36 protein-coding genes are annotated in these 45971 nt (G+C 45.2%); 16 read left to right on the top strand and 20 right to left on the bottom strand.

Features of this window, described 5'->3' with window-relative positions:
* Positions 1–220 precede the first annotated feature (220 nt).
* A complete protein-coding gene (locus tag RDK53_RS07910) occupies positions 221–1654 on the top strand; it encodes an MATE family efflux transporter (RefSeq protein WP_308514075.1) in 1434 nt (477 codons plus the stop codon).
* Between the two features lie 53 nt (positions 1655–1707).
* Here the strand turns inward: RDK53_RS07910 and tldD are convergent, their stop codons facing one another.
* Genes tldD through RDK53_RS07895 form a run of 3 tightly spaced genes read right to left on the bottom strand, consistent with a single transcriptional unit; the run spans position 1708 to position 7969 of the window.
* Entirely contained in the window at positions 1708–3150 is a 1443-nt protein-coding gene (gene tldD / locus RDK53_RS07905; protein ID WP_308514074.1) for a metalloprotease TldD, read from the bottom strand.
* The gene (locus RDK53_RS07900) at positions 3143–3964 is read right to left on the bottom strand and encodes a carbon-nitrogen hydrolase family protein (protein WP_308514073.1); all 822 of its coding nucleotides are present in this window, start codon (positions 3962–3964) and stop codon (positions 3143–3145) included. The genes tldD and RDK53_RS07900 overlap by 8 nt, the downstream gene beginning before the upstream one ends.
* 18 nt (positions 3965–3982) lie before the next feature.
* Complete coding sequence (locus tag RDK53_RS07895; RefSeq protein WP_308514072.1) at positions 3983–7969, bottom strand: YhdP family protein; 3987 nt, start codon at positions 7967–7969, stop codon at positions 3983–3985.
* A 105-nt stretch (positions 7970–8074) separates the two neighbouring features.
* On the opposite strand from RDK53_RS07895, the gene glnE reads away from it, so the two are divergent.
* The 4 genes from glnE to hemH all read left to right on the top strand — a co-directional run bounded on the left by glnE (position 8075) and on the right by hemH (position 13960).
* Positions 8075–10921, top strand: coding sequence for a bifunctional [glutamate--ammonia ligase]-adenylyl-L-tyrosine phosphorylase/[glutamate--ammonia-ligase] adenylyltransferase (gene glnE / locus RDK53_RS07890; RefSeq protein ID WP_308514071.1), 2847 nt, complete (start codon positions 8075–8077; stop codon positions 10919–10921).
* 431 nt (positions 10922–11352) lie between these two features.
* Positions 11353–12330 (top strand): alpha/beta fold hydrolase, encoded by a 978-nt coding sequence (locus RDK53_RS07885; protein WP_308514070.1) that lies wholly within the window; start codon positions 11353–11355, stop codon positions 12328–12330.
* Between the two features lie 40 nt (positions 12331–12370).
* The gene (locus RDK53_RS07880) at positions 12371–12937 is read left to right on the top strand and encodes a VUT family protein (protein ID WP_308514069.1); all 567 of its coding nucleotides are present in this window, start codon (positions 12371–12373) and stop codon (positions 12935–12937) included.
* A gap of 15 nt (positions 12938–12952) precedes the next feature.
* The gene (hemH, locus tag RDK53_RS07875) at positions 12953–13960 is read left to right on the top strand and encodes a ferrochelatase (protein WP_308514068.1); all 1008 of its coding nucleotides are present in this window, start codon (positions 12953–12955) and stop codon (positions 13958–13960) included.
* Positions 13961–13998: 38 nt separating this feature from the next.
* Here hemH and RDK53_RS07870 read toward each other — a convergent pair whose 3' ends face one another.
* Both RDK53_RS07870 and RDK53_RS07865 read right to left on the bottom strand, forming a co-directional pair.
* Positions 13999–15282: a HAMP domain-containing sensor histidine kinase gene (locus RDK53_RS07870; RefSeq protein ID WP_308514067.1), complete on the bottom strand. Its 1284-nt coding sequence runs from the start codon at positions 15280–15282 to the stop codon at positions 13999–14001.
* Complete coding sequence (locus RDK53_RS07865) at positions 15279–15974, bottom strand: response regulator transcription factor (RefSeq protein ID WP_308514066.1); 696 nt, start codon at positions 15972–15974, stop codon at positions 15279–15281. The genes RDK53_RS07870 and RDK53_RS07865 overlap by 4 nt, the downstream gene beginning before the upstream one ends.
* Positions 15975–16066: 92 nt before the next feature.
* Between RDK53_RS07865 and RDK53_RS07860 the strand changes: the two genes are divergently transcribed.
* From RDK53_RS07860 to RDK53_RS07830, 7 genes are all read left to right on the top strand, one after another.
* On the top strand, positions 16067–18418 hold the full coding sequence (locus tag RDK53_RS07860) for a phosphoethanolamine--lipid A transferase (RefSeq protein WP_308514065.1): 2352 nt from the start codon (positions 16067–16069) through the stop codon (positions 18416–18418).
* Positions 18419–18880: 462 nt separating this feature from the next.
* Complete coding sequence (gene grpE / locus RDK53_RS07855) at positions 18881–19447, top strand: nucleotide exchange factor GrpE (protein WP_308514064.1); 567 nt, start codon at positions 18881–18883, stop codon at positions 19445–19447.
* 76 nt (positions 19448–19523) lie between these two features.
* A complete protein-coding gene (gene dnaK, locus RDK53_RS07850) occupies positions 19524–21437 on the top strand; it encodes a molecular chaperone DnaK (protein ID WP_308514063.1) in 1914 nt (637 codons plus the stop codon).
* A 125-nt stretch (positions 21438–21562) separates the two neighbouring features.
* A complete protein-coding gene (dnaJ, locus tag RDK53_RS07845; protein ID WP_308514062.1) occupies positions 21563–22714 on the top strand; it encodes a molecular chaperone DnaJ in 1152 nt (383 codons plus the stop codon).
* 186 nt (positions 22715–22900) lie between these two features.
* Positions 22901–23590 (top strand): AAA family ATPase, encoded by a 690-nt coding sequence (locus RDK53_RS07840; RefSeq protein WP_308514061.1) that lies wholly within the window; start codon positions 22901–22903, stop codon positions 23588–23590.
* 16 nt (positions 23591–23606) lie between these two features.
* The gene (locus RDK53_RS07835) at positions 23607–24335 is read left to right on the top strand and encodes a pseudouridine synthase (protein WP_308514060.1); all 729 of its coding nucleotides are present in this window, start codon (positions 23607–23609) and stop codon (positions 24333–24335) included.
* Positions 24336–24416: 81 nt separating this feature from the next.
* Positions 24417–25199 carry a transporter substrate-binding domain-containing protein gene (locus RDK53_RS07830; protein WP_308514059.1) on the top strand — a complete coding sequence of 261 codons (783 nt, stop codon included), beginning with the start codon at positions 24417–24419 and terminating at the stop codon, positions 25197–25199.
* 78 nt (positions 25200–25277) lie between these two features.
* Here the strand turns inward: RDK53_RS07830 and RDK53_RS07825 are convergent, their stop codons facing one another.
* The 9 genes from RDK53_RS07825 to RDK53_RS07785 form a co-directional block, all read right to left on the bottom strand.
* Positions 25278–25649 (bottom strand): NirD/YgiW/YdeI family stress tolerance protein, encoded by a 372-nt coding sequence (locus RDK53_RS07825; RefSeq protein ID WP_308514058.1) that lies wholly within the window; start codon positions 25647–25649, stop codon positions 25278–25280.
* Between the two features lie 192 nt (positions 25650–25841).
* Complete coding sequence (locus RDK53_RS07820) at positions 25842–28937, bottom strand: multidrug efflux RND transporter permease subunit (protein ID WP_308514057.1); 3096 nt, start codon at positions 28935–28937, stop codon at positions 25842–25844.
* 2 nt (positions 28938–28939) lie between these two features.
* Entirely contained in the window at positions 28940–30046 is a 1107-nt protein-coding gene (locus RDK53_RS07815; RefSeq protein ID WP_308514056.1) for an efflux RND transporter periplasmic adaptor subunit, read from the bottom strand.
* A gap of 315 nt (positions 30047–30361) precedes the next feature.
* Positions 30362–32008: an N-6 DNA methylase gene (locus RDK53_RS07810; RefSeq protein WP_308514055.1), complete on the bottom strand. Its 1647-nt coding sequence runs from the start codon at positions 32006–32008 to the stop codon at positions 30362–30364.
* 203 nt (positions 32009–32211) lie between these two features.
* Positions 32212–33222, bottom strand: a complete 1011-nt coding sequence (locus tag RDK53_RS07805; RefSeq protein ID WP_308514054.1) for a putative sulfate exporter family transporter — start codon at positions 33220–33222, stop codon at positions 32212–32214.
* A gap of 8 nt (positions 33223–33230) precedes the next feature.
* Positions 33231–35057: an aminopeptidase P family protein gene (locus RDK53_RS07800; protein ID WP_308514053.1), complete on the bottom strand. Its 1827-nt coding sequence runs from the start codon at positions 35055–35057 to the stop codon at positions 33231–33233.
* Positions 35057–35416, bottom strand: a complete 360-nt coding sequence (locus RDK53_RS07795) for a hypothetical protein (RefSeq protein ID WP_066593912.1) — start codon at positions 35414–35416, stop codon at positions 35057–35059. Before RDK53_RS07795 ends, RDK53_RS07800 begins: the two co-directional genes overlap by 1 nt.
* Positions 35409–36509 carry a 3-deoxy-7-phosphoheptulonate synthase gene (locus RDK53_RS07790; RefSeq protein WP_308514052.1) on the bottom strand — a complete coding sequence of 367 codons (1101 nt, stop codon included), beginning with the start codon at positions 36507–36509 and terminating at the stop codon, positions 35409–35411. Before RDK53_RS07790 ends, RDK53_RS07795 begins: the two co-directional genes overlap by 8 nt.
* Entirely contained in the window at positions 36487–37839 is a 1353-nt protein-coding gene (locus RDK53_RS07785; RefSeq protein ID WP_308514051.1) for a DEAD/DEAH box helicase, read from the bottom strand. The genes RDK53_RS07790 and RDK53_RS07785 overlap by 23 nt, the downstream gene beginning before the upstream one ends.
* 123 nt (positions 37840–37962) lie before the next feature.
* On the opposite strand from RDK53_RS07785, the gene RDK53_RS07780 reads away from it, so the two are divergent.
* Positions 37963–38370, top strand: a complete 408-nt coding sequence (locus RDK53_RS07780) for an FKBP-type peptidyl-prolyl cis-trans isomerase (protein WP_374041579.1) — start codon at positions 37963–37965, stop codon at positions 38368–38370.
* 57 nt (positions 38371–38427) lie between these two features.
* Here the strand turns inward: RDK53_RS07780 and pdxY are convergent, their stop codons facing one another.
* The 6 genes from pdxY to rsfS are packed head-to-tail and all read right to left on the bottom strand — an operon-like array spanning position 38428 to position 41944.
* Entirely contained in the window at positions 38428–39327 is a 900-nt protein-coding gene (pdxY, locus tag RDK53_RS07775) for a pyridoxal kinase (protein WP_308514050.1), read from the bottom strand.
* A 20-nt stretch (positions 39328–39347) separates the two neighbouring features.
* Positions 39348–39875 carry a chromate transporter gene (locus tag RDK53_RS07770; protein WP_308514049.1) on the bottom strand — a complete coding sequence of 176 codons (528 nt, stop codon included), beginning with the start codon at positions 39873–39875 and terminating at the stop codon, positions 39348–39350.
* Positions 39872–40468, bottom strand: coding sequence for a chromate transporter (locus RDK53_RS07765; protein ID WP_308514048.1), 597 nt, complete (start codon positions 40466–40468; stop codon positions 39872–39874). Before RDK53_RS07765 ends, RDK53_RS07770 begins: the two co-directional genes overlap by 4 nt.
* Positions 40469–40495: 27 nt before the next feature.
* Entirely contained in the window at positions 40496–41104 is a 609-nt protein-coding gene (locus RDK53_RS07760) for a nucleoside triphosphate pyrophosphatase (protein WP_308514047.1), read from the bottom strand.
* Position 41105: 1 nt separating this feature from the next.
* Positions 41106–41573 carry a 23S rRNA (pseudouridine(1915)-N(3))-methyltransferase RlmH gene (rlmH, locus tag RDK53_RS07755; RefSeq protein ID WP_308514046.1) on the bottom strand — a complete coding sequence of 156 codons (468 nt, stop codon included), beginning with the start codon at positions 41571–41573 and terminating at the stop codon, positions 41106–41108.
* A complete protein-coding gene (rsfS, locus tag RDK53_RS07750; protein ID WP_308514045.1) occupies positions 41570–41944 on the bottom strand; it encodes a ribosome silencing factor in 375 nt (124 codons plus the stop codon). The genes rlmH and rsfS overlap by 4 nt, the downstream gene beginning before the upstream one ends.
* A gap of 133 nt (positions 41945–42077) precedes the next feature.
* Here rsfS and RDK53_RS07745 point away from each other — a divergent pair, with 133 nt between their 5' ends.
* The 3 genes from RDK53_RS07745 to dcuC form a co-directional block, all read left to right on the top strand.
* Positions 42078–43205, top strand: a complete 1128-nt coding sequence (locus RDK53_RS07745) for a metallophosphoesterase (protein ID WP_308514044.1) — start codon at positions 42078–42080, stop codon at positions 43203–43205.
* Between the two features lie 168 nt (positions 43206–43373).
* Positions 43374–44645, top strand: a complete 1272-nt coding sequence (locus RDK53_RS07740) for a M20/M25/M40 family metallo-hydrolase (RefSeq protein WP_308514043.1) — start codon at positions 43374–43376, stop codon at positions 44643–44645.
* Between the two features lie 23 nt (positions 44646–44668).
* Positions 44669–45971, top strand: a 1303-nt coding sequence (gene dcuC / locus RDK53_RS07735; protein ID WP_308514042.1) for a C4-dicarboxylate transporter DcuC, incomplete at its 3' end; no start/stop codon positions are given.

The raw sequence follows: 45971 nt of genomic DNA, 5'->3' as shown, positions 1-45971 counted from the left end.
AAGAAAAGCTTGTGATTCTCGCGATGATCAAGTTTTTTCAACTTCTCAAAAACGGTTTGAAATAGACGTTGTAGTGGAGATAGCGAGACCGCTTTGATTTTCCTCTCCCCTGTCTAGAAGCTGGAGTCAGAATGCACAGAGAAGGTAAACTGGGCATGATGAAATGTGCTTTAACAAGACAAGGCTTTTAATAAAAAATTAAAGTTCCTACAATGCCTTTATGGGCGCTAAAAGCAAAAAGACCGAGTATCTGTTTTCTTTAATAAGAGATGGTGCGGAATTAACGATTTGGAACCAGATTGATCTGGTTTGGCGGTTAAGTTTACCTGCTATTTTTGCGCAGATTTCTTTCGTGATGGTCCAATACATTGATGCCGCAATGGTTGGTCATCTGGGTGCAAATCCTGCCGCATCTATCGGCCTGGTTTCTTCTTCTCTGTGGCTAATATGGGGCTTAATTACATCGGTCACAGTAGGCTTTTCCGTTCAGGTTGCTCAGCGTATCGGAGCAAAACAAGATGAAGAGGCGCGCTCTGTTCTGAGACAAGGTCTGTTCGTCGGTTTTCTCGTCAGTATCCTTATTGCTCTTATTGGTTTAATGGTATCTCCATATTTGCCTAATTGGCTTGGAGGACCCCAGGAGCTTTACGAAGATGCGAGAGTATATTTTCTGATTTTTTGTCTTGGAACACCTGCCGCTCTTTTGGGCTTTATGGCCTCCAGCATGTTGCGCAGTACCGGCAATGTCAAACTTCCGAGCATTATTAATATCGGAATGTGCTTTTTGGATGCCTTCTTCAACTTGCTTCTTATTTTCCCCACATCGGATTACAACATTCTTGGTTTCAAACTAACTGTGCCCGGAGCAAATCTGGGAGTTGCCGGAGCAGCGCTGGGAACTATCTTGGCAGAATTGGTAAGTGCTGGCTTGATGTTGTGGTTCTTGCTTGTCAAGTCCGAAAAACTCTCTTTGATTGGGAGGAAAGGCTCTTTTATTCCTGAAATCTTTTGCATGAGGAGAACATTCAGAATCGGTTCTCCAATCGCCCTCGAAAGAATAGCCATGAGCGGTGCCCAGATTGTCACTACCATGATTGTGGCGCCGTTAGGTCCTATTGCCTTAGCGGCTCACTCTTTCGCTATCACCGCTGAAAGTCTGTGCTATATGCCTGGTTTTGGTGTCGCAGATGCTGCTTCAACTATTGTTGGCCAAAGCATCGGTGCAAAACGACCGGCAATAGCAAGAAGATTCGCCAAAATCAATGTTCTCATGGTGATGGTAATGATGTCGGCGATGGGTGTCCTGATGTACATAACCGCGCCGTGGATGATCGGTTTTATGACACCTGATGAATCGATTATCAATCTGGGAACAACTGTTCTACGAATAGAGGCTTTCGCCGAACCGATGTTCGCGGCCGCTATTGTTTGCTGCAGTATTTTTGTCAGTGCGGGTTATACATTGCTTCCAAGTTTGGCAAACTTAGGCAGTATGTGGTTTATTCGTATTCCCTTGGCCTACTTCTTGGCCTCTGAGTTTGGTTTGGTTGGCGTTTGGGTCGCTATGGCCACTGAGTTGTGCTTTAGAGGAGCATTCTTCTTGATTGCCTTGTCAAGGTTTGACTTTTCCAAGCGCCGGGCAATCGAAGATTAGATTTTTTACAGCAATAGAAGAAGACAAGCCGCATTAAGCGGCTTGGTTCGAAGTTAGCTCGTGCCTCCGATCGTGAGGCCGTCGATTCGAAGGGTTGGCATGCCGACGCCGACCGGGACGCTTTGGCCGTCTTTGCCGCATATGCCTACGCCGCCGTCAAGACAAGAGTCGTTTCCGATAAGCTTGATCTTTAAAAGAGCCTCGTGGCCGTTGCCGATTAATGTGGCTCCTTTCACAGGCTGCGTGATTTTGCCTTTTTCTATCAGCCATGCCTCACTCATCGAAAAAGCAAACTTTCCGCTGGTGATATCAACTTGGCCTCCTCCGAAATTTTTGGCATAAATGCCGTAATCCACGGAAGAAATAATTTCTTCAGGCTCTTTATCTCCGCTGAGCATGTAGGTGTTGGTCATGCGAGGAATAGGAAGAGTTGCAAAGCTCTCACGGCGGCAGTTGCCTGTCGTTTGCTGACCCATCAGCGAGGCATTGAGCTCGTCTTGCATATAACCTTTTAGAATGCCGTCCTCAATCAAAACGGTGCATTGAGTGGGATTACCTTCATCGTCAATTGTTAAAGAACCTCTTCTGTCTTTAACGGTTCCGTTGTCGACAATAGTAACGCCCTCAGCAGCAACTCTTTGACCAATCTTGTCGGCAAAAACACTGGTGCCTTTGCGGTTGAAGTCTCCCTCTAATCCGTGGCCTACGGCCTCGTGGAGGAGGACTCCCGGCCAACCGGGGCCGAGAACGACGGGAAACACGCCTGCGGGAACAGGAATGGCTTCCAGGTTTCGAAGAGCGGAAGAAACGGCTTCTTCTGCATAGGAGGAAAGTTTTTCGTCTGTGAAGTAATCAAGCGAGAAGCGTCCGCCTCCTCCGGCAGTGCCTCTCTCAGTCTTGCCGTCTTTCTGGACGACAACGCTCAGATTAGCTCTGACAAGCGGACGAATGTCGCCGGCAAGCGCTCCGTCTCGTTTCGCAATCAAAATCACTTCATAAACGGATGAAATACTGCACATCACTTGAATGATGTGAGGACTCAGCTTTCTTGCAAGCTTGTCGAGCTTTTTAATGATTTCAATCTTGTCTTTAGTTTCTTTAAGCTCGATCGGATTAACCGGTTGATAAAGTGCGTCAGGGATTCTCCTTCTTTCTAATTTAACAACGGTCTTATCATCAGAAAAGTTGCCGATAGCACGAACGGTTCTGACGGCTTCGACTAATGCATCTTTAGAAATTTCATCGGAATAGGCGAGCGCGCTTTTTTCTCCGCTGACGGCACGAACGCCGACACCCATGTCTGTATTAAATGAACCGTTTTTAATAATGCCTTCTTCTAAAACATAACCTTCGGAAACGGTTCGTTGAAAATAGAAGTCGGCGAAATCAATATGTTTTCCTGAGAGTTCGGCAAAAGCGGACTCTAAATCTTCAATAGTGACTCCATGAGGAGTAAGTAAAACAGAAATTGCAGTTTCAGTATTCTTGTTAGTCATAAAAGACGCGGTTATTTAATGCAGGTAAGTTGTTTCTTACTTGTGCGATAAATCTCGGATCAAGCTCGGTAATAAAAACACCGTTATCGTCTTGCCCCATCTCTCCTAAAATTTTACCCCAGCAGTCGACTGCCATTGAGTGACCCCAGAAACTTCTTCCGTCCGGATTTGATCCGGCTTGTGCCGGTGCGCAGACATAGCAGAGGTTTTCGATGGCGCGGGCTCTGACTAAAGTCTCCCAGTGTGCTCGGCCCGTAGTTTCCGTGAAGGCCGAAGGAATGACGATGAGATCAGGGCTGCCTAAATGGCGGAAAAGGCCTGGGAAACGCAAGTCATAGCAAATAGCCAGACCGATTTTGATGTCGGTCCCGTTGTCTAAAGGAAGAATAAAGCTTTTGGCTTCATGGCCCGGTGTGTAAAGAGAGCCTTCATCGTATCGTTCTTCTTCCGTGTGGTAGGCAAATAAGTGGATCTTGTCGTAGCGGCAAGCGACGGCGCCATACGGGTCATAAACCAGACAAGTGTTGGTGACGTGATCTTTTTTGTCGGAGAACAAAGCAATTGACCCGGCAATAATCCAGATTCCAAGATTCTTTGCTAAAGAGGAAATACGGGCTTGGATAGGTCCCTCGCCGTAGTTCTCTGCAAAAACTAATACGTCTTGCCGTCCTCTGGGCATCAACGCAAAAGTTTCCGGTAGACAGACCAAGTTGCAGCCTTCCATGGCCGCTTTTCGAATAAAACTTTCAGCCTCTTCCAGATTCTTGCTTAAGTCAATTCCGGAAGTCATTTGGCAGGTGGCAATTTTCAGCATCTTCAGAAAATCTCTCAACTAGAATGGATCGTGTTTTTCCAATTTCTTAACAACCGGATCAGACCACGTGCCGGTCACAGAATATTCAAAAGAGAAAAGCTTACTCAAAGGATCTTTGAAAATCAACTGAGCCAGGAAACTGCCGATGCCGGCAATTGGATTTGCAATTGCTAAGGCAATGGAAGCTCCGGTTGCATTGATGTCCGGCAAAACCAGAATATGCAGATTTTCTGTTTCATTGCGGACATTAATGTCGCCTTTCATTACAACCGTCGCACCGCTTCCGACCATGGTTAAGTCGTTCAGACGCATCAGGCCGTTATTCATATTGGTGGAACCAATAATCGAGTCGAAGTTAAAGCCTTTAGAGTAGAAATCTCTAAAATCCAGTCTTAAATAGCGAGTTAAGGATTGCAGCGACAGCAGGGTAAGTAATTTAGCGGCCCCTGGTTCGATCTTCAGGATTTCTCCTCTCTTTAAATCGATATTAAGTTTGCCGTCGAAGGTGTTCGCGTTGTAGCCGATTGGGGAGCCTTCCCAAGAAAGCTCGCCTTTGATCGAACCGTTTCCGCGGCGAATTACTCTGCCTGCTCCCAAGCGCTCCAAAAGTCGTCCTAAATTGCTGATCTTGGTATCTAACAGCAGCGTTGTGGTGTTCTGACCGTCAAATCCTTTAAGCCAGCTTCCGGATGAGTACAAGGTGGCATCGTTATTGATGACGTTGAGCTTTTGAATTTGCCACAAATGTCCTTGACGGGAGATAGTGTTTCTGGCTTTTAGTTCAACTTTTCCTAGGTTTTTGTTTCCATATGCAAACTGTTGGATGACGGCGTTAATGGCAGGCCAGCCCCCGGCCACTTCAACCGGTTTGGTTTCTTCTGCGAAGTTGCCGGCAGAAGCAGGAATGTAAAGCTTAGAGAGATAAGCTTGAAGTTCAGCTTCTTTGCCGTTACGGGCTTTATGCCAATCTAAATCGCCGGACAGTTCCTTCGATTCAAGATGAGCTTGCCATCCGGTAGCAGTTTGATTGCCGACCAAATGGAAATTCTCCTGATTAAAGTTGTCGATAAGAAGTTTGCCGACATTTAAGCGAATAGAGTTAAGAGTCGGAATGGTGACAACATTAGCCTGTCCTCCCTTCTTTTCGTCTTTCTTATCTTGCTTGGATAAAGACGAAAGAACTTCGGACCATTGCGCAACGGAAACCTCAGGCGCACTAAAGTCAATCGTGAGACCTTCTTTAGGCAGAGCTGGAGCTTTGCTGTTTGAGATGACGGCGGCTGCTAAAGCATCATTCTTCAAAAGAATCTTTGTGTCTAGAAGCGTCCCTAGGGTTAGGGCAATGTTAGAGGTGTCCTTTGAAGTAGTTAGGTCAAAAGCAAGCGGCTCTTTTTTATTGGCCGGTTTGTTGAACGGCGCGGGCAGTTTTACGGCTAAACCGTCCAGAGAGCTGTCAACATGGATGTTGACCTTATTGGATGTAATTTCTCCTTTCAGCGCAAAAGGAGCAAGTCCGCTCAGATATTTTGTTGAGAGCGCAGCTAAGGACTCAACAGGAATAACTTGCTTTAATGCTTGCGCCGGAATGATGCCGGAAGCATTTACTTCAAAGGCACCTTTGTCATTAGTGTTCAGACCGACGGTAACCGTTTCTCCCCACGTCTTTGCAATGAGGTCTTGAGCATTGGCTCCTTTTTCTGAGAAGAAAACTTTGCCTGACACATCCGTTAGATCGGGAATCTGGTATTGATTAAAGTTAATGGCCGCTCCGTTGACTCCGAATGAGCCGTTGACAAGAACGTCTCCGGGGCCGCTGAGAGGAACGGTAAGTTCAAGCGTTAAAGCACCGTCGCCCGTTGCTTTGGCTTTTCCGAATATATCTGCCGTGTACCCTTTGATCGGTGAGGTATTTACATAGTTAAGATAAGAGGGCAGAGGACCGTTTGCTGATGCATCAACGGTTAAAAGAACGGTTTCGGCTTCGTAAGATGGAATCTCTACGATGGCTTTATTTAACTTAACCTTTTGATAGGTTCCTTCGGTAACATCCGCTCTCAAGCCGTCGCCGTGGAAGAATATCGTTCCTCCTACGCCTGTAACGGTCGGCCAAATGGCTCCGGGCACATTCTTGGCTGAGGGCTTATCAAATTTAATAGGGTAAAAGTCAATGACGCCGTCTTTGAAGTTTCCGGTGACAGCGAATTTATGAAGTGTGGAATCTTTGTATGGAAATTCATGGAGAGGTCCCGTGAACTCTAACACGGCATTGGTAATACTTCCGCCGAGAAGACCATAACGCAGCCATTCAACCGTTTCTTTTCCGGCAATAAGAGGAACATAACGCCAAACCGAGGCAACCGTTCCTCGGCTTAACGTACCGTTAGCATTAAGAAAACCGTACTGTCCTTTTGTCGAGTCGTAATCCCCGCTCCCTTGGAAAGCTAAGTCCTTATTTTCTAGAACAAGCTTGTCAATCTTGAATTTGATTTTGTCATTGATGTCCCAACTGCCGTTAGCAGCCAGCTCATCAAAGTGGAAGCTGGCGACGGCAAACAGCCCGGGCAGCGCAATATCCGTATTGGTGCTGTTCAGAGTCAGTTGGCCTGTGCCGTTTTCTGCTTGGATTGAACCGGAAAGATTTTTAATGCCCGGAATCCAAAGAGACTCTTTATCTTTCGGGGCAACATAGCTCAAGCTGGACAAATTCTCAAAGTTAACGTTTGCTTTGTACTTGGAAGGCATTGCGGAATCACCGCTCCAATCGACAACCACGTTTTTCAATTTCCCGGCGAGCTTTCTGTCGATAATAAATTTCTTAAATTCCTCCGGGATCGGCAAAGATGGAAACGCTGCAGCAAAGCCTTGGATGTCCAATCTGTCGGCTGTAATCTGTCCGCCGGTGATTGTATTCTCTGCATTAGTTGTTAGAGCTAGAGAAGCTGTGAACGACGGAGCCTTTAGTCCCGAAGCCATTTCGAATTCCACACGGTCTGTTGAAACCTTGTAGTAATGGTCTTTTATTTCTCCGGAGAGCTTGCCTTTGAAGAAGTTCAAAGTTAAAGGAGGAAGTTTCTTGTCAAAGACGAGATTGACGTCGGAGAGTGCACCGATGAAGGTAGCTGAAGAAGGCTTCCATTTGTCTAAGGCGAGCCAAAGGTCTCCGCTGCCTATTCCTTTGTAGGAAATATTGAAGTCGGGGGCCCACTTAGCTAATTCTCCGAAGTTGACTTCAGAAACAGAAAGGAAAAGCTGTTCATTCCAGTCTGCAACGCCTGGGCTTACCAGAGAAGGAAGCTCAAATTCCGCTTGAAGTGTTACCGGAGAGGCAATCTCTTTGGGAGGAATGAATTTGAGAGCCGCCTTTTTAGTCAGGAGCGAATTATCCATGACAAATGTGATGTCCTCTATCTTTAGGCTTTGCTCTTTTGTCTTATCCGTGTAATTGATGTTTCCGGAGTTGATGGAAATAGCTCCTTGCTGGAAAAGAGGATCTAGCTCATCTAAGTCAAAAGAGGAGGAATCCCCGGAGGATTTAATTCCGTCTAATTCGATAGTTTTGCCCAGGATATTAAATTGCAGATTACCGGTCCTTTCAATTGAGATTTCCGGTTCGGTAATGGAAATCGTTCTAAAAATCGGACTCAGCTTGGCAATTGAAAGATAAGAAGGGACTAAAACAGCCTGCTTAATTTTGAGAGGAGAGACTTCTCCCAGCTGGATATTCTCTAAAGTGATGATCGGTGTAATGAAATCCCAGCCGCCTTTGAGGCTGCCGATAGAAAAAGGCATTCCTATAAGTTCGGTGACTTTTTCTTCAATTAAAGGTTTGGATTTTTCCAAATAAGGGATGGCATAAAGCCGAAAAGCAAGAAGTGCTCCAAGGGCTAAGAAGTAAAGAATTACTATCGTCCAACCGAAGAAAGACAAAAGGGTTCTGAAAAATCCTTTTCTTTCTAAATTTGTTAGATCCTGTGATGCCGGATCAGAATTTTCATTTTTGCCCATGATTTGCTCGGGCTCCTTGCCTGTGGAACGTTCTGGAAATTAAACAAATTCTAAGTAAAAAATGTACCATTAGAAGTTAGTTTGTCTCATTTAGCGAATACCAGAATGCCACAACCAGCTCTTTGGGAGCCCGCAGTTCCCGCCAAGAATATCCCCGCAAGTAATGTTGGGGAATACTCGTCCTACTTTAGAAACTCTCTCAATGCTATGTTTAGAGAGGAGGGAGAAGAAAGGAACCGATTCCTGCAGCAGCTGCAGGAAGATAGATGGACGGCAGACAGAATTCGAGAAGAACTTGATAAAGCTCAAGATGCAGAAAGCTTGGGCACTGTGATGAGAAAGCTTCGCAGAAGAATCATGATGGGCCTGATTCTAAGAGACATCACGGGAAGTATTGAATTTGCCGAAGTCGTGCAGGTCATGTCGGATTTGGCTGAGGCTGTTATTCAAAAGACAGTATCTGTTCATGCCGTTGAACTTGCCGAACGCTTCGGAGTTCCTCACTCTTCTCTTGGTGTGCCGCAAGATTTACTGGTTGTGGGAATGGGTAAACTCGGAGGGCGAGAGTTAAATGTTTCCAGCGATATTGACCTTATCTTTTTTTACGATGAAGACGGTGAATGCAAGCCAACCGAGCGTTTTCCAAAGCAGAGAAAGATTTTAACTAACCGAGAGTTTTACGAGCGTTTATCGAAGAAAATTATTCCGGCGATTTCCGATATTACTTACGACGGTTTCGTGTTCAGAGTGGATATGCGGCTTCGTCCTAACGGAGATTCCGGCCCGATTGTCGGTTCTTCCGAAATGTTGGAAGAATATCTTATGACGCAAGGACGAGACTGGGAGCGTTTTGCTTGGTCGAAAGGCCGTATTGTCAGCGCTCCGGTTTTTACGTCTCAAGAACAATTTGAGACCCAAGCGAAGACTCTCAAGGACATTGTGCGTCCTTTTGTGTACAGAAAATATTTAGATTTCGGTGCGATTAGCGCTTTAACGGACCTCCACGCCAAAATCAGAGCAGCAACCAAGCAGAAAGCGCTTACCGGTTTAAAGAACGGTACGAATGTTAAGTTAGGCCGGGGCGGTATTCGAGAAATCGAGTTTATTGTCCAGACTTTCCAAGTAATTCGTGGCGGAAGAAATCCTAAGATCAGAGAACGTTCAACCCTCAAAGCTTTAGACGTTATTGCAACAGAGGGGCTGATGGAGCCTTCCAAAGTAGAGCGGTTGAAACAGGCTTATGTTTTTCTGCGTAACCTAGAACATGCAATCCAATATGTGGATGACCAGCAGACGCAGCTGCTACCGGACAATCCCGAACAAAAAGCCAAAATAGCGGCAATGATGGGTTTTGCTCCGGAAGTTTTAGAAGAACAGCTCAAAGAGGCAAACAACTTTGTGGCCGAGTCTTTTGATGCTATCTTCCAGACAAAGTCAGATGAAACTGCCGATCCTTGGCCTATAGGCTGGGAAAGGGGAGATGAGGCTTCTCGCCCTGCATTGGTTGAACTGCTGCAGATGAAAGGTTTCGTTAAACCGGATGAGGTCGCTTCTGCCTTGCTCGGGCTGACAAGGCTACGCACCTTCCGGATGATTAACCCGAGTGCAAAGGAACGTTTAATAAAGCTCGCTAAGAAGGTCATCAGCAACATTGATGATTTTATTGCTCCGAATAAAAATAAGATTTCAAAAGAGGAGTTGATTGAACGGTTCTTTAATTTGTTCGGTGCTATTGCCGGCCGCTCAACCTACGTTTCTTTGCTGTCTCAATATCCGCAAGCCATGCTGAAGGTAGGCAAGGTGCTTGGTACCAGCAAATGGGCGACTGATTACCTGATTCGGCATCCTATTTTGTTAGATGAGCTTTTGGACGAACGCATTACCTACGTTGATGACTACACGCCTGTGGATACAACGGGCTACATGGATCGCACGAGAGATCGGCTGGCTCAGGTTGACGAGAATGATCAGGAGACCCGCATGAACCTTCTGCGCGAGTGCCATCACGCCCGTTTGTTCAGACTGCTTATTGCAGACTTAGAGGGACGTTTCTCTGTCGAAAGACTGGCAGATCATCTCTCGGCACTTGCAGATTCAACCTTAGAAATTGCCATCGAAGAAGCTTGGAAAACGGTTCCGGGAATTTTCCGGGAAATTCCGAAATTCGGAATTGTGGCCTATGGGAAATTAGGCGGAAAAGAACTCGGCTATGCCAGCGATTTGGATTTGATTTTCCTTTATGACGATGATCATCCGGACGCGGAAAAAATTTATATCCGCTTTGCTCGCCGTCTGATGAATTGGTTGACGGTTACTACTAGTTCCGGGGTGCTGTTTGATATCGATATGCGCTTGCGGCCTAACGGAGAATCCGGAATGTTGGTTTCCTCTTTGGATGCTTATGAAAAATATGAGCGAAACGAGGACGGTACCGGCGCTTGGCTCTGGGAGCATCAAGCGTTAACACGCGGACGTTTTTCTGCCGGCGATGTGGATATCGGTCGAGAGTTCGAACAATTTAGAAAAGAAATTTTAGCCAAGCAAAGAGATCCGAAAGAAACAGCCGAAGAAGTGTTGAAGATGCGTCAACGCATGCGGGACGGGCACCCGAATACGACCTCTCTGTTTGACGTTAAACATGATCAAGGTGGGATGGTAGATATTGAATTCATGGTTCAGTACCTTGTTTTAGCCCATGCAAGTGAACATCCGGAACTGATGAATAACTTCGGGAACATCAAACTTCTCAGCATGATGGAAGAAGCCGGACTTCTCCCGGAAGGTAGAGGTTTGGAAATTGGCGATGCCTATCGTAGATATAGAAAGTTCCAACACGAGTTCCGATTAAATGCACCCGACTCGATTCCTGTACGAGTTGAGAGAGAAGAGTTTGCTCAAGAGATTGCTTTAGTCAAAGAAACTTGGGACTATGTGTTTCCTTCCGACATTTAATAATCTTTAATTGAAAAGCGTGCCGATCGTTGGTTAACTTTCGGCACTTTCTTTTTTTTGGATTGAAAAGTGTCATTTTTAGAGGGGTGATTTGGATTGAAAAGTGTTAATTTTAATAGTGAAAATGGATTGAAAATTGTTTATTTTTTAAAATAAAACAATAAAAACAAGTGATTAAGGAGTTGCAATGCTATTTCAATAGTACGAGAACCTATTTATGAGTTGTTAGAAAAACATTCGGCAATGTATAGATCTTCGGCGGTGCTCGCCCGGTTGGAAAATCTTCCTTAATTAGGTCCAGGGAGGAAGCTCTAGACATTGATTTTTAGCCTCTTCTCTTTAGGCTGTACCTGTTTTTGCAAACTAAGGTGAAGGAATCCGGTCCTCGAGCGGTAAAATTTCACGTTCTTCTTAAGTTAAACAGTTCAAAAATGCCAGTTAGTGACTCAGGTTACGTTTCTCCAGCATGGTTGCCAGGTGGAAATCTTCAGACAATTGTGCCTGCTGAGTTCTTCCCTAGACCTAAAGTCCAATATCGCCGAGAAATCTGGGCGACGCCTGACGATGATGTAATAGCGGTGGATTGGAGTGAAACGGATAGGCTCAATCCGAACAGTCCTGTTATGGTTCACTTCCACGGTTTGGAGGGCTCTTCCAAAAGTCATTATGCAGAGGCATTGATGGCTTTTTGTGCAGAAAATAGAATCCGTGGCCTCGTCATTCATTACAGAGGATGCGGCGGAATCGATAACAAAAAACTAAGAGCTTACTGTGCAGCCGATGTCCCGGAACTTTCTTGGATATTTAAAAAAGTCCGCTCCATGTTCCCCTTCTCAAAAATCTATTCGATGGGAGTTTCATTAGGGGCAAACAATCTGCTGTTTTGGCTTGGGACACTCGGGGAGGAAGCGACAAAATATGTCGATGCAGCAGTTGCCGTTTGTTGTCCGATGGATTTGATGGAAAGCAGCAAGGTTATTTCCAAAGGATTCAGCCGAGTCTACGACATGAATTTCATTAATACCATGAAAGACAAAGCCCTGAAGAAAGCATTGGCTTTCCCGGGAACTTTGGACCCGGAGAAAATTAAGTCAATAAAGAATCTTCATGATTTTGATGACTTCGTTACGGCACCGATGTTCGGTTATAAAAATGCCGATGATTACTGGACAAAATGTTCCTCAAGCCGTGTGCTTAAAGGTATTCGTGTACCTGTCTTGGCGATGAATGCTCTCAATGATCCTATCGTCGGAAAAAAATCTTTACCAATGGAAAGCGAAGTTTCCAAGCAAGTCACTTTAGAATATACGCAAGATGGCGGCCATTGCGGCTATCCATTAGGACCGTTCCCGGGAAGCCTCGGCTATCTGCCGAAACGCACCTGGGAATTTTGTACCTCTTTTCACTAATTAACTTCCCCGGTTTGTGATTCCGGTTAGGAGATCGTTGATGCCATTGCGAGCAGATAAAAATTATCAGGTAGGACTGCTTTACTTCGTCCTTTTTATTTTGACCATTCCGGCAATGAACTGGGTGGTAATGAATGTAGGGACGGTGTGCACGCCGGACGGTCCTTGTTTAATTCCTGTGTGGCCTGGGATTGAGGCGCCGAGTGGTGTCTTGATGGCAGGTATTGCTTTGGTTTTAAGAGACGGTCTCCAATCCAAGCTCGGTGTTAAGTGGTCTTTGTACGCAATTCTCATTGGCGCAGCACTGTCGGCTTTCTTTTCTGAGCCGTCTCTTGTGATTGCCTCCGTGATGGCGTTTTTCTTCTCGGAATTGGCGGACCTGATCGTTTACACGCCTATGCGTAAGCGTTGGCCTGCTTGGGCTGTCATGGTGAGCGGGTTAATTGGTTCTATTGTGGACAGCGCAATTTTCCTTTCTTTGGCTTTTGGTTCCGTTCAGTTTATTGCCGGCCAGGTTCTCGGAAAGTTTTGGATGTCCTTGATTGTCGCTATTTTGATTGGGTATATGCACCGTAAGCACGCCGAGTCATTAAAGGCTTCGAGCTAAATAAATAGGAAAAATATGTCATACGACCGTACAGCTGTAGTTTTTGTTAACTTGGGCTCTCCCAAAGAACCTACTCCGAAGGCGGTCAAACAATTCCTAAAAGAGTTTCTGGGCGATCCGCGTGTTATTGAGGTCAATCCGATTTTGTGGAAAATTATCCTCAATCTCATCATTCTTCCGATTAGATCGCCGCAATCAGCCAAACGATATGAGACTATATGGACACCGGAGGGCTCACCTCTGGTTGTTGAAACCGAAAAGCTCGTTGGAGGAATGAGCCAGCGGCTCGGTAAGAAATTCCCGGGTCTCTTTTGTACTTATGCCATGAGATACGGAGATCCCTCAATCGCTAATGTGGTTAGAAATCTTCATCTTGAGAAAGGCCTCCAAAAAATTCTGTTGGTTCCGCTGAATCCGCAATATTCAGCCACTACCACCGGTTCTGTGATGGATGCGCTGTGTGACGTGCTTAAGACCATGAGAAGTCAGCCGGAAATTCGTATGGTTCGAGACTTTCACAACGAAGATACTTACATTGAAGCTTTGGCTAAAAGTATTTCAGATTTTTGGGAAAAACACTCTCCTCTCGGCGAAAAAGGCAAATTGATCCTCAGCTTTCACGGTATGCCCCAAAGCTATGTGAACAAAGGCGATCCTTACCAAGATCAGACAGTCGTCGAATCCGACTTAATCGCAAATAGATTGAATTTAGGGCCCGACCAGTGGATTCGGACTTATCAGTCCCGATTCGGCAAAGATGTATGGCTGCAGCCTTACACTGAACCAACGTTGGTAGAACTTGCAAAGAAGGGAACGGAACGTATTGATATCGTTTGCCCGAGCTTTATTACCGACTGTTTGGAAACTCATGAGGAAATCGAAGGGGAAGCAAGAAAAGCCTTCTTGGACGCGGGCGGCAAAGAATTTAATTACATCCCGTGCCTCAACGCCCAAGATTATTGGCTCGATTTATTCAGCGATTTCCTCGGTAAACATTTAAACGGCTGGGCAGAGCAGTTCTAATTCCGGCTTCTTACTGGACGGCGAGTTTCAATGAAAGTCTATTTCTTATTGAAGGATATAACAAACGTACTTCCTTCTTCTCCCGACTCTTTTAACTTAATAGTCCATCCTAAATAGTCGGCGGCTCTCCTGGCAATTGCCAGGCCTAGTCCGAATCCGCCTAACTTGTCATCCGGATTGGCTTGATATCCGCTGTCAAAGATCTTTTCTCTGTATTCTTCCTTGATGCCGCATCCTGTATCTTGAATGATGACGGAGTCTGCATTAATGGAAATGGTGACTCCGCCTTTATCGGTAAATTTCAAGGCGTTGTTGAGAAGATTGTCAAAAGTTGCACCGACTAAGACTTCGTTGTAGGTATCTTTTGAGTTGGAAAGAATCTTCACATTAAAGTCCAGTCCTTTAGCGGCAAACTTTGTCTGCAATTCTTGCTGATGATCTTGGAAAAACTCGCTGACCGTCACCTGATGCGTATCTTCGTTGCGGGTACCGCGTGAGAGATTCAGAAAGACCTCAGTCAACTCTTTAATTCTTTGGGAAGCCTTCAGGGCTCTGTTGACGAATTTTCTTTGAGACGGAGAGGTGTCGGGGTCCGTTTCCAACAACTCTAAGCTTGTATTGATGACGGTCAAAGGAGTTCTGATTTCATGGCTAACTTCGCCTGAAAAGATTTTCTCTTTGACGGCAAGATTGCGGATCTTGGAGGTCAAATCGTTAAGCGTCTTGGCCAGGCGCCCGATTTCATTGTCAGACCAACTTTTTTCTTTGAAAAGATCTGTTGAATAAATTTGCCCGTTCTGAAGCGCCTTGTCTGCTTCCGCTGCTTTTAGAGTTAAACGATCCAAAGGCTTCAGCAGTCTCTTGGAAAGCCAGTGAGCAAAGAAGAAACTGAAGCAGACTAGCGCTGCAAAAAATACCAGAATTCCGATGAATACTTTAATTTCCCACGATTCAAAGAGTTCTTGATTGCGGGTAAGAACGACGCGCTTACCGTCGTAAAGCATGGTGTAGACATGAAGATCTTCGCCCTTTACTACCTCAACATATCCTAAAGGTAGATCTTTGAAAGCTTCTGGAATCGGGCGGACCGGGTCATCTTCAATATAAAGACGGGAGAACTGGTCAAGACGAGGATGTTGGCCTTGAGAAATATCGTAGGTCATGATGCCGTTGAGCGTGCTGCTCATAGCCGACCCCATGAGTTGGTTCTCGGCCGAGTGAATCGTCATGTAGATTAGACCCGTGTAAATCAAGGCAATGCAGATGATGGTCAGGCTAATACTGATAGCTATGAGCTTCTTTAAAGACCACTCTTTTCTCATTTAATTTCTCCGGCGTCTTTTTCTTCAGCTTTGATTGACCAGCCAAACCCTTGGCGCGTGTGAATTAGCTGTTTTTCAAAAGGTTTGTCCACTAGTTGCCGCAGCAGATGGATTTGTGCACGAAGTGCATCGCTCGCGACTCTGTTGAAACCCCAAATCTCTTTTTCGAGTTCTTCTCTAGAGACAATGTTAGGACTTTTAGACATTAGAAACTGAAGAATTTTAAAACCTGTTGGATTTACGCGAATTTCTTTATCGTCCCTGAAGACCTGTTTGGTTTCTGCATTCAGTTTCAAAGGGCCTATCGTTAAGAATGGAGAAAGTTCTTTCTTGGTTCGCCTGAGCACAGCATTGATTCTGAGAAGAAGTTCTGAAAGAGAAAAGGGCTTAACGATGTAATCATCGGCGCCCACGGTCAGTCCGTTAATTCTGTCTTCTACCGTGTCTTTAGCACTTAAAAAAATGATAGGAGTCGAATCCATTCGTTTTTTCAGCTGTTCACATACGCTAATGCCATCAAGACCGGGAATCATGACATCAAGGAGGATGAGATCATAAGAGTTTACCAACGTGAGACCTAATGCCTTAAGGCCATCATCAGTGTTGTCGGTCTTAAATTTCTTAAGTTCAAGAAACTCGACAATGTTCCTTCTGACGTCTTCGTTGTCTTCCACAATGAGTATTCTGGGCATAGATTTCACTCTTATTTCACGTTTCTATGACTTAGCATAACAGAGGCTCGGTTCATACTAGAGATGACGATAGTTTCAAAAGTGAATAATCCGTGAAAAGTTTACCAAGGCTTGTGAAAGATCCTCAAAGGATCTCTGAAACACCTGCAGCATCTGAGAGTAATCCTATTGTTTGGATGCTGTTGGTTCCGGCGTGGATTTATATTTTTATCGCATTATTTAGGTTTGGTCCGATCGACCAATTTTTTGCATTTCCTTTTTACGAGGGCGCCGGGAAGTGGTACGGAGAATCCAATGTTTTGTTGTTCCGTACCATTTTGCATAAAGGGGGCAAAATCTTTCCGGTAATCGCCGGCGTCGGCTCACTAGTCTTGCTCTTGTGTTCCTACCTCTCACTTGGAAAAAGTCTGAAGCCTTACCGCAAGCAGTTTTCCTATGTCATCGTTGCCATTGTGACTTGCGCCTTATCAGTGGTAGGAGCAAAGGCATTGTCTTCTTCCCCATGCCCGTGGTCCTTGGAAATATTCGGAGGAAACCCCGAAGGGGCAGGCAGATGTTTTCCGGCCGGACACGCTTCGAGCGGATTTGCATTGTTTGCTCTATTTTTCGCTTTCCTCAGTTTGAAATTCTCGAAGTCTCCGGTTGGGGCCACTGGAAGAAGCCTTGCGTGCGGTTTGATCTTAGGCGCAGTAGTTACGTTAGGTTTGATCTTGGGCGTAGGCAGACAAGCTCAGGGAGCACACTTCATTTCTCATACCTTAGCGACCATGTTTTTTGATTGGTCGATATGCTCATTTTTATATTTTTTATTTTTCCAGCCTCGAGTTTTTATTAAAAAGCCAATCGTGGTTTTAAGCGCCGGAACTTTTGCGTTAGCTGCTGCGGTTTATTTGACATTCTTTCTGAACTTACCGTTTTTTTCTAAAGTATTTTCAGCTTTGCATTTTTCCTTTCAAGATCTGACGCTAATCTTTGCATTGGCTGTTGTTCTTCTGTGCATTATGTTTATCGGAGTAAGAATTTTATATTTCCGATGGATCATGAAGGCTGGGATACTTCTGTTCTCTCTGCTCGCTTCCGGAGCTCTCTACTTTAATTATGAATTTGGAACCATCATCAATACGGAGATGATGAATAATGCCTTTGCCACCGATACGGCAGAAGCTTCGGAACTTATTTCTTTCTCTTCTGTAGCAGAAATTATCTTTCTGACTTTGCCCGGATTGTTTGCTTTCTTGTTTATCAAGGTTAAGCGTCAGTCGTGGTTAAATTGGCTTGGACAGATATCATTAGCTCTCATCGTCGGACTGATGATGCTCTATGCTAATTTTCAAGGAATATCCTCTCTTATTCGTACGGAACCTGTCACCCGTAACCTCATAGCTCCTGCCAACGTGCTTAGTTCTACCTACAAAGCCCTGGTTAAAGAGTCTTCACCTTCAGCGCCCCGTGAAAGAGAAGTTATTGACCCTCAGCCTTCGTTAGGCAAAACTCATAATGGCAAAAAAGGCATGCTTTTTGTAGTTGTTGTAGGAGAAACTGTTCGGTTGGCTAATTGGGGCTTGGCCGGATATGAGAGACAAACCACACCTGAACTGAAGGCTAGAAATGTTTATGCCTTTAAGAAGACGATATCTTGCGGAACCAGTACGGATGTCTCTTTACCGTGTATGTTCAGCCGCGTTGGAAGACGAAATTACGACAGAGATAGGATTTTGCGGGAGGAAAGTCTTCTTCCTGTGCTCAAAAGAGCCGGAATGAACATCTATTGGGTAGATAACCAATCAGGGAGCAAAGGCGTCAGTGACGGAGTCACGGAACTGTCTATTGACAAGAAATCAGTAGCTTCACTTTGCAGAGGCGGAAGATGCTTTGATGAAGCCCTCCTTGCCGGATTAGACGTCAGCAAAATATTAAAGTCGGGCGAGGATACCGTTATCTTTATGCATCAGTTGGGAAATCACGGACCTGCTTATTCCAAACGCTACCCCAAGACTTTCGAAAAGTACACGCCGGTCTGTGAGGATGAGCAGCTTCAAAAGTGTTCTCGTCAGTCCATTATTAATGCGTATGACAATTCGGTTTTATACACAGACCACTTCTTGGCCGGCGTAATTGATTGGCTTAAAGGAATGAAAGGAATGGACACCGGCCTTCTCTATGTGAGCGACCATGGAGAAAGCCTGGGAGAGAACAATCTCTATCTGCATGGTGCTCCTGAATTTATGGCACCGAGCGTTCAAAAAGAAGTTCCAATGATTCTTTGGCTTTCGAATAGCTTGGAAGAGAGACTTAAACTCGATACAGCCTGTTTTAGAAAGGTCTTGGACAAAGAAGCAAGCCACGATAACCTTTACTCTTCTTTGTTGGGCCTGTTGGATGTGAAGTCAACAACTTACGACAAGTCTCTGGATTTTACGAGTCAGTGTAGGAAAGAAAATTAGGAGAGGTTTAACACCTTCAAATTCAACTTTCCCCGGCTGTGCTGCCATGGCAAATCTGGGCTGGCACAAATAGGTTTCTGATGAATATTTTGAAGGACCTCACCGACGGACTGCTCAGAGCAAAAAGAATTTTTCTTCAGCAAAACACAGTAAAAATCTGTGAATTGATATCTTCTCGCAGGCTTGCCCGTCTTTTCCATGCTTCTCGGAAAGAGAGCCAAATGGTAGCTTTACTTATTGATTCTTAAGCGTTTTTATACTTTGGAAACAAATGTTTTCAAAACGCAGATCCTCGAAAGCAAAGGATGGCTTAATTCGGGTGGGTCGTTTAAGGGTTTCCATCTAAGTGGTTTAAAGTGTATTCATGCAAGGTTGAAAAATATGGCGTTGTCACCATATGCAACCTTATAGAGACGAGATACTTTATTTTTCGTCTTGCCTCCTTAATTTACGGAGTGGTGAATGCAAGAAAATAGATTCGATCAAAATAAACAGACCATGGAAGGAAAGGAAGCTCCAGGCGCCGCTGAACAAGCAGTGCAGGACCAAGCACCCGAAGTGCCGGAACTCCCCGAACTCGATCCCGCTAAAGAGTTGGCAGCTGCTGAGGCCAAAGCAGCTGAGAATTACGATTTATATGTTCGTGCCGTTGCTGAGGCAGATAACGTCCGCCGCCGCGCCGCAGAAGACGTAGCTAAAGCCCGCAAATTTAGTATTGAAAAATTTGCAGAAGCTATGCTCCCGGTTGTCGACAGCATGGAAAAAGCCTTGGAAGCCTGTGCTAACGAACAAGGACCTTTGAAAGAAGGTCTGGAAATGACTTATCGGCAACTGAAAAGTGCCTTGGAAAATAACGGGATGAAAGAAGAGAATCCGGTTGGTCTCAAATTTGATCCCAATACCATGCAGGCAATAACAATGGTGAAAGATCCTGCAGTCCAACCGGGCTGCGTTGCCCAGGTGTTCCAAAGAGGCTGGAAAATTGCCGATAGGGTACTAAGACCCGCAATGGTGGCGGTCGCTCAATAAAGGACTTGTTTTTTTAAGAATCGTCTCAATATTGAAAATAGAACGGGGTTGAAAGCCCCAATGTGAGGAAAATAGAATGGCAAAAATTATTGGTATTGACCTTGGCACAACCAACTCGGCTGTTGCTGTCGTTGAAGGTGAAAAGGTCCGTGTTATCGAAAATAGCGAAGGCGCTCGTACAACACCTTCCATCGTTGCTTATTTGGAAAACGGTGAAGTTTTAGTCGGCGCTCCTGCTAAACGCCAAGCTGTTACAAATCCGGCAAACACATTGTTTGCTATTAAACGTTTGATCGGCCGCCGCTACGACGACAAAGAAGTTCAAAAAGATATCAGCTTGATGCCTTATAAGATTATCAAGGCTCCTAACGGTGACGCTTGGGTTCAGGTTCTTGGCGACAAGGATCTTGCTCCGCAGCAGGTTTCTGCTGAAATTCTTCGCAAGATGAAACAAACTGCCGAAGATTATCTTGGTGAAAAGGTTACGGAAGCCGTTATTACAGTTCCTGCTTACTTCAATGACTCCCAGCGTCAAGCTACAAAAGACGCCGGTAAGATCGCTGGTTTGGATGTTCGCCGTATCATTAACGAACCGACAGCTGCTGCTTTGGCTTTCGGTATGGATAAAGGCGGCAAGGGTGACCGCAAGATCGCTGTATATGACCTCGGCGGCGGTACATTCGATATCTCCATTATTGACTTGGCCGATGTTGACGGTGAAAAACAATTCGAAGTTTTGTCTACCAACGGCGATACATTCCTCGGCGGTGAAGACTTTGACCAGAGAATCGTTGATTATGTAATCGGCGAATTCAAGAAAGATACAGGCATTGACTTGAGCAAGGATATTTTGGCTCTCCAACGTTTGAAAGACGCTGCTGAAAAGGCCAAGATTGAATTGTCCAGCCGTCAGGAAACTGAAATCAACCTTCCTTACATCACAGCTGATGCAACAGGTCCGAAACATTTGAACATCAAACTTACACGTTCTAAGCTCGAAAGCTTGGTCGAAGATTTGATCCAAAGAACTATTGAACCTTGCAAGAAGGCTCTTAAGGATGCCGGTGCAACAGTCCAAGACATTTCCGACGTTATTTTGGTTGGTGGTCAGACACGTATGCCTGCTGTTCAGGAAGCCGTTAAGAAGTTCTTCGAAAAAGATCCTCGTAAGGACGTTAACCCGGATGAAGCCGTTGCTATCGGTGCTGCAATTCAGGGTGCTGTTCTTTCCGGCGACCGCAATGACGTATTGTTGTTAGACGTGACACCGCTTACTCTCGGTATCGAAACACTTGGTGGTGTTATGACTCCGATGATCAAGCGCAACACAACAATTCCTACAAAGCACAGCCAGACATTCTCTACAGCTGAAGACAACCAGCCTGCCGTTACTATTAAGGTTTACCAGGGCGAACGTGAAATGGCTGCAGATAACAAGCTTCTTGGTGAATTCAACCTCGAAGGTATTGCTCCGGCTCCGCGTGGTTTGCCTCAGATTGAAGTTACCTTTGATATCGACGCAAACGGTATTCTTCACGTTTCCGCTAAGGATAAAGCTACCGGCAAGGAAAACAAGATCACTATTAAGGCAAGTTCCGGCTTGACTGAAGAAGATGTTGAAAGAATGGTTGCCGACGCTGAAGCTAATAAGGCTGAAGACCGCCGCCGTGTTGAATTGGCAACTGCACGTAACAATGCTGATGCTGCAATTCACCAGGTTCAGAAGACTCTTGCTGACCTTGGCGAAAAGGTTGAAGCTTCTGACAGAGCTGCTTGCGAAGCTGCTATCAAGGAACTTGAAGAAGCCGCAAGAGGTGAAGACAAAGACCTTATCGTTAAACGTACTGAAGCTTTAAACACTGCCGCTCAGAAGATCGGTGAAAAACTGAACGCTCAGCAGGCTCAGCCTGGTGCACAGCAGCAACAAGGCGGTGCACAGCAGCAGAAGAAAGATGACGACGTAGTTGACGCTGATTTCAAAGAAGTCTAATCAGAAAAGTTGATCACGATAGCGTTATCATTTAGATAATAAAAATTAGGGTCGCTCCTGCAAGGGAGCGGCCCTATTGACTACACTAAACTATTCAAATTTCGCTTGTATAAAGAGATTATTCAATGGCAGAAGCTGAACTCGATTATTACGAAGTTCTGGGTGTAGAAAGAACCGCTACCCAAGAAGAAATCAAAAAGAATTATCGCCGTCTGGCGATGAAATACCATCCGGATCGCAATCACGGAGATAAAGCAGCTGAAGAAAAATTCAAACAGGTCGGTGAAGCTTACGAGGTTTTGAGCGATCCTCAGAAACGTGCTGCATATGATCGCTACGGTCATTCCGCATTCGGAGGCGGTCAAGGCGGCTTCGGCGGATTTGAAGGCGGATTCGGAGGCTTCTCTTCTGCGGGCTTTGACAACATTAACGATATCTTTGCCGACTTCTTCGGTGGTCAGGCAAGATCTCGCGGCGGAAACCGAAATATGCGCCGCGGTGAAGATTTACAGTATGAAATCGAAATCACACTGGAACAAGCAGCCGAAGGTTATGAAACGGAAATTCTCGTTCCTACCTTGACAAAATGTGAAGAATGCGATGGCACCGGCGCTAAGAAGGGCACTAAACCTAAACAATGTCCGACTTGTCATGGCGCAGGCAGCGTAAGAGTAGGCGCAGGTTTCTTCCAAGTCGAACAGACTTGTCCTACCTGTCATGGAAAAGGCACTGTCATCGATAAACCGTGTCCGAAATGCCATGGGACAGGTTGGAAGGAAGAAAGGAAGAAGATTCAGGTTCAAATTCCTGCAGGTATTGACGACGGCCAGAAGATTCGTCTTGCAGGCCGCGGGTATCCCGGTGAAAACGGCGGCTCCAACGGAGACTTGTATGTTGTAGTTTCTGTTAAACAGCACGACATATTTGATAGAGACGGTGCCGACTTGCACCTTGAAATGCCGTTGAGCTTTGCTCAGGCCGCTCTTGGCGGCGAACTTGAAGTTCCGACATTGAACGGTAAGCTAACCTTGAAGATTCCTGAAGGAACTCAGTCCGGTAAGATTTTCCGTCTGAGAGGAAAGGGTATTAAGAGCTTGCGTACCAGCAATTTCGGTGACCTTTATGTTCATACAGCCGTTGAAACACCGGTTAACTTGACTGATGAACAAAAAGAAATTTTGAAGAACTTTGAGGCAACTCTCCATAAAAGTAAGAGAAGCCATCACGCACCTGAGAAAAAAGGATTTTTCGACAAACTAGGCGACTTGTTTAAGTAAGTTCGCTTGTCGTTTAATTCTCTCAGCCTCCATTGGAAAATGACTTTGGAGGCTTTATTTTTGTCCGAAGATGCTTGTTAATTAACTGCCCGAAACACTTTAGCGCTTTGGTCTTCCCAAAATTGCCGATATCCGAAAGATCAAGAAGTCAACGTAGTAGCCTGATTGGAACTTTTGGAGCTGGTTATGAAAGAAGATTTTAGTTGGGTTAACTTTTATCCTGCAGTTTGCAATGGCATAAAGAAATATGCATCAGACAGAAGAGCCTTGGTAGCTTTTCTTTTTGAGATACTTCCTGAAGAAACAACTTATTTGCATAATCCTGAAGGTGTAAAGGTTACGGACATTGATCCGTTCACTTTTCTTGGCGTTATGAACCGCCACATTTCTGATGCCAAGAAATCCTTAGTTGCTCAGGCTTTCAAAGAGTTCTTTGATGTAAAGGAACCGACACCTCAAAATTTTCATGGAATTCCTCCATTAAGCAATGAAAACTCAATGTTCTTTTCATTTAAGGACGGGAAAACTGCTGAGGACATTCAAAATCTTTGGAATTTTTTCCTTGCGTTGCTTGATAACAGCCAAGATGTCGGCTCAATGTTTGATCGCCTGACGACGACTCAGTATGGAATTAAGTTCAATTTGACGATTGGCATGTATTGGGTATGCCCTGATGTTTATTTTCCATTGGACGGTCCGAGCCGGCGGTTTTTGCAGGATCACGGTATCGCCGTGGGTCACAAGGTTCCTTCTTTTGCGGAATACAAAACGATTATTGAAGAGGTTAAGAGCAAAGTTTGTGAGAAACCATTTAATAAGGAAAGTTTTGCGAAAATAACGAGATCAATTTTCTTAAACGATATTGCTAAAAAATAACCGAAAGGCCCGATAGATGTCTGTGGAGATTCTGTATCAGAACGAAAGATTTGCTGTGGTGAATAAGCCTCCGAAAATGCTCGTGCACAAAACGGAAATTGCCAACGGCGATACAGAGTTTCTTTTACAGACTGTACGGGATCAACTCGGACGAAAGGTTTGGCCTTTGACTAGGCTTGACAGGGGTACCTCCGGAGCAATCATTTTTGTCTTTACTCCGGAAGATGTCGCTTTCTTTAATGCAAATGCCAGTATCGAGAAATTCTATTGCGTGGTTGCAAGGGGATTTTCTCCTCTAGAAGGTACTATCGATCATGCTCTCCGTCCGCCGGTTGACCCGTATTTAAGAACTCAAAAAACGGAACCGCAGGCAGCTGTCAGTCACTTCAAAACAATTGCGGTCGGTGAGGTGCCGGTTCCATTAGGAAAATATGACAAAACCAGACTGTCGCTTATCCGGCTCTGGTTGGAAACGGGACGACAGCACCAGATTCGTCGTCATCTGAAATGGCTTGCTCATCCGGTAATCGGTGATGCGACATACGGTAAAGGAAGTCTCAATAGAGCACTGTATGATTATTTTGGAATATCCAGAATGCTTTTACATTGTGCCTTATTGAAAATCCAGCTTCCCGGTGCGGCTTTGCTGACTGTCCAAGCGCCGCTAGATGATGAATTTAAAAAGGTTCTGGATCGTATGGGGTGGTCAGAGGACTACAAAACGGATATTGATGCATTGAGTTAGGGAAAACCTTTTTTAGTTTTTTTCTAGTGGGCAATTTTTCGCAATATATTTAAGAGGTATAACTTTTTTACCTCAACCATCATGAAAAAAATTATCTTCCCATTGGCCTTGGCCGCAGTGGCTATGGCTGTTTCCACCGTTTCAATGGATGTCTCCGCTCGCTCTTTAGCTCAGATTAAAGAAAGCGGAGTTCTTAAAGTCGGCTCTACCGGCGATTACAAGCCAATGAGCTACCTCAATAAAGAAACCGGCAAATATGAAGGTTTCGACGCTGAAATGGCGGAATCTCTGGCTAAATATTTAGGTGTTAAGCTCGAGTACGTTCCGACGAAGTGGAAGACTCTTCAGCAAGACACAATGGACGATAAGTTTGACGTGGGCATCAGCGGTATTACTGTTACCGACGCACGCAAGAAAGTGATGACCATGTCTGACGGCTATCTCACATTCGGCAAAACTATTCTTGTCACTAAAGGCAAAGAAGGACAGTTTAAGTCTCTCGCTGATGTCAACAAGCCTGAAGTTAGAGTCATGTACAACCCAGGCGGAACAAACGAAAAGTTTGCTAAAGAATCCACTCCGAAAGCTCAGCTCACAATGCATGAACATAATGCTGAGATTCCGGGCTTAGTCGGTGAAGGTAAAGCTGACGTCATGATTACCGAAACGATGGAAGCTCGCCGTTATGTCAAAGACAATCCTAAGCTGGCAGCTCCTTTAGTTGATAAGCCGTTTACGGAAAATCATTTCGGCGTTTTGATGAAACAAGGCTATCCGAAACTTGAAGAAGCAGTCAATGACTGGATGAAGAAGGTCAAGGCTGACGGAACAATGGACAAGTGGGAAAATCAATACATAAAATAAGATTTAATTGATCCAAAAGAGGAGCCGAAGGCTCCTCTTCTCAACTCTCATGGAGTATTTAGGATACTTCAATTTCTGCTATTGAAGCGGTTCAATATCAAAAACGTCCACGGATTTTGGCTGGACGACATCTTGATGGACTTCGCCTTGAACTTTAACCGGAGTGTTTTGGGAAATAACTTGTCCGACCATCAGTTCTTCCGGAACGTGAACAATGATCTTACCGGTCGAATCTTGGAATATATAGTCTTCGCCTCCGACAGCTTCAATCAAGTTGCCGTCTAGTTCGACGAGTTCGAAAGGAACGCCTCTGACGCCAACATCTTGAACTGTCTTATCGACTGGGCCGCTCCCGTTGAAAGCTGCCGTTTCGACTCCCTCAGCTTGCGCATTACCGAGAACAAAGCCAAGGCCGAGCAAGCCGGTTGCAATAAGTGTACGTAATTGCATTCAGGTCTCCTTAAAAGTAAAAACCTGAGGGTCAAGATAGATTTTGAGAGTGTAAATAACGTTACCAAAGACCTTTTTCGGGCTATGGGACATAGGTTATTACGGTTTCCAACAAAAGGAGAGAATTCGTTACAGAGCGCTGTCCTGAAAAAAACGCTGCTTTGGAATTTCTCCTCAGCAGCGTGTTTCTCTCTAATTCTCTTGGACTTTCTTTTGTTTCTTGGAAACAAACCAAGTAAAGAACACGGGAATAAAGAACGTGGTGATGAAGGTAGCTGCTAACATTCCGCCAAGCACGCCTGTACCCATGGATTGTCTCGCTGCGGCCCCGGCTCCGGTGGCGGTAGCCAGAGGGATGACGCCGAGAATAAACGCCATGGAAGTCATCACGATTGGTCTGAGACGCAGTTTGGCAGCTTCTAAAGCAGCCTCTCGGACAGATTTGCCTTCATGCATCAGTTGAGAGGCGAACTCAACAATCAAAATTGCATTCTTTGCTGTCAAACCTACCAATACCAACAATCCGATTTGGAAATAGATATCGTTGTTGAATCCTCTGAAGTAAGTGGCAATAAGAGCACCGAGAATGGAATAGGGAACGGCCATAACCACGGCAATCGGGAGCGACCACCGTTCAAACTGTGCTGCCAAGATAAGGAACACAATGATCATGCCGAAAGCAAAAGCACTGGCCGAAGAGCTGCCGATGCGCTTCTCATGGAATGCTTGACCAACCCACTCAAGATGGTAGCCGCTTGGCAAGTTGGCACTGTGCGCTTCCACCGCGGTAATGAGGTCGCCGGTACTGTAGCCTTGCTCGGACTGTACGTTCATTGAGCCTGCTAAGAACCCGTTGACTCTTTTCAGAGATTCTGGTCCTGAGGTTCTTTCTACCTTTGTTAGTGCCGAGAGAGGAACCATTTGTCCGGTCGAAGAACGTACGTAGAGTTCCCCGAGAGCTTCAGGAGTCATTCTGAATTTTGCATCAGCTTGGATATAGACACGGTAAATCTTACCGATTCTTGTGAAGTCATTAACATATTTACCGCCCATAAAGTAAGCCAGAGTGTTATAGACATCTTTAATCGGAATATTCATGGCCAGAGCCTTGGCTTCATCAACTGTTAGGAATAACTGCGGAGCATCCGCTGATACCATGGAGCGGGCGCTGCTGACGGAATCTTCCTTAACTAGAGCATCTCTGAAGTCTTGAGAGACTTGTTGAAGAGCCAAAGGATCGTCGCTTTCTCTGGACTGAATATAAAAATCCAAACCACCGGCTCGTCCTAATCCTCGGATAGGGGCAGGATTAACGGCTTGACCGGTTGAGTCTGATCGCTTGTTGATGAGATTTTGAAGTTTCTTGATGACTTCATTGGAAGTAATGCTTCTTTCTTCCCAAGGCTCTAACTGGACTAAAAATGTAGCGGCATTCGACTTAGTATCGTTTGCAATTGTGTCATTGGCAACCAGAACCGTGACCTGATGTACTCCTTCAATTTTGCGTATATCTTTAGAAATTTCATCGACCGTGACACCGGTACGGTTTAATGAAGCTCCCTCAGGAAGCTGGATCGCAAGGCGTGCCATTCCTTGGTCTTCCTTTGGAACAAAAGAGGTCGGAACAATCTGCAGAAACTCCCAAGAACCCCAAATCGCAATAAGCAAGGAAAGTGCTGCAAGCCATTTATTGCGAAGGAAAAAAGCAACTCCCGAAACAAAGAAACTTCTAAAGGCATTAAACCCTTGGTTGAAATAATCAAATATCTTCAGCGGCCTGTCTTTACGCTTGAGCAGAATGGCGCATAAAGCCGGAGTAAGGGTCAGAGCAACGAATCCGGATAAAACAACCGAAACGCCGATTGTTACGGCGAATTGTCTGTAAAGTTCACCTGCAATGCCTCCTAAGAAAGCAACCGGCGTAAATACCGTACTCAAGACCAAAACGATGGCAACAAGAGCACTGCCGACTTCTTTCATCGCCTTCTTACTGGCTTCCAAAGGGCTGAGATGTTCCGTGACCATTAAACGTTCAACGTTTTCCAGCACCACAATGGCGTCATCCACAACAATACCGATAGCCAGCGTCATCGCAAACAATGTCAGCGTATTAATGCTGAAGCCTAATGCCCAAAGCCCCGCTAAAGTTCCGATTAAGGAAACCGGCACGGCAAGCATCGGAATGATTGTGGCGCGCCAACTCTGCAGGAAGATATAGACGACAAAAAGGACGAGTAAAGCAGCTTCAAATAAAGTTTGAAGAACTTCGCTCAGAGCCGCTTCCACGAAGAGAGAATTGTCATCGGTAATGGTATAAGCAATATTTTCCGGAAAGCTTTGTGAAAGCTCCTTAAGCTTTGCCTTGACATCTTCAGCAGTTTGCAGGGCGTTAGCACCGGGCTGAAGATAGACGGCAACGGTAATGCTTGGATAGTCATTCAGGCGGTTGTAGGCTTCATAACTGCGGTTGCCGACTTCTACTCTGGCAATGTCCTTAATTCTCAGAATACCTTCTGCACCCTTTGAAACCAAAGTGATGTTGCCGAACTCTTCCGGTGTTAGAAGCTGCCCTTTGGTTCGAATGGTATAAACGAGCTGTTGGTCATCTTCATTAGGTGCGGCACCGACTTTACCTGCCGCATATTGCATGTTTTGTTGGTCAATGGCGTTATGAACGTCCATTGCGGTAATGCCGAGCTGCCCCATTTTCTTTGGGTCGAGCCAAATTCTCATGGCGCTCTGAGAGTTTCCGAAAACGTCTACGTCGCCGACGCCCGGAACTCGCTTAAGGTCGTCAATAACGTTTAGATTGACAAAGTCTGCCAGTTGAATGTTCTTCAGTTCTCCGTTGGGAGAGTAGAAGGGCACAATCATGAGAGTTTCTTCACTTCTCTTTCTAACGTTGACGCCGCCTTGACGAACCGTCTCAGGAAGCCGTCTTTCCGCAGATCGGACGCGGTTATTGATTTCCAGCATCGCATCATTAGGATCGGTTCCGACTTCAAAAGTACAGGTAATACGGACAGTACCGTTGGAGCGAAGAGATGTTTCGTAATACAGAAGACCTTCTACGCCGGATAGTTGATCTTCAATCGGGGCTGCCACGGTTTTTGCTAATGTCGCGGCGTCTGCTCCTTCATAGGTGGCGGAGACGAATACAACCGGAGGCGTAATTTCCGGATATTGTCCTACAGGCAGAAATCGGCCGGCCAAAAGACCTGCAATCACAATAATGATTGACATTACCGAGGCAAAAATTGGCCGGCGGATGCAAAATTGTGAAAGCATAATTATTTCTTCCCGGAAGCGTTATTGTCAGACACCTTATTTACGGCCGCTTTGTCTTTGAGCCTCTGGATATTGTCAATGATGACTTCGTCTCCGGCTTTAAGACCGCCCGTCACAATCCAGTCTTTTCCTGACCATTTGCCGACTGTGATCGGAGTAGCTCTGGCTTTATTGTCTTTTAACAGGTAAACGGAATAGGTTCCGTCAGACAACTGACGAATAGCTTTCTGTGGGATAAGGAAAACGCCGTTCTGCATGCCTAGAGTAAGACGTACTGTGACGTATTGACCGGGGAGCAGTCCTCCGACAGAAGGAATTTCTGCACTTAAAGAACGGGTTCCGGTTTTTGGATCAACCTGGACAGACGTAAAGTTGATTTTTCCCTCGACGGGCTCTTTTAATTTGTCATTAAAAACAAAAACCGGCGAATTTTCATTGATTTCGTAACCATGGAGTTGGCTGTCGCTTAACGAGAATCTGGCCTTCAAAACGTCTTCTTGAGTAATATCCGTTAACTGCGTGGAATTGGCCTGCACTAAAGTTCCGGGATTAACTAAGGAGCGACCGGCAACTCCGTCAACAGGAGCCTTGACCGTTGTATATCCAAGCGTGATTTTTGCTTCTTTTTCTTTTGCCAGAGCAGCTTGTAAATTCGCCTTGCTTACTTCATAAGAGGAAACTGCGTCTGTGTATTCTTTGCTGCTTACGGCTTTGACTTTGTGAAGTTCCGTATATCTTTTTGCTTCTCTTTGGGCTTGTTTTAAATTCGCCTGAGCTTGCTGTGCAGCGGCTGCCGCACTTTCATAAACAGCTTCGAAGGGAGCCGGATCAATAATGAATAAGGGCTCTCCTTTTTTGACGGCCTGTCCTTCACGATAGACTCTTTCCAAGATAGGACCGGTTACCTGAGGATAAACCAACACGGCTTCATTGCCTTCGGTTTGACCAAAAACTTCGACCCAATAAGGTTGATTTGATGGTACTGCAGCTAAAGTATGAACAGGAATTGGTTTGGCTTTGGGTGCTGTTTTTTTCTCTTCTTGACACCCGCTCAAAACCATAGAGAGGAGAACTGCTCCAAAAATGCCACAACGGAAAAATTTATTCATGATTGTTTTGGATTGAAGGTTTTGATTGCCAAGGATAACGCATTTGAAAGTCTCATTCCTTCTAGAGATCCGCGGTTGCAAATTGAAAATAAATTAACGAGATTCAATAATATCCCACGCACTCACGATGTGCGGGAAGGTTATGAAAAACAAACGTGAAAAATAATGAATTTTCGGTGTTTACCCAAACAGAAAAATGAAACTCGTTGATTTTTGAAGTTGATATTTTCTATTGGTTAATTAGAGGAAGCTGATGAGCTGAAGGAGATTTGTGGGCAGAAAAAAGGTGCGGAGGTCAGCCGCACCGATAATAAATTAAATATCCATATTTAGTTCTTGAATCTCTTTAGTCTTCCGATGAATCTCTTTTAGAAGTTTTATCTGCTGCTCGAATTTTTCTTTTTCCTGTTTAATCTCATCTTCACTTGGTAAAGGGAATGCTATCTGGCGAAGATCTTCCATCTTCAAAAGAGGGGCGCGAGTGCCGATGCTCAAGCTATTGAACCTTTCTTGAAGAGCTGAAGACCGAAGAAGTCGCATCAGGTAGAAAGGAGGTAAAAGCTTTTTAAATTCATCTTTTACTCGGAAAATAACAAAGCAGGAACTAGCTGTGCAGCCCTTATCCGGATATGTCCATAACCCGCATTTCCAGTTTCCGCTCTTGATGCAAAGGATAACGTCTTCTTCTTCGAGGGTAGCTTGCCATGCTCTCTTTTCTCCTTTCTTGGCAACGAACAGGGTTTTTTGTGGCATTTCAATAAGACCGATTTCATCGATATCTTTGGGCAGAACTTCTTTTACGGTCATTGTCCAATTATCATCATCTGCGGGAATTTCTTGAGCCCTAATGAGTTCTACAATCTCGCTTAGACGCATGAGATTTTCGGGCTTAACCTTAGAAAACAAATCGTTGCTTTTTGAGGTGTAACGCTTAGGATTCAAATTAAAGTCATTCTGAATTAGCTCTTCTCGACTGGCAGAACCCGAATTTTGTGATCTCTCAAGCAGATCAAAACTTTCTAAGGAATCGTGCAATGTTCGTTTTCTGGTGAGAAAAGTCTTCTGATTTGATTTATCAATGAACCAAACTTCGTTTTCTGTACTCGGCGTGTTCAAGATCAAGAGTGCGAAATCACATCCCGAGTCGCTAACTGAATTCGGCGGAAGCATGATGACTGCTTTTAGATTATTTCCTCCGATCAAGTCTTTCCGAAGCTTTCTGTCCTCTGTTGTTCTCATCCAAAGTAACGGAGCAGGAATCAAGAAAACCAGAGGGGCGGAAATAGCTCTCATAAAGGGTTCAATATTGAAACCGGCTGCATCGGGATTAGGAAAAACAAACGCTCCGGCATAGGTTTTCCCGTTTGTCGAAAATGTCGAACCCTCTTGGTTCACGGCGATATTCCGCTTAATCTTTCCTTTTGTGTTTTCAGCACTCACGATTAAGTCGAGAAATTCTGAGGATAATTGGTAAGAAGCGGAGAAGGGCACATAATCAACTTGTTTGCCTCTCAAAGCCAGGGCAAAAGCGGTAGTCAGTCCGATATCTCCGAAACAAAGGAATTCTTGCTCATCCGGAACCTTCAGATTTAAAGGTGACAAACAAAGCGAGATAGAGTCGGCAACAGGTCTTTGTAAATAGGAAAATAGTTTGTTGAACAAAGATGTGTATTTCAAGACACTCCAGGCGCTTTTGGCTGGGGAAAATGATGATTCTGAAGTGCCGGACACACTATGAACAAGTTCCAAAATATCCTCTTGCTCCTTTAAAGGCATTTTGCCAAGCAAGAAAGTAGCTTTGGAAATTTGAACTTCGTAATCAGGAAGCTTTTCTTTAATGGCCGAGAAGAAGTTCGTGAGATTGCTGCTGAGGCTTTTAAATTCTATTTCATTTAGCCGAGCCAATGCCCTGAAAGCAATGACAGCTAAGGCAAGATTCATATTCTGTAAGGAAGGATTCATACTGACGCCTTATATTGTTGTTATGAAAATGAAAAAATTACGTAAGGGAGGTATCTATTAAATATTTAGGTTTAATAAGCCTAAATATTATCATAACTTCAATTTTTTGTCGGTTTTCCTTACCGGCGAAGAGGATCGGGAATAAAGCTCCAAGGCACAAAAAAATCCTCCCGAAGGAGGATTCATCGCAGCGCAAAACTGGATTATTTAATAATAGCGATACCGATAATGACCCAGAACAACAAGAAGAAAGTGTCAAGAGTCATAAGAATAATCGGTGTCCAACCAACTTCTTTTAACTTACCTAAAGAAGTCTTAAGACCAAGAGCGCCGATAGAAATCAAAATGAACAATCTGGAGATTTCACCCATTGCATTGGAAACTTCGGTTGGAATAGCGCCTCCGACGTTTAATCCGGCTAAAACAATGAACCAGATCAAGAACGAAGGAATGTTCTTGTACCAAGGCTTAGCGGCTTCTTCAGCTTCTCTGTGTTTCTTAGAAGCAAAAAGAAACATGAAGATGATGAGCATTGGAATAATCATCGCAACTCTTAGCATCTTGGTCATGCTGGCAATTTCCAAACAATCCGGACCAATCATGGCACCGGCACCGACTACCTGAGCGACGTCATGAATGGTGCCTCCGAGGAAAATACCGGCATCAACATTATTGTATCCAAGCATAGTGCAAATGCTTGGATAAATAATCATCGCTAATGTTGACAATGCGGTAACAACAACGACGATTGCCAACAATGCTTGTTCGCGAAGCTGACTCTTGTTAAGTGTTGCAGCCAAAGCAATAGCGGCAGATGCACCGCAAATTGCAGTGGATGCACCAGCCAATGCTGCCTCAGCAGTAGGCCACTTGAAGAATTTGTTGATTATTACACCGAAAATAACGGTGCAGAAAACACCTCCGACAATAACTACAAGTAATGCGGGAGATAAAAGACTAAGTTGCTCTGCAGAAATTTTTGCACCAAGCAGAGCCACGCCGATTCTTAAAACCGTAGTGGCGCAGAAATGGATGCCGCCTAACGTTCTCTTTTCTTCAGAAAGAAAATGAAAGGCCATTCCAAACAGAAGCGCGAACAAAACGGCAGGGCCACCATACTTCTCGGAAACATAAAGTGCAGCTGCACCAATAATGACCGCAATTAGGGTCCCCCTCCATCGGGACTCAAGCCAGACTTTCGTTCTGCTAACCATATAACCTCCTAACACACAGGGGAGGTCTTGGCTTTTAACCACTCCTGTGTTTCAATATCATCAATAAGTAGTGGAGAAAGTTTTTTCCACACGGCGCTATGGTAAGCGTTTAGCCAGTTAATTTCATCGGCTTGGAACAATTTTGAGTTAACAAGTGTCAAATCGATCGGACAGAGACTAAGAGTACGAAAACCTAAGAAGCTTCCGAACTCGCTATCCCCCACAGGAATAGCGACTGTTAAGTTTTCGATCCTAATTCCCCATTTTCCTTCACGATACAAACCGGGCTCATTGCTGGTAATCATGCCCTTTTTCATTTGAGTTCTATAGGTTACTAATGAATTAACCCCGTTTGAAACGCGAGGATAGCTAATTCGCTGAGGCCCTTCATGGACATTCAAAAAGAAGCCAACGCCGTGGCCGGTTCCATGCCCATAGTCGGCTAAATCTTCCCAAATTGGTGCCCTTGCTGCTGTATCTAAGATTTGTGATGAAATGTTTTCCGGAAAGATTAACTTGGCAAGGTTGATATGTCCTTTTAAGACTGCCGTGTAATCAGCCTTCATCTGTTCGGATGCTTCGCCTATCGGAACTGTTCGGGTAATGTCCGTTGTTCCCTCAGGATACTGAGCCCCCGAATCAATCAACAAAAATCCGCTGCCTTGTATTTTTACCGGCTTGTCGTGATCCGGTTGGTAATGCGGGAGCGCTGCATTTGGTCCGAAGGCACAAATAGTCTTGAAGCTGGAACAAAGAAAGCCGGTCTGCTCTTTTCGGAATTCCAGAAGTTTTTCGGCGCACGATTCTTCCGTTAATTCTCCGCTGTCTTTATTTTTATCAAGCCAACAGAAAAATTTTGCGAGAGCAACCCCGTCTTTCAGCATGGCTTCATCGATAAGCTTGACCTCTTGAGGAGTTTTTCTGGCCCTTAAAAGTTCCACAATATCTTCTCCCTCGATAGGAGAAGAAAATTTTTGAAGTTTCTTTGCAATTAATGCGTTAGTGGTGGATGGCGAATAAAGAACTTTTTCTTCTTTATCCAAAGAGCTCAAATAATCAGAAAACTCTTCATACGGCCTAAAATTAACGTTCTTCAGAACGAGGTTGACCGCCAGAGGGACGGAGATGCTCTTTTCATTGACAAAAATTGCCAAACCGTTTTCTACGTCATACATTCCGAATGAATAGAAAACAGGAGTTTCCGGCAGATCATTGCCTCTCAGATTTGTCAGCCACGCAATGTCTTCCAGACTGGTGAGCAAGAGCTTTTGTGCACCTTCCTTCTCAACAAGAGGCTTTAATATCCCAATTTTGTCTTTGACGCTTCTGGGACTAATTTTGTGTTCAAAAATCGGGCTGAAAGAGACCTCCGGCCTATCTTCTTTCCAGACAACATCAAAGGGATCCTCTTCTAGAAGAACTAACTTGATGCCGGATTTCTGCAGTTCTTTTTCCAAAATGTCGGCATCTGCTGCACTAATAAAGGCCGCGGGGACTCCGACGGAAGAGTCAGAAGATAAGTTTTTTCTCAGCCATGCGCTTTCCTCTGATATCAACCTCCCTTGGGCTTTGATAAGAGAAATTCCCGTGTCTGCGAGTTGTCTTTCTGCCTGAATCCAATATCTGGAGTCAGTAAAAAGAGCCGCTTCTTTTTTAGTGACGATCGCGTCTCCGGTTGAGCCTGTGAATCCTGTTAACCATTCACGAGAGGCGTAATGTTTATCTAAATATTCGGAAAGATGCGGGTCGGCGGTAGGAACAATCAGAGCATCAAGCCCTTTTTCTTCCATGTATGTGCGAACAAGACTGAGTTTATCTTCTGCCCGAAGTGTCATTAATATACCTTTCTAATTTGGATGCTCAATGGTGTGCCGCTTTCATTGGATTCGACTACTTGTTTTCCAATATTCATTTTTTCAATACGCCATCCGGCATCTCTGAGTTCATTGAGAGTCGCTTCTACGTCAAGGTCAGGACATTCGAATTTAAAGCCCGCAAGCTTTTCACCGGCTGAAAATAATTCCACTCCCTTGCATTCCGTTTGCGTTCTTACCGGAGAGTCAATGAGGGGATCGAGGCCTGCTCGATCCACATGGGGGATGAACGCTTGACGATAGGAGTCGCCGGTTGTCGAACATGCGGCTAAAAACAGAACGGCTAAAGAGGATGCCAGTATCAGAATTCTTCTAATCATTTAATTTTTTGTCCAATAATTTTCTGTGTGCTTGGCGTAAAGCATGCTCCGTTGTTTCCCAGTCGATGCAGGCATCTGTAACGGAAACACCGTATTTAAGCTGAGAAAGATCTTCCGGAATCGGTTGATTGCCTTCATGAATATTGCTCTCAAGCATTACACCGCAAATTGAAGTATTTCCATTCACAATCTGGGTGATGCAGTCTTTTAGAACAAAAGGCTGAAGGGCCGGGTTTTTCATGCTGTTGCCGTGTGAGCAGTCAACAATTATGCGTTTTTCCAAACCGGCTTTTTCCAGCTCTTTTTCCGCAAGCATGATGCTGACGGTATCAAAGTTCGGTCTTCCGCCGCCACCGCGCAGCACTAAGTGGCTGTAAGCATTTCCTTTAGTTTTGATAATGGAGCTTTGGCCGTTTTCGTAAATTCCGAGGAAGTAGTGGCTGTGGCGGCTTGCTTTGATAGCGTTGATAGAAGTTGCGAGCAACCCATCGGTGCCGTTCTTGAATCCGACCGGTGCAGACAAGCCGCTGGCCATTTCTCGATGGGTTTGGCTTTCGGTTGTGCGCGCGCCGATCGCATACCAGCTGATTAATTCACCGAGATACTGAGGACTGAAAGGATCGAGCGCTTCGGTTCCGACTGCTAATCCCATCTCGTTAATCTTAAGCAAAAGCTTGCGGGCCTCAAGCATTCCTTCAGCCATATTGAAGGAATTATCCATGTGCGGATCGTTGATGAAGCCTTTCCAACCTGCAACGGTTCTTGGCTTTTCGAAATAAACGCGCATGATGGGAAAAATGGTCTCGGAAATATGGTCCGAGATAGAAAGCAATCTCTCCGCGTAATCTAAAGCAGCCTTAGGATCGTGAATAGAACATGGGCCTGTGATAACGATCAAGCGATCGTCTTGACCATCAAGAATATTCTTGACAGCTGTACGTCCTTTGGCCACGTTAGCTGCTGCCGCCTCAGTTAAAGGTGCCATGGTTTTGATTTCCGCCGGAGTCGGCATCGGGGAGAAGCCCTCAATGTTGACGTCTTCAAGCGAAAATCCTGCAGAGCGTTTCACTTCATTTAATTCTGGTTGTTTCATTCTGTTTTCTCGTTTCGGAGGTTTTGCCCGAGGCTCTTCTTCTTGAACCGCGAGGACTTTTGTTCTTGATCTTGTCCATTTTAGAGGCTGAGTCTCGGTTTTTGGCGTTTCTTGGCGCTGATTTACCGGTCCGCGGACTGCTTTTCTTCCGAGAAAGTCCTTCAGAGCCCGAACCGGAGCTTTCTTTATAGTTATCGTAATTAAGGCCGGGAAACTCAGTAGCTCTTAATGAGGTCTTTAAGAATTTTTCAATTGCCTTGAAACGAGGAAGCTCTTCACTGCTGACTAAAGAATAGGCTTCTCCTTCAAGGCCGGCTCTGCCGACTCTACCGATGCGGTGAACATAGTCTTCTGCCTGTTCGGGAAGTTCGTAGTTCACTACCTGAGGCAGCTTTTCAATATCCAGTCCTCTTGCGGCAACATCCGTAGCCACGAGGATCGGTAGTTCGCCATTCTTGAATTCTTCTAAAGCAGTGCTTCTATGGTTCTGGCTTTTATCGCCGTGAATGGCTTTTGCTTTAAAGCCGTCTCTGAGGAGCTGCTTGCATAGTTTGTCGGCGCCGTATTTTGTTCTGGTAAAGATTAGTGTTTGGTTCCATTGATTATCGACAATCAAATCACGGATGACATCTGCTTTGGCCGTCTTTGGAACCTTATAGAAAGTTTGACGGACAAGGTCGGCAGTTTTGTTTCTGGAAACTTCAACGCTTTCCGGATTATTAAGAAACTGAAGGCTGAGTTTTTTAATTTCAGGAGAGAAGGTGGCTGAAAACAACAAGGTCTGGCGATCTTCCGGTAAAAACTTCATGATGCGTTTCAGGTCAGGAAGAAAACCCATGTCCAGCATCCTGTCAGCTTCGTCCAGGACAAGAGTATGGGTTGAAGAAAGCTTGGCCATTCTTTGGGCAATGAGATCGAGTAAACGTCCCGGAGTGGCAACCAGAAAATCCGTTCCTTTGGCTAAGGCCTTCTTTTGCGGATTGATGCCTACACCGCCGTAGGCCAAGGCTACTCTGACCGGAAGGTTGCCTTTGAGCATTTCAATGTTTTCTGCAACTTGAGCCGCTAATTCGCGGGTCGGAGTAAGAATCAAAACTCGAGGAGAACACGGCTGATAATTCGTCGGGTCTTTTTCAATTTCATTAAGCAAAGGAAGTACGAAGGCCGCTGTTTTCCCGGTGCCTGTTTGAGCTGCTGCGAGCAGATCTTTTCCTTGTTGAATAATCGGAATGGCCTGTGCCTGAACCGGGGTAGGTTCCGAATATCCATTCTTAGTGACGGTTTTCTGAAGATTTTCCGAAAGTCCAAGATTATCAAAGCGTACGGACATGATGTTCTCCTTTTTTACCATTCAAAGTCTAATTTCGAATGTTTCTCATTCTGAGAGATCGTCTCACCACGGGTAATCGTAAAAGTTCACAATGTAACCATCTAGTTAGAGGAGTAATTTCCGATGTTTGGTATTGACACACAAGATCTCCAAGACCTCAAGATTGTTGATGTGAAAGTAGGTACCGGTGCTGAAGCTAAACCCGGTAACTTAGTTCGCGTCCATTACACAGGATGGCTTGAAGACGGTACTAAGTTTGACTCCAGCCTCGACAGAAACGAACCATTCGAATTCCCGCTCGGCGCAGGTATGGTAATTCAAGGTTGGGATCGCGGAGTCGCAGGCATGAAAGTCGGCGGAGTTCGCCGCCTCTTTATCCCGGCACAGTGGGCTTACGGCGAAAGAGGAGCCGGCGGTGTAATTCCTCCTAATGCAACATTGATCTTTGAAGTTGAGTTGTTAGGCGTACAGGACAACGGTAAATGGCAGCTTGAAAAAGATGTGATTGAACCGGTCCAGCAACAGCCATAATCAACAAAATCTAGTTGAAACGCAGGCCTCAATTGAGGCCTGTTCTGATCTGGCGAATTAGATGTTGATTTTTTCTGCCTCGAAGTGAATGCTCGGAGCAGTTATTTCTTTTTGGGCCTCAATAAGAGGCAAATCAAGAGATCCTTTCGGGGTAAGTTTCACCAGCATGTAAAGCGTGGATACGGCATGTTCCAGAGCTTCTTTTAGATTATTTGCCCGCAAAAGAGTACCGAAAGCCACCGAAGTAAACACATCTCCTTGGCCTGCTACGGCCGTGACGGTTCCGGTAGTTCCTTCTTGTTCTCCGGCCATCTTGATAAATGGTGTCTTGACAATCCAGGCCTCATATTTTGTGACGGCTAGGGTATCAATTTCATTTTCCGGAACGTCCGGTGTCCGAAGGCTGGTCACAAAAACGGTCCGACAGCCGTGAGAGCAGAAAAGCTTTCTTGCAGTAGCCACGGCATCTTCACGGCTGGTTAATTTTTTGCCGCTGAGTAATTCCAGTTCGAACTGATTCGGGGTTGTGATATCGGCAATACCTTGAAGCAGTTCATCTTTCATAAATCCCTGAATTTCCGGTCTTACGTAAACGCCCGGGCCGGTATCTCCGAGAACCGGATCACAGCACCAAAGAGCTTTCGGATTAGAAGTTTTTATTTCTTTGGCTAAATCTAAAATAATCTCTCCGGTTTGAACATCGCCTAAATAGCCTGTAAGAAGTCCTTCTATCTTAGGAAACAGCTCTCTTTCTCTAAGTCCTTGGATGACGTCAAGCAGATGTTCTTTGCTGAAAACGGCACCGCGAAAAGTCGGATGGCCTGTATGGTTGGAGAATTGAACCGTGTTAACGACGATCGGAGTAAATCCCATGAGCTGTAATGGAAAAACAGCAGCTGTATTTCCCACAAAACCGTAAGCTACATGCGACTGCATCGTTAATACATAGCGTGCCATATCTAAATCCTGTTTTTCAATTAAAAAATTCCTAAGACACCGAGGATACCGCCGGCGGCAATTAGCAGAATTAGCGGAAATTTGGTCTTCCATACGATGATCGTGACGATCGCTGCCCACAATAAAAGTTTGTAGTTATCCAGATTGCCTTGAAGTAGGAGATATCCCGTAGCGAATAATAAACCAATTGCAACAGGTGCAAGCCCGGCTTTATAGGCTTTGATATTTTTGCTGTCGGCATGATTGCGGACAAAACGGCCCGCATAAAGAGCAATCAAGGTGAAGGGAACGCAGGTGCCTGCGAAGGTCGCAAGACATCCTAAGGGGCCTGCGGCTGCCCATCCTAAAACGGCGGCAATTAGAACGTTCGGGCCGGGAAGAGATTGACCGAAAGCCACTGTTGCGGCAAATTGTTCCGGTGTGAGCAGCCCGCTGCTTTCTACTAAAAAAGAATACATGCCCGGCAGGCTTGCCATGAAGCCGCCGATAGCAAAAATAGAAATCAGAAAAAAGTTGCCGAACATCAACAAGAAGAGAGTCGGAGTCATTTTTTAAGCTCCTTGTTGGCTTTTGGAACGATGCGGTAGAGGGCCCAGAAAAAGGCCGGAATCCCTACGAGAGGCAAAACTTTGATCATTGACATCTTAAACAGTCCGACTGAAATGAATGTCACGGCAAGAAGCAAAATCCAAACGGGTTTGCCGATGATGTTGCTTTTGATGTTCGGTACTAATTTAATGGCTGCACCGATGACCATACCGGAGGCCGAGGCTGCCATTCCTGCCAGCGCTGCTGAAACGACGGGATTGGAGGCATACTGTTCGTAAATGACGAATACGGTCAGCATCAATGTTGCCGGAAAGGTAATCATGCCCAAGAATGCCGCCAAAGCACCGCGCCATCCGAAGTATCGGTCTCCGAGCATGACGGAAAGAATCATGATGTTCGGTCCGGGAAGAACTTGCGAAACCGTTAGCATTTCCAGAAATCGCGGCATTGTCAGCCATTGCTTTTGGTCGACTAAAAATTGCTGTGCAATTGCAGTTGATCCTCCGAAGGCTTGCATGGCCATGCACGTGAAGGACCAAAAGATGTCCCAACAGTTCTTTGGTTGTTTTATAGAAGAGGGTTCTTGAGGCATTCTTTTTAGGTTAAATAAGAATTCTAGTTAACCTAAAAGTGTAATGCCGCAATTTTGCAATAAAGAAAAAGTGACTAATTTTGGAAGGCCGACAATTCCTGAATAACTGCCGTTGAAGGATTTGACAAACTTAGCAGCTCCTCCTTGAATGGCGTAGGCACCCGCTTTGTCCATCGGTTCCCCCGTGGCAATATATTCTTGGATTTGGTCTGCAGAAAGCTCCCGGAATTGCACTTGAGAGATAGAAGTATCCTGAAGAAGTTTTCTGTTTTTGTCTATTACGGCGACAGAAGAAATGACACGGTGAGTTTTTCCGCTCAGTTTCTTTAAAGTTTTAAAAGCATCGGCTTTGTCAACCGGCTTTCGAAGGATTTCTCCGTCTAGTTCAACGATTGTGTCGGAAGCGAGAACGGGCAATCGAGTCATTCCGGCCGTTTGAATATAGGAGTCGACGGAAAGGGCTTTTTCTGCAGCGACGCGTGTAACGTAGTCAATTGGCTCTTCATTGGCTAAAGGTTCCTCGCTCACGTCGTCAGTCGGATTCAGCAACACCTCAAAATTCAATCCCCACTGAGAAAGAAGTTCTCTTCTTCTCGGCGATTTTGAGGCAAGATAAAGTTGAGCGGGATTATGCACTTTAAGCTCGGTGATACGGATGGTTGTGCAGCAGAGACCAAGAACGGTAGATCTGTTCCAATATCAAAACGCGAACCATCGCATGGGGAAGGGTAAGCGAAGATAAACGAAGCATCAGCTCTCCCTCGGCCTTTAAATGTTTGTCCAGACCGTCGGCTCCGCCGATCACGAATACTACCGTTCTCCCCTGGTCGTTCCAGCTATTGAGCTTGGATGCCAGTTTGACGCTGGTGAGATCGACTCCTCGTTCGTCGAGAATAACCAAAACGGAGTTCTTGGGAATAGCGGATCGAATTCTTTCTGCCTCGGCCTGCATGATTTTTTCCGTTGTTTTGGTATTTCTATCTTCGGCTTTTAGGGCTTTGACTTCTACGTTCCAATCTTTCGGAAAGCGGCGAAGATAGTCTTCGCAGGCGGTGTTGGCCCAGTCAGGAAGTTTCTGTCCGATGGCGATAACAAGGACTTTCATTCTTCTTCTGAATCTTCAGACTGCTTTTCGAGCATTTTCAGCTTGACCGGATGTGCACCCCAAAGCTCTTCAAGGTTGTAATAAGCTCTGAGAGCCGGCTGAAGAATGTGAACGATGACATTGCCGCAGTCAACTAAAACCCATTCTCCGGTTTCTAACCCTTCAATAGCTACGGCTTCCCCGCCGTTTTCCTTGACTTCACAGAAAACGTGGTGGCCCAATGCTCGTGCCTGACGGTTGGAGTTAGCGCTGGCAATGATGACGCGGTCAAATAATGCGGTTTGTTTTGTGGTGTTGAATACTTGGATGTCCTTAGCTTTTACGTCTTCCAAAGCATTCACAATAATTCTTTGAAGTTTTCTAATATCCATTAACTTTTCCTGAGAATCAGTATTTCTATTGTATTCAGTTTCAAACTATTAAGTTGAAACATTTTGATTTTTTGAGCCGGAAATCGTTATATTCATAATTCTGATTCTGACCAAACGTGCGGACAAAAATTACATGTTTCTTCTCGTTCCTTCTGCCTTTCTAATTATTTATGCGGTTTGCAGCGGAGTGCTGCCTCTGAAGATTTCTTACGGATGGAAAATTCTTCTGGGATTAGTCATCGTTCTTGCCGGCTTAAAGTATCCCATCTATACAGCGGGAGGCGGAACGTGGCTGACTCCTTCTGTTTCGAAAGAAATGATGATTGTCATGGAAGCGGCGTATGGTGCCTTGGTGGTTCTGGTTTTTCTTCTTATCCTGAAAGATATCGCTTCCATTGGATTGTTTTTGTTGAGGAAATGGGGCGTAGTTATCCCATTTTCATTTAATAAAAATTCTTTTTTATTTGCTTTGATGGGCATTGCTTTGTTAGCCGGTCCCTACGGATGTTGGCAGGCGATAAAAGTTCCGGATGTCCGAGAGCAGACGATAACAATTAAGAACCTTCCTGCTCAATGGAAAGGTTTGAAGATTGTCCAACTGAGCGATCTTCATATCGGAGCTGTACAGGGCCGAGAGTGGCTGACGGAAATTGTCCGAAAGGTTAATGCTTTAAAGCCGGATTTAGTTTTAATTACCGGAGATTTTGTTGACGGCAGAGTCAGCCGAGAATTGCCGGACTTGGAAGTTTTAAAAGAATTGAAGTCTGCATATGGAACGTATGCTGTCCCCGGCAACCACGAGTACTACTCCGGTTATCAGGCTTGGATGGACGCACTTCGAGGCTTAGGAATCCATATGCTTGAAAATGATTCTGCAGTGCTTGTTAAAGATGGATCACCTTTAGTTATCGGCGGTACGACTGATTTCGGAGCTTCGAGATTTAATATGCTCCCTCCGGATTTGCAGCGAACATTCGAAGGAACCCCGGCAGGAGCAGTTCGAATTTTGATGACTCATCAGCCTAAGACGACTTATCGGAGCAATGAAAGATTCGAGCTTCAATTGTCAGGTCATACCCATGGCGGTCACCTTCTCTTTATGTATCCCCTAGTCGGTTATTTCAATGACGGGCTCGTGTTCGGTCTTTATGAAAGAAACGGGAAACAAATTTACGTCAACAGAGGGACAGGTCTCTGGAACGGTTTTTCCATGAGATTAGGCGTTCCATCCGAAATTTCCCTAATTAAATTGGAAGGTTAGCTTCATTCTTAAGCATTATCTTGTTGATTTTTAATTGTTTCAAAGTGGCTTCTGGTTGTACCTCATAACGTTTTGGCGGTACTTAATTAATAATTAAGTTCAGGTAATCAATTCGGTTACTTAAATCGTCAAATATGTATTCGTAGAAATACACCTCGAGGAGCAGAAATGTCACAAGAACATCAACCTATTTGTACTCAAGAAACTAAGGATCTAATCGCTAAGTTAAGAGCTTGTCCTGCGGTCGAAAAAGGCCTTGCTCAAGCGGAAGAACAGCATCAGCAAAGAATCAACGAACAGGTTCAACTGACCGAAGTTCCGGCACCTCCTTTCCATGAGGAAGAAAGAGCTAAAGTTTTTGCTCAGCTTCTGGCTGCCGCTGGCATACCGGACGTGCATCAAGATGAAATCGGCAATGTTATCGGAAGACTTAAAGGGACCGGAAACGGACCGACATTGGTAATCGGTGCTCATATCGATACCGTCTTCAAAGAAGGTACGCCGATTAAAGTCACCCAAGAAGGCACCAAATATTTTGCCCCCGGAATTTCCGATGATGCCGCCGGTTTAGCTTCTTTGCTTCAGGTTGCCCGCTCCATTACTCAGCAAGGAATCAAGACTGTCGGAGATATTGTTTTTGTAGGAACTTTAGGAGAGGAAGGCAACGGAGACTTGCGCGGATGCAAAGCGCTCTTTAAAGCAAAGAACGATTACGACGGAATGCTTGCAATTGACTCTGCAAACGTTCACAGAATTCTCAGAGGAAGCGTAGGCTGCAAACGTTTCCGCGTAATTTTCGAAAGTTTAGGCGGTCACAGCCTTCACAAGTTCGGTATTGTCGGCTCTTCCATCCACGGGCTGGCTCGTGCAATTACCAAAGTAGATGATCTTCAGGTTCCGACTGATCCGAAATGCACTTTCAACTTCGGTGTTATTAAAGGCGGTACAAGCGTCAATGCCATCGCAGCGCGTGCAGAAGCCGAGCTTGATATTAGAAGCGTAGACCAGCCGTCCTTGGAAGCTTTTGTTGAAAGAGTCCTCAAAGCCATTCAAGAAGCCTGTGATGAAGAAAACAATCGCTGGAATCTTGAAGGAGAAAACGCTGTCCGCTTGATCATTGAACAAATCGGGGACAGACCGGCCGGGGCAAACAAAGATGATGCTTCAGTCATTCAAGCTGCTTACGGAACTCTCGAGTCCTTGGGCATTTCTTTGGACAAATACACTTTAGCGGCAACTGACCAGAATGTGCCTCTTTTCTATGGTCTTCCTGCTACAACATTGGGAGCCGGCGGGGTAGAAGCCAATAACCACTCTCTGAGTGAATGGTGGGATGCTGAAGGCGCTTTCCAAGGTCCTCAGGTTGCCTTCTTAACTGCTTTGACTTTGGTCGGCGTAGACGGTGTCACTGAACCTTTATTAGAAAAACAACCTCGATAATCTCAAACTGAAAGGAAAAAACTATGCTAAGTATTGGCATTGTTATCGTTTCAATTCTTGCGGCGGCGTATCTGATTTTCAAAAAATACTACGCTCCCGGCGCGCTTTTGTTTGTCGGTCTGGTTACTTTGGCCGTGGTTGCCGTTATTAGTCCGGAGCCTTTAATTACCGGTAAAAAAGCTACGCATTTAGCCGGTCTTGATGTTATTCAGATCTTTACTAATCTGCTTCAGACCAGAACTGCCGGTCTCGGCATGAATATCATGGCTATTGCCGGCTTTACCTATTACATGGATAAAATCGGTGCTTCAGGTGCTTTGGTTCGACTTAGCGTTAAACCTCTAAAGATGATTAAGGCACCTTACATCGTGATGGTTTTAGGTTTCGCACTCAGCTTGGTGCTGAATGTTTTTATTCCTTCGGCAGCTGGCTTGGCACTGCTTTTGATGGTATCACTTTATCCGGTCATGGTTATGGGTGGCATTTCTCGTCAATCTGCCGCGGCTACCATTCTCGCGGGCGGATGTTGCTGCTTCGGTCCTTCGGGCGGTAACAATCTTTTGGCCGCCGAATTGACCAAAATGCACGTCATGGATTTCTTCCTGAATGTTCAATGGTCCGTTGGCTGGGCGGCTGTTATTGCCATGCTAATCGCTCACTTCTTCATCCAACGCTGGTTTGACAAACGAGACTTGGCTAAAGGCATTTTGACCAAAGAAGATTTTGAAGTTCCGCAATTAACCAAGGAAGATTCCAAAGCGATTAACGCGCCTTTGTGGTATGCCTTTTTCCCGCTGATCCCGGTTATTCTGCTCTTCGTCTTCTCTCCGCTTGTCTATAAAGGCATCAGAATGGAAGTCGTAACAGCTTTGCTGGTTTCTACGTTCATCTCCTTATTCTGCGACGGATTAAGAAGAATGAACTTGAAAGAATCTATCGGTACCTTGAAGACTTTCGCTGAAGGTATGGGCAAAGTGTTCACTTCCACTGTATTCCTGATTGTGTGTGCCGAAGTCTTTGCTGCAGGTTTAACAAAGTCCGGCGGTATTTCGGAAATTATTAACTCCGTCTCAGGTATGCAGGCAGGCGGTTATGCGGTATTTACGGTGATGTTCCTTATTGTTGTGGGATCCGCCTTCGTGATGGGTTCAGGCAATGCTGCCTTCTTCAGTTTTGCGCCGATGATTCCTGACATTGCCTCAAAGGTTGGCCTTAATGCAGCGTTCATGATGTCGCCGTTGCAGTTAACCAGCGGCATGGCTCGTTCTTCCAGCCCGATTGCAGGTGTGACCATCGCGGTCGCCGGCTTAAGCGGACTCAATCCCA

Origin of the sequence: uncultured Turicimonas sp. (assembly GCF_902477955.1) — a bacterium.
Taxonomy (GTDB): Bacteria; Pseudomonadota; Gammaproteobacteria; order Burkholderiales; family Burkholderiaceae_F; genus Turicimonas.
This window is presented reverse-complemented; position numbering and strand designations above follow the sequence as displayed.

What these genes read in the sequence shown, in the direction of transcription:
- RDK53_RS07835 (WP_308514060.1), top strand. Translation starts at nt 23,607, where the DNA reads ATGTCTGTGGAGATTCTGTATCAGAACGAAAGATTTGCTGTGGTGAAT.
- RDK53_RS07885 (WP_308514070.1), top strand. Translation starts at nt 11,353, where the DNA reads ATGCCAGTTAGTGACTCAGGTTACGTTTCTCCAGCATGGTTGCCAGGT.
- RDK53_RS07865 (WP_308514066.1), bottom strand. Translation starts at nt 15,974, where the DNA reads ATGCCCAGAATACTCATTGTGGAAGACAACGAAGACGTCAGAAGGAAC.
- RDK53_RS07780 (WP_374041579.1), top strand. Translation starts at nt 37,963, where the DNA reads ATGTTTGGTATTGACACACAAGATCTCCAAGACCTCAAGATTGTTGAT.
- hemH (WP_308514068.1), top strand. Translation starts at nt 12,953, where the DNA reads ATGTCATACGACCGTACAGCTGTAGTTTTTGTTAACTTGGGCTCTCCC.
- RDK53_RS07830 (WP_308514059.1), top strand. Translation starts at nt 24,417, where the DNA reads ATGAAAAAAATTATCTTCCCATTGGCCTTGGCCGCAGTGGCTATGGCT.
- RDK53_RS07800 (WP_308514053.1), bottom strand. Translation starts at nt 35,057, where the DNA reads ATGACACTTCGGGCAGAAGATAAACTCAGTCTTGTTCGCACATACATG.
- dnaK (WP_308514063.1), top strand. Translation starts at nt 19,524, where the DNA reads ATGGCAAAAATTATTGGTATTGACCTTGGCACAACCAACTCGGCTGTT.
- RDK53_RS07790 (WP_308514052.1), bottom strand. Translation starts at nt 36,509, where the DNA reads ATGAAACAACCAGAATTAAATGAAGTGAAACGCTCTGCAGGATTTTCG.
- tldD (WP_308514074.1), bottom strand. Translation starts at nt 3,150, where the DNA reads ATGACTAACAAGAATACTGAAACTGCAATTTCTGTTTTACTTACTCCT.
- RDK53_RS07870 (WP_308514067.1), bottom strand. Translation starts at nt 15,282, where the DNA reads ATGAGAAAAGAGTGGTCTTTAAAGAAGCTCATAGCTATCAGTATTAGC.
- RDK53_RS07900 (WP_308514073.1), bottom strand. Translation starts at nt 3,964, where the DNA reads ATGCTGAAAATTGCCACCTGCCAAATGACTTCCGGAATTGACTTAAGC.
- rsfS (WP_308514045.1), bottom strand. Translation starts at nt 41,944, where the DNA reads ATGGATATTAGAAAACTTCAAAGAATTATTGTGAATGCTTTGGAAGAC.
- RDK53_RS07815 (WP_308514056.1), bottom strand. Translation starts at nt 30,046, where the DNA reads ATGAATAAATTTTTCCGTTGTGGCATTTTTGGAGCAGTTCTCCTCTCT.
- RDK53_RS07810 (WP_308514055.1), bottom strand. Translation starts at nt 32,008, where the DNA reads ATGAATCCTTCCTTACAGAATATGAATCTTGCCTTAGCTGTCATTGCT.
- RDK53_RS07910 (WP_308514075.1), top strand. Translation starts at nt 221, where the DNA reads ATGGGCGCTAAAAGCAAAAAGACCGAGTATCTGTTTTCTTTAATAAGA.
- grpE (WP_308514064.1), top strand. Translation starts at nt 18,881, where the DNA reads ATGCAAGAAAATAGATTCGATCAAAATAAACAGACCATGGAAGGAAAG.
- dnaJ (WP_308514062.1), top strand. Translation starts at nt 21,563, where the DNA reads ATGGCAGAAGCTGAACTCGATTATTACGAAGTTCTGGGTGTAGAAAGA.
- RDK53_RS07895 (WP_308514072.1), bottom strand. Translation starts at nt 7,969, where the DNA reads ATGGGCAAAAATGAAAATTCTGATCCGGCATCACAGGATCTAACAAAT.
- RDK53_RS07805 (WP_308514054.1), bottom strand. Translation starts at nt 33,222, where the DNA reads ATGGTTAGCAGAACGAAAGTCTGGCTTGAGTCCCGATGGAGGGGGACC.
- RDK53_RS07825 (WP_308514058.1), bottom strand. Translation starts at nt 25,649, where the DNA reads ATGCAATTACGTACACTTATTGCAACCGGCTTGCTCGGCCTTGGCTTT.
- rlmH (WP_308514046.1), bottom strand. Translation starts at nt 41,573, where the DNA reads ATGAAAGTCCTTGTTATCGCCATCGGACAGAAACTTCCTGACTGGGCC.
- RDK53_RS07745 (WP_308514044.1), top strand. Translation starts at nt 42,078, where the DNA reads ATGTTTCTTCTCGTTCCTTCTGCCTTTCTAATTATTTATGCGGTTTGC.
- pdxY (WP_308514050.1), bottom strand. Translation starts at nt 39,327, where the DNA reads ATGGCACGCTATGTATTAACGATGCAGTCGCATGTAGCTTACGGTTTT.
- RDK53_RS07770 (WP_308514049.1), bottom strand. Translation starts at nt 39,875, where the DNA reads ATGACTCCGACTCTCTTCTTGTTGATGTTCGGCAACTTTTTTCTGATT.
- RDK53_RS07840 (WP_308514061.1), top strand. Translation starts at nt 22,901, where the DNA reads ATGAAAGAAGATTTTAGTTGGGTTAACTTTTATCCTGCAGTTTGCAAT.
- RDK53_RS07880 (WP_308514069.1), top strand. Translation starts at nt 12,371, where the DNA reads ATGCCATTGCGAGCAGATAAAAATTATCAGGTAGGACTGCTTTACTTC.
- RDK53_RS07785 (WP_308514051.1), bottom strand. Translation starts at nt 37,839, where the DNA reads ATGTCCGTACGCTTTGATAATCTTGGACTTTCGGAAAATCTTCAGAAA.
- RDK53_RS07765 (WP_308514048.1), bottom strand. Translation starts at nt 40,468, where the DNA reads ATGCCTCAAGAACCCTCTTCTATAAAACAACCAAAGAACTGTTGGGAC.
- RDK53_RS07740 (WP_308514043.1), top strand. Translation starts at nt 43,374, where the DNA reads ATGTCACAAGAACATCAACCTATTTGTACTCAAGAAACTAAGGATCTA.
- RDK53_RS07795 (WP_066593912.1), bottom strand. Translation starts at nt 35,416, where the DNA reads ATGATTAGAAGAATTCTGATACTGGCATCCTCTTTAGCCGTTCTGTTT.
- RDK53_RS07820 (WP_308514057.1), bottom strand. Translation starts at nt 28,937, where the DNA reads ATGCTTTCACAATTTTGCATCCGCCGGCCAATTTTTGCCTCGGTAATG.
- glnE (WP_308514071.1), top strand. Translation starts at nt 8,075, where the DNA reads ATGCCACAACCAGCTCTTTGGGAGCCCGCAGTTCCCGCCAAGAATATC.